The organism is Sphingomonas sp. (assembly GCF_019749955.1).
Classification (GTDB): Bacteria; Pseudomonadota; Alphaproteobacteria; order Sphingomonadales; family Sphingomonadaceae; genus Sphingomonas.
Map to the genome: position 1 here is coordinate 1 of NZ_JAIEPC010000002.1, position 57,671 is coordinate 57,671.

At 64.9% G+C, this 57,671-nt stretch carries 48 protein-coding genes (1 of these 48 running past the window's edge); 22 read left to right on the forward strand and 26 right to left on the reverse strand.

Features of this window, described 5'->3' with window-relative positions; all coding sequences use genetic code 11:
• The 3 genes from K2W81_RS00040 to K2W81_RS00050 form a co-directional block, all read right to left on the reverse strand.
• Positions 1 to 1,178 (reverse strand): TolC family protein (locus K2W81_RS00040; RefSeq protein ID WP_294100263.1); only part of this gene is annotated, 1,178 nt, incomplete at its 3' end.
• Between the two features lie 153 nt (positions 1,179 to 1,331).
• A complete protein-coding gene (locus K2W81_RS00045; RefSeq protein WP_294100264.1) occupies positions 1,332 to 1,649 on the reverse strand; it encodes a hypothetical protein in 318 nt (105 codons plus the stop codon).
• Positions 1,650 to 1,892: 243 nt separating this feature from the next.
• Positions 1,893 to 2,840, reverse strand: a complete 948-nt coding sequence (locus K2W81_RS00050; RefSeq protein ID WP_294100265.1) for an amidohydrolase family protein — start codon at positions 2,838 to 2,840, stop codon at positions 1,893 to 1,895.
• Positions 2,841 to 3,568: 728 nt separating this feature from the next.
• On the opposite strand from K2W81_RS00050, the gene K2W81_RS00055 reads away from it, so the two are divergent.
• From K2W81_RS00055 to K2W81_RS00080, 6 genes are all read left to right on the forward strand, one after another.
• Positions 3,569 to 4,405 (forward strand): hypothetical protein, encoded by an 837-nt coding sequence (locus K2W81_RS00055; protein WP_294100266.1) that lies wholly within the window; start codon positions 3,569 to 3,571, stop codon positions 4,403 to 4,405.
• A gap of 48 nt (positions 4,406 to 4,453) precedes the next feature.
• Positions 4,454 to 5,140 carry a hypothetical protein gene (locus K2W81_RS00060; protein WP_294100267.1) on the forward strand — a complete coding sequence of 229 codons (687 nt, stop codon included), beginning with the start codon at positions 4,454 to 4,456 and terminating at the stop codon, positions 5,138 to 5,140.
• Positions 5,141 to 5,366: 226 nt separating this feature from the next.
• Positions 5,367 to 6,029 carry a MobA/MobL family protein gene (locus tag K2W81_RS00065; protein WP_294100268.1) on the forward strand — a complete coding sequence of 221 codons (663 nt, stop codon included), beginning with the start codon at positions 5,367 to 5,369 and terminating at the stop codon, positions 6,027 to 6,029.
• Between the two features lie 79 nt (positions 6,030 to 6,108).
• Complete coding sequence (locus K2W81_RS00070) at positions 6,109 to 6,819, forward strand: hypothetical protein (protein WP_294100269.1); 711 nt, start codon at positions 6,109 to 6,111, stop codon at positions 6,817 to 6,819.
• 394 nt (positions 6,820 to 7,213) lie between these two features.
• Complete coding sequence (locus tag K2W81_RS00075) at positions 7,214 to 7,816, forward strand: helix-turn-helix transcriptional regulator (RefSeq protein ID WP_294100270.1); 603 nt, start codon at positions 7,214 to 7,216, stop codon at positions 7,814 to 7,816.
• A gap of 117 nt (positions 7,817 to 7,933) precedes the next feature.
• The gene (locus K2W81_RS00080; protein WP_294100271.1) at positions 7,934 to 8,179 is read left to right on the forward strand and encodes a hypothetical protein; all 246 of its coding nucleotides are present in this window, start codon (positions 7,934 to 7,936) and stop codon (positions 8,177 to 8,179) included.
• Positions 8,180 to 8,208: 29 nt separating this feature from the next.
• Here K2W81_RS00080 and K2W81_RS00085 read toward each other — a convergent pair whose 3' ends face one another.
• A complete protein-coding gene (locus tag K2W81_RS00085; protein WP_294100273.1) occupies positions 8,209 to 8,586 on the reverse strand; it encodes a hypothetical protein in 378 nt (125 codons plus the stop codon).
• A gap of 142 nt (positions 8,587 to 8,728) precedes the next feature.
• Between K2W81_RS00085 and K2W81_RS00090 the strand changes: the two genes are divergently transcribed.
• The 4 genes from K2W81_RS00090 (at position 8,729) to K2W81_RS00105 (ending at position 12,119) form a co-directional block, all read left to right on the forward strand.
• Positions 8,729 to 9,292, forward strand: a complete 564-nt coding sequence (locus K2W81_RS00090; RefSeq protein ID WP_294100275.1) for a hypothetical protein — start codon at positions 8,729 to 8,731, stop codon at positions 9,290 to 9,292.
• Positions 9,293 to 9,378: 86 nt separating this feature from the next.
• The gene (locus tag K2W81_RS00095) at positions 9,379 to 10,173 is read left to right on the forward strand and encodes a hypothetical protein (protein WP_294100277.1); all 795 of its coding nucleotides are present in this window, start codon (positions 9,379 to 9,381) and stop codon (positions 10,171 to 10,173) included.
• A 71-nt stretch (positions 10,174 to 10,244) separates the two neighbouring features.
• On the forward strand, positions 10,245 to 10,454 hold the full coding sequence (locus K2W81_RS00100) for a DUF5818 domain-containing protein (protein WP_294100279.1): 210 nt from the start codon (positions 10,245 to 10,247) through the stop codon (positions 10,452 to 10,454).
• Positions 10,455 to 10,808: 354 nt separating this feature from the next.
• Entirely contained in the window at positions 10,809 to 12,119 is a 1,311-nt protein-coding gene (locus K2W81_RS00105; protein ID WP_294100281.1) for a DNA cytosine methyltransferase, read from the forward strand.
• 4 nt (positions 12,120 to 12,123) lie between these two features.
• Here K2W81_RS00105 and K2W81_RS00110 read toward each other — a convergent pair whose 3' ends face one another.
• The 3 genes from K2W81_RS00110 to K2W81_RS00120 form a co-directional block, all read right to left on the reverse strand.
• Positions 12,124 to 13,428 (reverse strand): hypothetical protein, encoded by a 1,305-nt coding sequence (locus K2W81_RS00110; RefSeq protein WP_294100282.1) that lies wholly within the window; start codon positions 13,426 to 13,428, stop codon positions 12,124 to 12,126.
• 3 nt (positions 13,429 to 13,431) lie between these two features.
• A complete protein-coding gene (locus K2W81_RS00115) occupies positions 13,432 to 15,153 on the reverse strand; it encodes an AAA family ATPase (protein ID WP_294100284.1) in 1,722 nt (573 codons plus the stop codon).
• 384 nt (positions 15,154 to 15,537) lie between these two features.
• Entirely contained in the window at positions 15,538 to 16,449 is a 912-nt protein-coding gene (locus tag K2W81_RS00120; protein WP_294100285.1) for a LysR family transcriptional regulator, read from the reverse strand.
• Between the two features lie 108 nt (positions 16,450 to 16,557).
• Between K2W81_RS00120 and K2W81_RS00125 the strand changes: the two genes are divergently transcribed.
• The 5 genes from K2W81_RS00125 to K2W81_RS00145 all read left to right on the forward strand — a co-directional run bounded on the left by K2W81_RS00125 (position 16,558) and on the right by K2W81_RS00145 (position 23,150).
• Entirely contained in the window at positions 16,558 to 18,117 is a 1,560-nt protein-coding gene (locus K2W81_RS00125) for a proton-conducting transporter membrane subunit (protein ID WP_294100286.1), read from the forward strand.
• A gap of 32 nt (positions 18,118 to 18,149) precedes the next feature.
• Complete coding sequence (locus K2W81_RS00130) at positions 18,150 to 20,570, forward strand: YbcC family protein (RefSeq protein WP_294100287.1); 2,421 nt, start codon at positions 18,150 to 18,152, stop codon at positions 20,568 to 20,570.
• 154 nt (positions 20,571 to 20,724) lie between these two features.
• Positions 20,725 to 21,216 (forward strand): DUF302 domain-containing protein, encoded by a 492-nt coding sequence (locus K2W81_RS00135; protein WP_294100288.1) that lies wholly within the window; start codon positions 20,725 to 20,727, stop codon positions 21,214 to 21,216.
• A gap of 3 nt (positions 21,217 to 21,219) precedes the next feature.
• The gene (locus K2W81_RS00140) at positions 21,220 to 22,173 is read left to right on the forward strand and encodes a YeeE/YedE thiosulfate transporter family protein (protein ID WP_294100289.1); all 954 of its coding nucleotides are present in this window, start codon (positions 21,220 to 21,222) and stop codon (positions 22,171 to 22,173) included.
• A gap of 59 nt (positions 22,174 to 22,232) precedes the next feature.
• Complete coding sequence (locus K2W81_RS00145) at positions 22,233 to 23,150, forward strand: LysR family transcriptional regulator (protein WP_294100290.1); 918 nt, start codon at positions 22,233 to 22,235, stop codon at positions 23,148 to 23,150.
• Here K2W81_RS00145 and K2W81_RS00150 read toward each other — a convergent pair.
• From K2W81_RS00150 to K2W81_RS00160, 3 genes are read right to left on the reverse strand one after another with little or no spacing between them, the layout of a single operon-like run.
• Complete coding sequence (locus K2W81_RS00150) at positions 23,118 to 23,819, reverse strand: peroxiredoxin-like family protein (protein WP_294100291.1); 702 nt, start codon at positions 23,817 to 23,819, stop codon at positions 23,118 to 23,120. The two genes, K2W81_RS00145 and K2W81_RS00150, sit on opposite strands and share 33 nt — an antisense overlap.
• A gap of 60 nt (positions 23,820 to 23,879) precedes the next feature.
• A complete protein-coding gene (locus K2W81_RS00155; protein ID WP_294100292.1) occupies positions 23,880 to 25,019 on the reverse strand; it encodes a patatin-like phospholipase family protein in 1,140 nt (379 codons plus the stop codon).
• A gap of 31 nt (positions 25,020 to 25,050) precedes the next feature.
• Positions 25,051 to 25,854, reverse strand: coding sequence for a 3-hydroxybutyrate dehydrogenase (locus tag K2W81_RS00160; protein WP_294100293.1), 804 nt, complete (start codon positions 25,852 to 25,854; stop codon positions 25,051 to 25,053).
• Between the two features lie 196 nt (positions 25,855 to 26,050).
• Between K2W81_RS00160 and K2W81_RS00165 the strand changes: the two genes are divergently transcribed.
• The gene (locus tag K2W81_RS00165) at positions 26,051 to 26,500 is read left to right on the forward strand and encodes a cupin domain-containing protein (protein WP_294100294.1); all 450 of its coding nucleotides are present in this window, start codon (positions 26,051 to 26,053) and stop codon (positions 26,498 to 26,500) included.
• Positions 26,501 to 26,621: 121 nt separating this feature from the next.
• On the forward strand, positions 26,622 to 27,209 hold the full coding sequence (locus K2W81_RS00170; protein WP_294100295.1) for an NAD(P)H-dependent oxidoreductase: 588 nt from the start codon (positions 26,622 to 26,624) through the stop codon (positions 27,207 to 27,209).
• 55 nt (positions 27,210 to 27,264) lie between these two features.
• Here the strand turns inward: K2W81_RS00170 and K2W81_RS00175 are convergent, their stop codons facing one another.
• The 11 genes from K2W81_RS00175 to K2W81_RS00225 all read right to left on the reverse strand — a co-directional run bounded on the left by K2W81_RS00175 (position 27,265) and on the right by K2W81_RS00225 (position 37,291).
• A complete protein-coding gene (locus K2W81_RS00175) occupies positions 27,265 to 27,504 on the reverse strand; it encodes a hypothetical protein (RefSeq protein WP_294100296.1) in 240 nt (79 codons plus the stop codon).
• Between the two features lie 10 nt (positions 27,505 to 27,514).
• Positions 27,515 to 28,558, reverse strand: coding sequence for a chemotaxis protein CheB (locus tag K2W81_RS00180; protein ID WP_294100297.1), 1,044 nt, complete (start codon positions 28,556 to 28,558; stop codon positions 27,515 to 27,517).
• 30 nt (positions 28,559 to 28,588) lie between these two features.
• Positions 28,589 to 29,026, reverse strand: a complete 438-nt coding sequence (locus K2W81_RS00185) for a chemotaxis protein CheW (RefSeq protein ID WP_294100298.1) — start codon at positions 29,024 to 29,026, stop codon at positions 28,589 to 28,591.
• Positions 29,027 to 29,046: 20 nt separating this feature from the next.
• On the reverse strand, positions 29,047 to 29,427 hold the full coding sequence (locus tag K2W81_RS00190; RefSeq protein ID WP_294100299.1) for a response regulator: 381 nt from the start codon (positions 29,425 to 29,427) through the stop codon (positions 29,047 to 29,049).
• 17 nt (positions 29,428 to 29,444) lie between these two features.
• The gene (locus tag K2W81_RS00195; RefSeq protein ID WP_294100300.1) at positions 29,445 to 29,996 is read right to left on the reverse strand and encodes a chemotaxis protein CheD; all 552 of its coding nucleotides are present in this window, start codon (positions 29,994 to 29,996) and stop codon (positions 29,445 to 29,447) included.
• Positions 29,996 to 31,036, reverse strand: coding sequence for a chemotaxis response regulator protein-glutamate methylesterase (locus tag K2W81_RS00200; protein WP_294100301.1), 1,041 nt, complete (start codon positions 31,034 to 31,036; stop codon positions 29,996 to 29,998). The genes K2W81_RS00195 and K2W81_RS00200 overlap by 1 nt, the downstream gene beginning before the upstream one ends.
• Positions 31,033 to 31,902, reverse strand: a complete 870-nt coding sequence (locus K2W81_RS00205; RefSeq protein WP_294100302.1) for a protein-glutamate O-methyltransferase CheR — start codon at positions 31,900 to 31,902, stop codon at positions 31,033 to 31,035. Before K2W81_RS00205 ends, K2W81_RS00200 begins: the two co-directional genes overlap by 4 nt.
• Complete coding sequence (locus K2W81_RS00210; protein ID WP_294100304.1) at positions 31,899 to 33,968, reverse strand: chemotaxis protein CheA; 2,070 nt, start codon at positions 33,966 to 33,968, stop codon at positions 31,899 to 31,901. Before K2W81_RS00210 ends, K2W81_RS00205 begins: the two co-directional genes overlap by 4 nt.
• Positions 33,965 to 34,258 (reverse strand): STAS domain-containing protein, encoded by a 294-nt coding sequence (locus K2W81_RS00215; protein WP_294100306.1) that lies wholly within the window; start codon positions 34,256 to 34,258, stop codon positions 33,965 to 33,967. The genes K2W81_RS00210 and K2W81_RS00215 overlap by 4 nt, the downstream gene beginning before the upstream one ends.
• Complete coding sequence (locus K2W81_RS00220; RefSeq protein WP_294100308.1) at positions 34,258 to 35,658, reverse strand: methyl-accepting chemotaxis protein; 1,401 nt, start codon at positions 35,656 to 35,658, stop codon at positions 34,258 to 34,260. Before K2W81_RS00220 ends, K2W81_RS00215 begins: the two co-directional genes overlap by 1 nt.
• Positions 35,659 to 35,725: 67 nt before the next feature.
• Positions 35,726 to 37,291 carry a methyl-accepting chemotaxis protein gene (locus K2W81_RS00225; protein WP_294100309.1) on the reverse strand — a complete coding sequence of 522 codons (1,566 nt, stop codon included), beginning with the start codon at positions 37,289 to 37,291 and terminating at the stop codon, positions 35,726 to 35,728.
• A 417-nt stretch (positions 37,292 to 37,708) separates the two neighbouring features.
• Between K2W81_RS00225 and K2W81_RS00230 the strand changes: the two genes are divergently transcribed.
• Positions 37,709 to 40,063: a transketolase gene (locus K2W81_RS00230; RefSeq protein WP_294100310.1), complete on the forward strand. Its 2,355-nt coding sequence runs from the start codon at positions 37,709 to 37,711 to the stop codon at positions 40,061 to 40,063.
• A 2-nt stretch (positions 40,064 to 40,065) separates the two neighbouring features.
• Positions 40,066 to 41,349, forward strand: a complete 1,284-nt coding sequence (locus K2W81_RS00235; RefSeq protein WP_294100330.1) for an aminotransferase class V-fold PLP-dependent enzyme — start codon at positions 40,066 to 40,068, stop codon at positions 41,347 to 41,349.
• A 30-nt stretch (positions 41,350 to 41,379) separates the two neighbouring features.
• On the opposite strand, the gene K2W81_RS00240 is transcribed toward K2W81_RS00235, so the two are convergent.
• The gene (locus K2W81_RS00240) at positions 41,380 to 42,729 is read right to left on the reverse strand and encodes a sigma-54 dependent transcriptional regulator (RefSeq protein ID WP_294100311.1); all 1,350 of its coding nucleotides are present in this window, start codon (positions 42,727 to 42,729) and stop codon (positions 41,380 to 41,382) included.
• Complete coding sequence (locus K2W81_RS00245; RefSeq protein ID WP_294100312.1) at positions 42,729 to 44,516, reverse strand: ATP-binding protein; 1,788 nt, start codon at positions 44,514 to 44,516, stop codon at positions 42,729 to 42,731. Before K2W81_RS00245 ends, K2W81_RS00240 begins: the two co-directional genes overlap by 1 nt.
• Before the next feature lie 192 nt (positions 44,517 to 44,708).
• Here K2W81_RS00245 and K2W81_RS00250 point away from each other — a divergent pair, with 192 nt between their 5' ends.
• The 3 genes from K2W81_RS00250 to K2W81_RS00260 are packed head-to-tail and all read left to right on the forward strand — an operon-like array spanning position 44,709 to position 50,039.
• Complete coding sequence (locus K2W81_RS00250) at positions 44,709 to 46,046, forward strand: dicarboxylate/amino acid:cation symporter (protein WP_294100313.1); 1,338 nt, start codon at positions 44,709 to 44,711, stop codon at positions 46,044 to 46,046.
• A 22-nt stretch (positions 46,047 to 46,068) separates the two neighbouring features.
• Positions 46,069 to 49,119, forward strand: a complete 3,051-nt coding sequence (locus K2W81_RS00255; RefSeq protein ID WP_294100314.1) for a TonB-dependent receptor — start codon at positions 46,069 to 46,071, stop codon at positions 49,117 to 49,119.
• Positions 49,120 to 49,130: 11 nt separating this feature from the next.
• Positions 49,131 to 50,039, forward strand: a complete 909-nt coding sequence (locus K2W81_RS00260) for a DUF4886 domain-containing protein (protein ID WP_294100315.1) — start codon at positions 49,131 to 49,133, stop codon at positions 50,037 to 50,039.
• 26 nt (positions 50,040 to 50,065) lie between these two features.
• Here the strand turns inward: K2W81_RS00260 and K2W81_RS00265 are convergent, their stop codons facing one another.
• From K2W81_RS00265 to K2W81_RS00275, 3 genes are all read right to left on the reverse strand, one after another.
• Complete coding sequence (locus K2W81_RS00265; protein WP_294100316.1) at positions 50,066 to 51,232, reverse strand: hypothetical protein; 1,167 nt, start codon at positions 51,230 to 51,232, stop codon at positions 50,066 to 50,068.
• A 46-nt stretch (positions 51,233 to 51,278) separates the two neighbouring features.
• Entirely contained in the window at positions 51,279 to 52,844 is a 1,566-nt protein-coding gene (locus K2W81_RS00270; RefSeq protein WP_294100317.1) for a hypothetical protein, read from the reverse strand.
• A gap of 83 nt (positions 52,845 to 52,927) precedes the next feature.
• Positions 52,928 to 57,671, reverse strand: the 3' portion of a protein-coding gene (locus tag K2W81_RS00275) for a hypothetical protein (RefSeq protein WP_294100319.1). 359 nt of this gene lie beyond the right edge of the window; only the last 4,744 of its 5,103 coding nucleotides appear in the window; the start codon falls outside the window, past its right edge; it ends in the stop codon at positions 52,928 to 52,930.

Consider the following 57,671-nt stretch of genomic DNA (forward strand, 5'->3'; position numbering starts at 1 on the left):
ACATCGGCTTCGCGGTCGAGCAGGTCGATCTCGGTTTCGGCCAACGCGATCGCCGATTGCAGTGCGATGCCAAGGTCAATCCTTCCTGCTGCATAGCTGGCACGATCGAGCTCTGCGCGCTGCCGCGCCAGTGGCAAAAGCGTCGTCTGCCCGCGTTCGAATCGCTCATGGTGCATGCGGTGATCGGCAAGATCGCCATCAAGCGCGGCAATGAGTTCTCGTTCTGCATCGGCCCGGTCGAGCCGGGCCCGTGCCATCTCGCTTGCCTTCGCGGCGATGATCGGATTTTGCCGCTTGCCAGCGAACAAGGGCAGGTCGATCTTGACGCCAAGCGAGACGAAATTGCCGTAACGCGGCTCCCGGTTGCCGATCGACCCGCTCACCTCCCAATCGGGATTCTTCGCTGCTTGGGCGAGACGGACCTCTGCTGCGGCCTGGCCGACCAGCGCGTCTCTCACCTGAAGTGCGGGCAGCGTCGCCAGACCGGCGCGCAGCCGTGCCGCATCGGGTGAAAGGTCTGGCGGCGGGCCAGTCACTTGCGGGTCGGGGTCGCCTGTCCAGCGCGTCAATTTTGCACGTGCCCCAGCAATCTCGGCGACGCGCTCGCTACGGCGATCGCCAAGCTCCGCTTTAAGCCGCTGGGGTTCAATAGCCTCGGCCGGTCGCACGCTGCCGCTCGCCAACCGGGCGGGTGCAGTCGTCGCCAGATCGGTCAAGCGTTGTCCCAGTAGATCGAGAATCGCCAGTCGCCGCTCGGCATAGTATAAGTCGATCCAGGCCATGCCCGCGGCGATCCGGACGCGACGGCGCTCGGCGGCCGCATCGGCATCGGCCGCACCAATATCGGCAGTCGCGCGGGCTGCGCGGGCTCGACGCTTGGTGATATTGGGGACTTCCTGGCTGATGCCGACGACGCCCATGGTGAAATCGTCGCTGTTGAACCTGCCCGCGTCGGGGCCCGTGAAGGGAAAATCCTGGAGCTTCACTTCCAGCTTCGGGTCTGGCAGCCGATCAGCGGCAATCGCTGTCGAACGCGTTGCATCGGCTTGGGCAGCGCGTGCGGCGATGCTTGGGGCATCCTGGTCAGCGCGCGCAAGCGCATCCTTAAAGGACAGCGGCCCAGCCATAGCCGGAGACCCAACCAACATGATCGTCGAAAACACCAGATAATGGCGCATGCGCAAATTCCCCAGATATGATCCTGGTCAGAAGCCCGGCCTACAAGTGATCGAGGATCATGGCAGCTATCTGCCACCAATCCCGATCATCTAAACCTGAGCATGATGTCGTTGCTTCACGGCGCTCCGCTCAAGAGGCGGGCCGGTCGCGGCTCAAACGATCTGTCGAGGAGGTCTGTCGGGAGCGTCGGCGATATTGGCGATCGTCATGCGCGCAAGACTGGTGGATGGCGGCATGCCGGGCTCGGCGACGCGGTAATCGGGCAGTCCGAGCGGTGCAACCAATGTCACGGCAAGTGTCGCCGCGCAGGCCTGGAGACACGCCTTATGCTCGTCGTCGCAGCACGAGCCCTTTGCCATGCCGTGATCCATCGCCGCCATCTTCGGCATGGGATCGACGCACATCGTCTTCACTGCAAGCGCCGGGATCGGCGCCGCCAGAACGACTATGGCCAGGATCAGGATCAGCAAACGCTTCATTCAACCGGACAACTATCATAACGTATCGGTCTCGCGCCAGCGGCTGTGTCGCGAGGCGGAATTCGAGACCAACGCGGCGGAACGAAAGCCAAACCGCATGATGGAGCCAAGGGCGAGCATGCTCTTTCGGCCAAGTCCAAGCCCGAAAATTGGATCATGAATGAACGACCGTTTTCGGGAAACGGCAACGGTGGCTTGAGCGTCCACAATTGGGTCAAACTTGATACTCCCCGATCAGCCTTCAATGCGAAGGAACCGAGCCGCGTTGTCGTGAAGAATAAGACGCTTCTGCCGAGCGTCGAGAAAGGGTGCTCGTCTAACGCGCTCGATCGCGACGCCGATCGAATCCGGCCAGACCATATTGTCCGAACCGAACATGATGCGCTCTTCCATTCCGGCATCGATCAACCGCTTCAGGTAGGCGTAAAATTGCGTTTCGCTGTAAGCGTAATCGAGAACGGCGATGTCGACATAAAGCTGGGGATGCGCGAACATGACTGCCACCATAGCATCGCCCATCGGCCACCCCGCATGCGCCGCGTAAATTCGCAGCTTCGGATGACGGACGAGTACCGGCTCGAGCCGAAGCGGGTCGCCTGCCGCGGCCCTGTACCCTGGGGTAGCGAAGTAAGCGGTGCCAGGCGGTCCGGGGCCCATATGGATGCCCACCGGAATGTCCAACTCCTCCGCGAGCGCGAAGTAAGGCTCCAGCCTGGCATCGTCGGGGGCAATGCCAGCATATTGAGTGGTGATCTCGCTTAACGCGGCCAATTTTCCTTCGGCGTGCAGTCGACGCAGCATGGCAATAGAGGGCAGTTCACCGTCGCTGCCGAAACCCGCCGCAGGCAGGATCCGCCCGCCGGCATGCAGGCGATAATCCTCAACGGTTGGCGCCGCGCCACCTGCCAGCGCGAGCACGTTATGGCGCTTGAGCGCAGCGATTCCGCGATCCCGCAGCGCTGCGGCATCCGTCGGCGCGACGAGAACGTGCGCGCAGGTCGGCCTGACGGTGAACCATTCCAAATAACGCTCGATCGGTTGCCCCGGATCGCGCGGCGCCCAATTAGGGTAGGGCGCGCATATCTTCCCGCCGGGTGGTCCCTCGGCATCAGGTAAGTCGGCGTGAAAATGCATGTCGATGACGTCATACTGCTCACGCGCCTGCGCTGCCGACGCGGACATTAGCGTTATCGCCAGCAAAATAGCCCGACCGACACTCCGCATTGAGATGTCCCCCCCAATTCCTGAAGCACGATCGGATGTTGCGAACGTGATTGCAAGCGCGTGTCACTTTAGGCCAATGAATGAAGGTCCGCTGATGGGAGCCGTAGGCAGCCCAATGAATGGCCGCTGATGGGTCATTCCGCCCGATAATGGCCATGTCGAGGCGAAGGTTCGCCGCGCCCTTCGCCGCATGACCTCCCACAGCCAGCTTCGGAATTATGGTCAAAATCCGATCTCACCAGGGGTCAAATAGTAGCCGAGCATCCGTTTGGTTCAGAGACACGGCCTGCCAAGGACGAAGGTGTGAATTGAATCACCGGTGCGACGAGATTTGCACGCGTCAAAGGCCGAGAGCGCTTTCTGCATTAACGCCGCCACAGCGAACCCGTCCGCGATCCAGACCTGCCGTCGCACCGTTTGCGAAACTGGAGAACGCCGATGACCCCCGTGACGATCTCACTCACCCGAGGGACCGATCAGTCTGTATACGGCGTGGAAAATTGCGGCGCGGCATGAGCCGCAACACCGCGCCCAGGGCGCAATAGAAGAGATTGGAAAGAGGAAGAGCGATCGGAAGGGGAGTTGGAAAAATTGGATGCGCCGACAGGCGCAGCTGGTTTTTGCAAACTTTCCTTTCGATCCGTGCGTGCACCGGCACGCACGATCGTTCCTGAAGGATATAGTCTATGCGATCAATCTATCCGCAACGCCCCAGCGACGAGCATGCGGGCGATCATGTCGTGGTGTTCGATGTCGAATCGGTCGTCGACGCCGAAGCGGAGGACGGCAGTTTCCCGAAATGGCCGTTGCACCGGCCGGTGGTCGCGAGTTTCCTGACCGCGTCGCTGGACGATCATTGCTACCGGTTTCGGATGAAGAGCATCGTCTGCCAGCCGGGTGGGGAAGCGGACTTCTACCACGCGGTCGATGCGCAGATGCCGACGGGGGTGACGACCGTCGGGTTCAACAGCCGCGGTTATGATTTGCCGGTGATGCAGCTCGGGGCAATCGCCGAACGACGGTTCGATCTGGCCGGCTTGTCGCACCATGTGTGCGCGCACCGATTTGGCCGGTCGCACTGCGATTTGGCGGAGATGTATTCGCTTTATAGCGGGACTAAACGACCGAGCTTGTCAGAGATCTGTGACCGGCTCGGCATCCCTGTGAAAACCAGTGTGCACGGCAGCGACGTCGGTAAGCTGTGGCGATCGGGCGATGTCGATGCCATTGCGCGCTACTGCGAGGAAGATGTAGCAGCGACCTATTGCGCATGGCTTGCGCATCATGCCTGGCGGCACAGCGATGAGGCGTTGATCGTCCGACCGCTTGCCGCTTTCGCGCAGTGGATCGAACGCTCACCCAAACGCACGCACCTCATGCCGTTTGCAACGTCGCCGACTGCCGTCTGGGCACGATCGCGCGCGCTGGCGCTCAGCGTCGCCGATGCGCTTAAACTTGCCGAGCGCCGTGTCCAGCACGCCGCCGACGAACGCGCGTTCAGCGGCGTGGCGACCGCCTTCTAACTCGGCCAACCCAGCCTCTTTCAACCCATCCCATCCCATCCTGCGCCCATGCCGCTGCCGACATCCGATCGGCGGCGCCAAGACGCGCGCCCAGTTCAGGAAATCACCATGACCGACACCTGCTCATTCATCACGCTTGCCGTCGCGAGCATTCGCATCGATGCCAACCAGCGCGGTACCCATTCTGCCATGTCGCATCTGGCCGCCATGGCCGTGCTTATCGCCGAGCGCGATTCGGTTGGCACATGGACGTTCAACCTCAAGCGCCATGCCGTCGCCGCGGGCGACCGCGAAGACAGTTTGCTGCTGTGGGCGCTCAATATCCTGCCCGAATCTGGCATCGTGATCGGTTGGCAGCTTGCCAACCGGGCGATGGCACCGCTGCTCGATGCGGCGAGTACCGGCGATCCCGAGCTTGGCCGTGCCTTTCTCGAACAGCTGACCCGATTGGTGACGGCACCCAGCGTCGATCTCGCCGTCCATCATGGCGGCATCGGTGCACCGCTGCTGGCTGAGATCGCCGCCGGTTACGGTATTGACTTGCCGGTGACCGATTCTGCAGCGGTCGAGAGCGCCTGGGGGTTCGGCGATCGAGCCTGGCTTCGCGACCATGTCGAGGCTGAAGCCGTGGCCGTGTGGCGGCTATGGCTCGCTGAAAGCAACGGCACCGCCGGCAATGCTAGTGCCGCGTTCCACGCCTGGCGTTCGGGCGGCAGCAACACCCGGTCATTCTGACCTTCCACATCCTGTCCATGATCGATGCCGATATCGAGACCATTTTTCGGCATCGCTCGGCCGGCGACCTGAAGCGTGCGCTCCAGAGCGTGCTTGCCGTGCTAATCCGCACGACCCCGCGCCCAGCCCACTGACCGGCTTTCAACGCCATCACGACCTTCAGCCTGCGCAGCAGGCGAAGCCGCCGCACGCCCGTGCGACGGAATACCCAAGAGGAAATACACTCATGATGCATGCCCCAATATCGACCCATTCGGCCAACCTTGCCGCGACAAGCGCCTTTGCTGCAACCACGCCGCAGCAGCCGTTCGACGTCACGCCGATCCTGCACCCGCAGGCAGGCGTGCCTTCTGACAAGACCAAGACATTCTGGTCAGCGACCGCCAATGCGCTGTACATCGTTCGCGAAAACGGCACCGACCTGTTTGGGCAGACGCCCGACTTTGCTGCCAAGCTTGCAGCGTGTCCGGACCTGGTCGACCACGGTCGCCGTGGCCCGATTGGATGCGATGCCGACCCGATCGCCGGGCTCGACCTGTGGCGGCGGGCCGATGATGCTGCGATCATCGATCGGCCAAGCACGCCAGTCGCGTTCCACGCGATCGGCTGGCTGCCGACCGCCATGGACAAGGCCGATTGGCGCGAGCTTATCCTGACATTTCTGGATGAGCAGCTCGTCGCCAACGGCATGGTGGCTGACTGGGCGCTGCATGCGCTCGATGACGGGCAGGGAGGCTGGATCAAAAAGCCCCATATGCACGCCGTTATCACCGGCCGGTTCTGGAGAGGCCCGCGCCTGGGGCAGCCTCAGGCGGCGTGGCTCTCAACCACCAAGCGTCGCAACGCGCTTGGCAACGCCTGGGTGGCGACCGTCGGCGAGGCCATCTAGCCGTGGCGTTCACGATACAGTGGACCGTGCCCGACCAAGCCAACGCTCTGGTCGGGCAAGTTCTAAGCCGGTGCAGGTCATGACCGAGGGTTATCAGCCGGACCCGCCGACCGCAGCCGACCGGCGTCGGCTGCGGTCCGCACGGAAAATCGCCAAGCAACGGGTAGAAATGATCGTCGAGGCAAAGCAGCGCGCGGTGCGCGCTGCTTACCATGCCGAGCTGGGTGCAACCATCAGGTCGGTGTCGCCGTTCCTGGTCGCGCTGTTTGCGGCCCAGGGCATATCGCTGGATCACGCGGTCACCCTGATCGAACCGCCACCTGGCTGGCCGCGCCGACCACGCCTGTCGATGGGCGGCGTGGCCGACATCAAGCAAATCCGTCATTACTATGGCTGGTTCACACGAACGATTTGGGCAGGAAGACGCCCGCCGCCATCTAGGGACGGCACCCATGGCCATAGCTTCGATATTGGCGATGGCGACTGGGCACGGATCGAGGTGTTCGGCCATTCGCTTGAAGTCAGGGCACAGATCGGCGGGGCGCGGTTCGACACGCGGTTCGGCGTGCTGCGGATTGAGCTGCCGGATGCTCTGCCAGATACTTTGGCGATGGCATGCATCGGCAGGCGGGTGAGCGACATTGTCGATCACGCATCGTTGCGCGAGCAGCACTGGCTGATCAGCGGTATCGAGGAAGCGCACCCGAAGTTTCGGGGCCAGACGTTGGTATTGGCTATCGAGACGCTGGCTTACTCGATGCCTTGGGCAGATTTGACGCCTAGCACCTGAAGGCACGAGCAAATTGGCTGCGCTCAAAATGCGCAAGCGAAAGGTGAGCAGTCGCGGCAGCTTTACGGTATTCAAAATCGGAAAAAGCCAACCGGCTGCAATCAATTCTGTCAATCGGCGGTGATAACGATCGGATGGCGGTGGGGCGCTCAATGCCTGGGCCAGCTTTAGCGTTGCGCTGGCGGCTCCGGCTCTGCCGGCTTCTGCGGGTCGGGAACTCGGTCGTTACTGATGTCGAGAACCGAGACAGGCTTTGGGCCGAGGCCATGGCGTCAGCTGCGTCGCGCAGGGCCAACGCTGTATCTGCCGTCTGATATCATTCAAGGGTTCCGTTTTGGGATACCAGGACCTATCGCCTCAATCGTGACCGTTGCTGTGCGAAAGGGAGCAAGGGATGGCAACGACAGACAACTATGCCGCGAGCATCGTTGACCGAAAGCGACAAATCCGAGCGCAGTTCTCGACCAACATAGCTCGGCTGCTCGACGACAAGCATATGAAGCAGTCAACGCTCTGCGACGAGGTCACGCTCGAGTTCGGCCGCATGGGCGTGCTCAAGGACGAACGCGATCCGAACCGCGGCTGGCGCAGTCTGCAGCCTTGGGAGCTCAGCCGTTGGGCGCGCGGCCAGGTCACGCCCGATCCGGTGGCCATCGCCGCAATCGCCAAGGTCCTTGGCGTCCAGCCAGACGACATCGTGCACGGCGTCACGGCGGAATCCGATCCGAACGCCATCGTGTTCACGACCAAGCAGATGGGCGACAGGTTCTTCTGGGAGTTCAAGGGCACGGTCGACGTCGCCACGCATTCAAAGCTGCTGGCAGCGCTCACCGAACGATATAAGGGTGCCTCGTCGACGGTGATCCGGTGCGCCCGCTGCGGCGACAGGCGCGGCGTCGAGCAGCTTAACTTCCACACCGAGCTCGATGGCAGCACCAGCTATGTCTGCGATCCGTGCCATAGGTCGGGGGCTGTCGGCAATCCGCCGAGCGCGTGACACCGGGCGACATCCGCGTCAGTTTCCCAGCGCCTGTGGTTTGAGCGTAGAATCCTGTCCATGCATTGAAGGTCCCCGGAATGGTCCGGCGCCTTCGATCCTGGGGAGGAAGCAACCATGTCTTTCCACGACCTGCCTGCCACGCCTGCGCAATCGGGCCAGCCAGTAAGCGACCAGATGCTTCCAGAGCTGGTCGGCGTCGATGCCGATGGCAACGTCTACCTGGTTCAACGCGACGAGGCGGGCGACGTCGTCCGCTCGCAGAGCTGGTCCCCGGCCACCGATGCGGCGGACACGGTTCATGCCATGATCGAATGGCTGTCGAGCGGCGGTCCTGGTTCGTTCGCCTCGTTCGAGATTTGACCCGCAACGGGACGTCGTGGCGGTCGTCGTCAGTCGCCCGCGCCCATCTCCCAGATGCGCGTGCCGCTCGGGTCGCGCCGGAATCGCCAATCGTTCGTCACCGTCGTTGGCTGGTCGTCCATCCAGTCGATCTGGGACTGTAGGCGCATCCAGTCGATTGCTCTGGCTCTGAAGAGGTCATCGAGCTCGTCGCACGCGGTCGCCATCGCATCGGCGCCGAACCTCGCCAGCGTCCACCACAGGCATCGCGGATCGAGCGCGCCAGCGCGCGCCCATGCTATCATCGAGGACGCCGGATCCAGGGCATCGGCGATGGCCAGTGGCCACATGATGCCGTCGCTGGCACCGCGCCACGCTCGGTCGAGACGGTCCAGCGCCTCGTCATCGATGTCTATCCTTCCACCCATGCGCACCTCCTAGCTGCACGGATATGGTCCCGTACATCCTGGCGATCGCCAAGCGAACAATGCGCTTGAGATTCGTAGCGCATTATGCCAACAATAGATGTGACGCGCGTCCATTGCGTGTAGTTGATTGGGAGATCGCGAAATGTGTGACACTTCACCGAGGCAGGCATACACCACCTTTTCGAAGTCGGGCTGGGGTTCGGGCCCATGGAATAGCGAGCTCGACAAGGCGGTCTGGATTGACCCTGCCACGGGCCTCGACTGCATGTATCGGCGTTGCAGCGATGGGGGATACCTGTGCGGCTATGTCGCCGTCGAGCCTGGTCATCCGCTCTACGGTTTCGACCACGGTGCGATCCCGTCGTCGCTCGGCATCACAGCGCACACCGGCCTGGTGGAGAGCGGCCTGTGTGCGCACGGCAAGGAATCCGAGGCGATGTGCCACGTTCCAGCCGAGGGCCGGCCGCATGACGTGTGGTGGTTCGGCTTCAAGTGCGACGAGGACTGTGACCATCTTCCCGATGGGCGTCGCCAGCGCGGCGGCGCCGACCGAATGGGCATCTACCGCTCGACGACGTACGTGGCCGATCAGTGCACGAGGCTGGCCGCCCAGCTGGACGAGGTGGCCCGTGCGAATGCCGCCCCGTTGGCGATCTCATCGGCTGTGACGGCCGATGCGCCGGTCCGCACGATGGTGCCAGCGTGACCGGGCCATGGGCCTCCAACAGGCCAAGCCCGGTCGCGACGGCATACTCGGGCCGCCGTGATCCAGACCTGCCATGGGGTTACTGGATGCGCACCGCGCCGCATGGCGTCCTCGATGAGCATGGCGCAATCTGGCCGTCGATCAGGCTGGCGTTCTGGCGCGGCAGACTGGGGATGCGGCAAGGCGTCGCCCGCGAGAGCGATGCACCGGTCTTTCGTGACAACGAGCCTTGGCTGGAAGAGCAGTTCGAGGTGCTGATCGCAGTCCTGTCGGTCGCCGCTCGGGGTTTTCATACCGCCAGCCGCGAGCTGTCGGTTGACATCTTCCGAAACTCGGCCGTTTTCCAGCACCACTATCGCAACTGGTTGGTCGGTGCCGGACTGCTGATGATGGGTCCGAACATCTCGAGCAACGGAGTTCTCACCGACGAAGGCTGGGCAGCGCTGCTGATGCTGAAGGCGACGCGACCGAACCAGTTGATCGACGTCGAGGTCGGCTATGGCGCGATCGAGCTGGCCGGCGGCCGAGCGATGGCTGAGATCGCTCATCCCGCTATCGACACCCGCGAGCTCGCCTTCCTGTTCGAGCGCGAGGACATAGCCAGCCAGGCCTGCATCGTCCTGATCGATCGCAAGAGCACCCGGGGGCGGATGCCGATGCGTCACACCCTCTGGTCGGCGTCGTTCGGTGGCAAGCATGAACGCGATCGCATGTTCGCCTGGCTGTGCGCTCGCAGCGATCGCTGGGACGAGTGGGGCAAGACGGCGGGGCGAGGTGCCGATGCTCTGTCCCAGCACCTGCTAGCCACGTACATCTCATCGGTCGACTGGCGCGAACCGAATGGCGGAGAGCATCTGCTGGCGCTGACGCACGTGACGTGAAATCTTAGCTGATCTTGTGCTTTGACCGATGTCGCGATGTCGCATAGCTTTGCGAAAAGGGGGAAGCCAAAATGTCGATGGGGGCGCCGGTCAGCGACACCGGCAAGCTGATGAAGATTGGCGGCCAGCTAGTCCTCGAGCGGGATGAAGGCGGCACCTGGCGTCTGGACTGCGTTCGCCAGTTCCGCGATCTCGTCGGTCACCGCGTGCGTGTGCGCGGAATTCGTGCAGGCTTCGATGTGCTCGACGTGCCGTTGATCGGTGGGATCTCCCGGTGCTGAGGGAGCGCCGTCATATAAAGATTGGTTTATATCGAAGAGTCGACTCATTGACAGACGGCTGTTCGCAAGGCACGAAGCGCAAAGAACAACGGGAGAACGAAGGTGGTTCGCGCTCGGCAGATCGTCGGCATCAGCCTCCCTCCCGCTATTGCGCAAGCCTTCAAGGCGGAAGCACGGCGTCGTCGCATGCCGGTTCGGCAGCTCTTCCAGGAGCTCTGGGCCGCATACGATCCGCCCGCGTCCGACAAGGCGTGAACATGATCTTCGACGATTTGGATTGTGCGCCGGGGGCGACGCGCGGATCGAACCGATTCCAGGCCGCGTTGATGGCCGAATGCAAGGTGGAGCACGACGATGACTGACCAGCAGATCGCGAAGCGCCAACCGACATCGATCGAGCTGTTCGCCGGTTGTGGCGGCCTTGCCCTCGGAATGCATCGGGCGGGCTGGAACGGCCTGTTCGCCGTCGAGCGCGACCCAATGGCGTTCGCCACCCTCGACGCGAACCTGGTTGATGAGAAGGCGCCATATCGAGCGTTCAATCGGTGGCCGAACTGGATGCCGCGCAAAAGCGCCGACTTGGTCGCGCTGCTCGCCGACGAAGAGTTCAGGGACCATCTGCGCGGCCTGCAGGGCAGCGTCGACCTGGTCGCCGGCGGTCCGCCGTGCCAGGGTTTTTCGGTGGGCGGCAAGCGCGACGGCGAGGACGAGCGCAACAGCTTGGTCTACCGCATGCTCGACTTCGTGGAACTGGTGCAGCCGCGCGCGGTCCTTATCGAGAACGTCGAGGGCATGGCGCGCCGCTTCGTGTCTAAACCCGGAACGGCAGGCACGTCGGTCGCCGAGGACGCGATCGCGAAGCTCGAGGACCTCGGCTACATCGCCAGCTACCACCTGATCAACTCGGCCGACTTCGGTGTGCCGCAGGCCCGCAGGCGCGTCGCGATCATCGGCGTGCTGGCCGCCGGCATGTCACGGCAGGAATTGCACGATCTGACTGCCGTTGCGATCGAACGCGGCGCCAAGGCCGTCCGCGTCGAGCACGGCCTGCCTGCGGATGGCTTCATCAGCGTGAAGGACGCCATCGACGACCTTTCCGGCTCGCGGCTGGTCACGACCCCCGACAGCCCGCGCTTCAAATCGGGCACTTACACCGCAGCGAAGAGCGCCTACGCCAAGCTGATGCGCGAAGGCGTGGCGCCAGGCGCGATCCCGGATTCGCACCGCATGTCGGTCCATGGCGAGGGCGTGCGCGCGCTCTATGAGCTGGCGCACCGCACCCAGACCCCGGGCCGCCTGTCGAAGGAGTTCCTCGTCGCGAACGGCACGAAGAAGGACAAGAAGGTGCTGCTCGATTCGGCTGCCGTCGTGGCGACGATCACGACGCACCCAGACGAGTACATCCACTACAAGCACGCCCGGAACATCACGGTCCGCGAGATGGCCCGCCTGCAGTCGTTCCCTGATCGCTTCACCTTCCATGGCCGCTACACCATCAACGGGCCCCGCCGCCGCTTCGACGTTGCGCGCTGCAGCCAGGTCGGCAACGCCGTCCCTCCGCTGATGGGCGAGGGTCTGGGCCGCGCGGTGATCGAGGTGCTCGGCAAGATCGAGGACCGCAAGGCCAAGCCCAACACCGGCCGCCGCACTAAGGTCAATGCCTGACGCGCTACGCGGCCGCCTGACCGGCTTCGGGGATTCCATCAGTCAGGTCGCCGAGCGCGCCGCGTAGCGCGGCCGACAGGTCGTCGGCACGATCTGACGACACCAACACCATCTCGGCCGGCGCGCCCTTGGGCGCGACTGCAGTCGGAAACACCAGGACCGCCTTTGGTAGCTGGTCCTCGAGACCGGCCCAGATCGATGCGAAGTCGCGCAGGTAGCCGAGGACCTTGTAGACGCTGTCGCGCATGTAGGCCGGGTCCTCGCTCTCTTTTACCTCGACGAGGACGCGCCGCTCGGCCGCGCCCGCGCTGAAGCGGACGGATATGTCGGGTCGCCGCTCCTGCGCGGTGATGCCGTGATGGGCGCCAACCAGCTGCAGGTATTCCGACGAGCCGCCAAAGATCCCGCTCGGCACCTGGTCAAAGAAGATCTCGGCCTTCACGCCGTCCGGCCGCGTGTAGGTGGCGACGGCCGAACGGCCACGCTGGATGAGGCCATAGCTCTGCGGCTCGCCGAACCCCAGGTCGGCCTCGATCGACTGCATGACAAGGATTAGCACGTAGAGCTCGAACAAGTCCTCGCTCGCGACCGGCGCCAGCCATCCCTTGCGGAGCAGCTCCAGGATCTGTGCCCACTTGCCCCGGATGACCGCCTGGTCGAAGTCGCGCGCTAGATGGGCCAGCCGCGAATAGCGCGGATCGCGGTGCCGGATCGCCGTGGCCAGCATCCTCGCGTTGATGCGGTGCTCCAGCTCGACGCCCTGCAGATAGGTGTTCGACAGTGCCCGAGCGGCAGCGTCACGGATCCCTGCGAATCGCTGCGGCAGCGCGCCGGTCCCCCGTCGCGCCATCTCGTTGGCGGCGCTGACGATGCGGGTGAGGAACAGCTTCAGCAGCCGGTTTTCGGGGATGTCGGCCGACTTCTCGACGTGCTGGACCAGGTATCGGCCGCGCGGCACGGCGCCCGACAGTCGGCCGAGGATCGTGTCCTGCCAGAGCACGCGCCCCTTGAACGTTGGCTCGACCGATGGCGGCGACGATCGCGATCCGTGGCCAAGGTTCTTGAGCAGCACGGGAAGGTCGCGAAGGATGAACTGCTCGACCTCGGGCTGCGACAACCAATAGGCCGACGCCAGCAGCTCGACGCTCCCGCCGCGATCGTCGAGCCGCTCGAGGAAGGCCTGCACGTCGACCTCGCCGCCGTCCTCGAATGCAGGCAGGAACTCCAGATCGCGCCCGGGCAGCAGATAGCGTCCAGCGCTCGCCGTGTCGCAGATGGCCCGCGCCCAGGTCTCGCGCCTCGACGTCAACGGCTAGTCCATCGCCCCGGTGAAGGCCCGCAGTCGCGCCAGGCTCTCGTCCGGCAACGCTTGCAGGCCCAGGGTGCCGGCCAGCGACGCGGCGATGTCGGCAGTCTGCTCGTGACGCCCCTCGAACTGCGGGAACAGGTAGGATTCGAGCGCCGTCAGGACCAGCTTCGCCGGATCGTCCTCGAAGCGACGCATGCGGTCGATGAAGCGGATCATGTCGAGCGGGATGGCAGGACCGACGCGAAGGCCGAGCGCGCCCAGGCCGGCGCCGGTCTCGACCGCGAAGATAGCCGCCAGCTGGCCCAACACCGCATCGTGCAGGGCGTTGTCGTCACCGTCCTGCAGCACTGCGGCACCGGTCTCGAGGATCGCGCGATAGTCGGCCTCGTTCGGGATCGCGATGTCGATCACCGCGACGCGCCGCGAGAAAGCGAACGACATCTGGAACAGACTTGCCTTGTCGAAGGTGTTCATGGTGCCGATCAGGCGCCAGCCCGGATCGAGCGCATAGACGTGCGTGTCTGCCTGCTGCGTGTTCGCCATGCCCAGCACGACGCGCTGGTAGCTGCCGTCGTCTTGGCGCTTTCGGTAGGGGAGCATGATGCTCTTCCGCTTGCCGCCGAGCAGCGTGAACATCTCGCCGAAGGCCTTGTCGATGTCGGCCCGGTTCATCTCGTCGATGATCAGCCACTTGTTCGCGGCCATCGCCTCGGTGAAGACGCCAGGGATGAAATCGAGCGGCTCGGCGTCGCTGCCTGGCTGCGGGACCGGCATGTAGCCACCGATCGTGTGCACCGATGTCCAGTCCGAAGTCGCCGTCACCACGTCATAGGGTTGCGGGATCGTGCGGCATACCGCTTCGGCGAGCTCGGTCTTTCCAACGCCCGGGGCGCCCATCAGCAGCACATGCTTGCCGGCCGCCAGCGCGGCCACGACCTTCTCGTAGGGCTCGCGCATGCCGCGCAGGTCGCCCAGGTCAGGCTCGTCGGGAAGGGTCGAGAACCAGTCGGGCTCCGGATCCGGCTTAGGCACCTCGGGTTCGGCACCTGCCGGCGCTGCGCCGCCGCCGCCGGCAACGCCATCTGCGAATGCGTCGCCGGCCGCCACCGCGACGGTGGGCAGGTTTTCGCCGTAGTAGAGCAGCAGGATGTTCTTGCCGAACTCGCGGAGCGGCTCGAGCTGGTCCATCGCCTCGTCGACGGTCGCGATCAGGCGGCCAATGTCCGCCTCGATGCTGTCGAAGTTGCCGTCGTTCGGCGTCACGGCCTTGTAGGTCATGAACTGCTCGAACTGGCGGGTCACCGCGCGGACCGACATGCCGTCCTCGCGCCACCAGATGTCGGCATCGCCCCATGTCTTGTATTGGAAGCCGCGCTCGCGCTCGAGCGGGTCGATCAGGTTCTCGAGCTCGTGGCGCACGAAATTGGCGGCGCGACGCGGCTCGGCCTGCTCGGCGCGCGCAGCGCCCAGGAAGATGCCCATCAGCAGCCGAGTCGGGTTCGGGCCGACCAGCCACAGCCGGACATAGACGATGCCGAAGGAATCGTACTTGTCGACGATGCCCTCGGGATAGATGTCTAGGAAGCGCGAAGGCACGCCGGTCGGAAGGTCGCGCGCGCCGCTCGACCAGGCGAAGTCGCGCTTGAGGTTGAGGGTCGCGAGGAAGGCCTCAAGGCCCTCGTTCACCGCGACCGGATCGTCGACAACGAACTCTTCGATGAACAAGGACTTCCCCCCGATGATTCCCGCGCCCGTTCAAGGGCATCATGAAAGACGAGGGATAGATCGTGATGGTTGTTTAGCCAAGCGCCCGGGTGCTATGATGTGCGCCAGCCGGTCGATCGTCGCAGGCCCGCTGGCCGCGACTGCCGGGGCAGCAAAATAATTCGGGGGTATCCGTGGGGGTATCCACTAGACGCGCGCCGCGTCTAGTGACGCATTTCCGCGCTATTCCGGGTCAAGTTCGAATCCCTCCGTCTCCGCCAGAACCGGCACTTCCAATTTGCGCCAAGTCTTCGCCATCGACGGCGCGCTGTGAGGGTGGCGTGGTTGGATGGCAGCGCTCCGGCGTGACTCGTCGCGACGATCAAGTTGCGCTCTGACGGCCGATCAGGCGGTGAAACCCGGTCCGGCGGCAGATGATACGGCGCCCACCCCTTCCAGCAACGATCGGACAATCGGGTTTGGAAAACGGCGACCAATCGTCACCGCGTAAAATGTCTCGACCAGGCCAGGCAGCGACTCGGCTTCGATGAGCGTGCCCGTTGCCAGTTCGTCGCGGACGGCAATCGATGGCAGGATCGCGAGCGCAAACCCCTCGCGCGCGAGCAGGCGCATCATCGCGATGTCGTCGACTTCGGCGGCGATTTGCAGCCGGACGCCCAGACGGTCGGCGAGCGCGTCACACTCGGCGCGGGTGCTATTTCCCTGGGTTGGCAGAATGACGGGATGTGCCGTCAGCAGCGCGACAACTGCGCGCTCGTCCCCAAGCAACGATGGCGCGCCGACCAGACTGATCGGCTGTTCGGACAGTTTGTGCGTCATGAACGGGGTCAGCGCGTCGCTCGCGGGGATCTGGTTGGTCAGGACAATGTCGAGCTTGAGCGATTGCAGGCCGCCCAGCAGCTCGATCGGGCTGCCGGAGCGCAGCACAATCTCGACGTCGCTCCGGCCGAGCAATGGCCGCAGGAAGCTGATCTGGAAGTTGCGCGACAGCGTGGCGAGGGCGCCGATCCGCACGACGTGGCGCGTCCGACCGGTTTCGCGCAGCGTGCCAAGCAATTCCTCGCCCGTCGCAAAGATCGCATCGGCATGGTCGAGCGCGATCTTGCCCGCCTCGGTCAGATGGAGCTGGCGCCCGCGCCGTTCAAACAGCGGATGGCCAAGCCGGTCCTCGAGCTTGCGGATTTGCACCGAGAGCGCCGATTGTGAGACATTGAGCCGCTCGGCGGTGCGCGTCAGATTGCCGTCCTGCGCGACCGCCCAGAAATAGCGCAGGTGGTTGTAGTTGAGATCGGCCATATCCATTCATTAAAGCGAATGGTTTCGACTAAACAATGAATTTTTTGGCGCGCTCTGGTTGGGCTAGCGCGGCGCCGACGCCCATTGGCCCTGCAACCCGGAGCGACCGTGCCGATTTCCTTCCTGCCCTTTGCAGCGCCTGCGCTGCTGCTCGCCGCCGCTCTCATCGGCTTTCTGAAGCCGCAGCGACCGGGTGTGGGCCTGCTGAACGCCGTGCAGGCGCTGTCGGTATTCGCGCTGGTTGCGGCGCTGGGATCGGCGGCGGCGCTGATTGGCTTTGGTCCGGCGACGAGCCCGTTGCTCGGCATGAGCGGCGTCGGCCTGTCGGTGCGGCTGGATGTCGTGAGTGCGGCGATGCTGCTGCTCGTCGCGTTCATCGGCTGGATCGTGGTGCGCTATTCGGCGACGTACCTCGATGGCGAGGCGCGGCAGGGCAGTTTCATGGGGTGGCTGTGCTTCACGCTCGCCATGGTGATGTTGCTGGTGATCGCCGGATCGCTGGCGCAACTCGTGGTGGCTTGGACGGCGATCAGTTTCGGGATCCACCGGCTGCTGCTGTTCTATCCCGATCGGGTCGCGGCGCAGCGCGCGGCGCGCAAGAAGCTGGTGTCTGCGCGCCTCGCCAATCTGGCGCTGTTGAGCGCTGCTGTGTTGCTGGCGTTCGCCTATGGAACCAGCGACATCGCGACCATCCTCGACGCCGCGCGCAGCGGCGAGGGCGGCGCGATGGCGCTTGCGGCGGCGGGGCTGCTCGCGCTGGCAGCGCTGCTCAAGTCAGCGCAATTTCCGCTGCACGGTTGGCTGACCGAAGTGATGGAAGCGCCGACGCCGGTCTCGGCGCTGCTTCATGCCGGGGTGATCAATGCGGGCGGCTTCCTGTTGATCCGCTTTGCCGATGTGATGTTGCTCGCGCCGGGCGTGCTGGCGGTGCTGGTGATGATCGGCGGCTTTACCGCGCTGTTCGGCGGGCTGGTGATGCTGACGCAACCGGCGGTCAAAACGTCGCTCGCGTGGTCGACAGTCGCGCAAATGGGCTTCATGATCATGCAATGCGGGCTCGCGCTGTTCCCGCTCGCCTTGCTGCACATCCTCGCGCATTCGCTTTACAAGGCACATTCGTTCCTCGCCTCGGGGGGCGCGGTCGATCGGATTGCCGCCGCGCGCCGGCCCGGTCCGGTCGCCATACCCAATGCCAAAGCGGTGGGCCGTGCCTTTATCGCGGCGCTCGCGACCTATGCGCTGATCGGGCTGGCGTTTGAAGCGCGCGCGCCATCGGTGCAGGCCACCGCACTCGGCGCAATCCTGATCTTCGGCGTTGCCTATCTGCTCGCTCAAGGCCTCGCCGATGCCGCGCCGCGCGCCTTGACGCAGCGGATGGCGGCCTATGCGCTTGCGGCGTCGCTGGGCTATTTCACACTGCACGCGCTGGCGATTTGGCTGACCGAGGGGACGTTGCCTGCAACGCCGGCGCCGGGGCCGCTCGAATGGACGCTGATCGTGCTCGGTGTGTTGAGCTTTGGCGTGGTCGCGGTCGCGCAGGCGATGTTCCCGCTCTGGGCCTATCATCCCGCCGCCGCTGGCCTGCGCGTCCACCTTGCCAACGGCCTTTACGCCAATGCCGCGCTCGACCGGCTGCTCGGCGGCTGGACGCTGCGGCAGTCGCGCTGAGCGCGCTCCCCGCCTTTTTGGAGATATCTTCGATGCCCGCTCATGCTGACCACCCGAACCTGACGACCGAGGCGCTGCGCGTCGCCGCCGATGCCGCTGCGCTGGCGATCCCGCCGGTCTGGCCCTTGGCATCAAGCGTCGCGGTCAATCCCTATCTCGGCCAGGCCGAGCTGGGCCTTGCCGAAACGTCCGCCCTGCTCGCGCGCGTTGCAGGCGTGCCAGTGACGATGCCGCGCGACTGGTTTCGCGCGCAGGTCGCCAAGGGCATGGTCACCGACGCTGACCTGACCGCTGCGTGGCAGAATTGCGGATCACCACGGCGCCCAGCGTCGATCGAAGCGCTCAAAGCGGCTGCCGATCAGGCGTCCGGTGACCCTGTGGCCGTGCCAACGGTCGCCGATCTTGCGGCAAAGGCATCGGGGATCGACTGGAATGGCGTTATCGCCGACCGGTTCGGCGGCTGGGCCGGCAGCTTTTTCGACGAGGGGCAAGCGCTGTGGGCAGCGCCGCGCGGGCACGGCGCCTATGAAGCGTGGCGGGCAGTGGCGACGCATGATCTGACGCCCGAAATCGTCGGCCTGCGCGGCTTCGGTGCCTTTGTCGCCGATGCGCCCGAACATGCCCCCGACGCGATTGCGCGGGCGGTCAACCGGCTGGGGCTGACCGCGCCCGCGCTCCACACCTATTTCCACCGGCTGTTGATCACGCTCGGCGGCTGGGCGCAATATGCGCGTTTCCAGCGCTGGCAGGCCGAGCTTGGTGGGGGTGCCGATGATACGATCACCGATTTTCTCGCGATCCGGCTGCTGTGGGAAGAAGCTTTGTTCGCACAGCATGAGGCAGAGATCCGCACGGCCTGGGCCGAGGTAATCGCCACCCATGCAGCGCCGGTCGAGCCGACCGACGCGCAGATCGTCGATGCGATTTTGCAAGAGGCTTGCGAGCGTGCGGCGCAACGCGATCTGGCGCGGACGCTCGCCAGCACTCAGAGCAGGGCCGAGCGCCCGATCCCGCTGCTGCAAGCGGCCTTTTGCATCGACGTCCGCTCCGAAGTCTATCGGCGCGCGCTCGAATCGATCGATCCGCAGATTCAGACGCTTGGCTTTGCCGGCTTTTTCGGGCTGACCGCGTCGCATCGGCGCTTTGGATCGGATGTCGCCGAACACCGGCTGCCGGTGCTGCTCAATGCAGGGCTAAGCACGCACTCGGGCAGTGACGCAGATGACACAGCCGACCGTTCGCTGCGCTACCGCGAGCGCGCGACCCGGGCGTGGGGCCGCTTCAAGCTTGCCGCAGTTTCCTCCTTCGCCTTTGTCGAAGCGACCGGGCCAGCCTATATCGTCAAGCTCGTTCGCGATGCACTCGGCCTCCATCCGAACCATGTCCCCAATGATCCGGCGCCGCAGCCCGACCCCGCGCTCGACCTGCCGACGCGGATCGCGATGGCGGCGTCGATCCTGCGTGCCATGTCGCTGACGGATGGCTTCGCGCGGCTGGTGCTGTTGGTTGGTCACGGCGCCAATGTCGTCAACAACCCGCATGCGAGCGGCCTGCATTGCGGCGCCTGTGGCGGCTATTCGGGTGAGGTCAATGCACGGCTGCTGGCCGGCCTGCTCAACGACCGGGCGGTGCGCGACGTGCTGGCCAGCGAAGGCATCACCATCCCCGAAGCGACTTTGTTCGTCGCGGGCCTGCACGATACGACGACGGACAGCATTTTCCTCTACCAGAGCGATCATCCCGCGTCTGACCATGCCGCCGACCTCGGCCGTGTCGAGGGCTGGCTAAAAGCGGCGGGGGTGATTGCGCGCACCGAACGCGCGATCCGCTTGCCCCGCGCGCATGGCGCGGCGAGCATTGCGCCGCGTGCCCGCGACTGGGCCGAGACCCGGCCCGAATGGGCGCTGGCGGGGTGCAAGGCGTTCATTGCCGCGCCGCGCCACCGCACCACCGGCAAAGACCTGAAGGGCCGCGCCTTTCTGCACGATTATGACTGGCATCAGGACACCAGCTTCGGCGTGCTTGAGCTGATCATGACCGCGCCGGTCGTCGTCGCGAGCTGGATCAGCCTGCAATATTATGGCTCGGCGGTGGCACCGGCGCTGTTTGGCGGCGGCAACAAGCTGCTCCACAATGTCATCGGTGGCGTCGGTGTGGTCGAGGGCAATGGCGGCCTGATGCGCCCCGGTCTGCCCTGGCAATCGGTGCATGACGGCAATGCCCTGGTCCACGAACCGCTGCGGCTGAGCGTCTGCATCGAAGCCCCGCGCGCGGCGATGACCGACATTCTGGCGCGCCATCCCGGCGTTCGGGCGCTGTTCGATAACGGCTGGCTGCATCTGTTCGCGCTCGACGATGATGGGCGGATGGCGTGGCGCTACGATGGCAATCTGGGTTGGACGGCGATGCTGGACGAGACGGACGGCGCCCGCAGCATGGAACTCGCTGCCTGAACGATCAGGCGCAATTGGCACGGCAAAGGGGTGTGTGTCCGCAGCAATAGCGGGCGGGCATCGAACCGATGCGACATTCCTATTCCCGTTGGCGCGCGCGATCCTCGATAAGGCGGTCATTCCGGCGACACCCCGCCCCAACGGAGATTGACCCATGATTGCTCGTCCTATCCTGCTTGCCCTCGCGCTCGCCGTCAGCGGCACCGTTGCCGAAGCGCGCGACACCGCCCCCAATGCGCCCGCGCCCGTCGCCAAGGCGTTAGGTATCGTGCGGATCCGCAGCACCCATAGCTTTGACGAAACCGTCGCGCGGCTGAAAGCGGCCATCGCGGCCAAGGGCGTGCGCTTCTTCGACGCCATCGACCAGCAGGCGCTGGGCAAGGAAGCCAATCTGACAATCGGCAAGTCGGTGATCGTGCGCTTCGGCAATCCGCCACTGGGGGTGCAATTCCTGCAGGCCAATCGTTATGCGGGCCTCGACTGGCCCGTGCGGATGCTGGTGATTGAGGAAGCCGATGGCAGCGTCTGGCTTGCCTGGACCGATTTCACCTTTATGGCGAAGCGCTATGGGATCACGACGCAGAATGCGCAGTTCAAGATGGCGGCAGAAGTCGCTGGTTCGATCGCCGCCGATGCAGCCAGATAAGTGATGCCCATGTCGGTCGCGCTGCTGAGTTTTGCCTTTCTGGTCGCGGCGGTGTGCGCCGCGATCATGGGCTATGCGATCCAGCGCGGCGCGACCTGCATGGTCGCGGCGGTCGATGAGGTGATCACCCGCCGCCGCGCCCACCGGTTGATCGCGCTGGTGGAGGCCGCTGCCTGGGTCGCAGGCGGGCTGATCCTGGCCAATATGGCGGGCATTCTGCAAATGGCCCCGGTCGGGCATACGCTGGGGATCGTCACCGTTTGCGGCGGCATCCTGCTCGGGATCGGCGCGCTCATCAATCGCGTCTGCGTGTTCGGGGCGATTGCGCGGCTAGGGTCGGGCGAGTGGGCTTACGCGCTGACCCCTGTGGGCTTTCTTCTTGGCTGTTTCGTCGCGGAGAGGCTGATGGCATCGGCCGCGCCCACGGCGACTGCATCACCGTTGTTCAGCGTCGGTCCCGTCCTCGTCGTGCCATTTCTGGTTTTCGCCGCATGGCGTGGCATCGAGGCGTTCGATGCCGTGCGAAACCGGCGGTTCGCGGCGCATATCTGGTCGCCGCACCGTGCGACGATGGTGATTGGGCTGGCGTTCGTGGTGATGCTGCTCACGGTGGGGAGCTGGGCCTATACCGACGCACTGGCATCGCTTGCGCACGGCATGGCGGATAATGTCGCTGCCAAAATGCTCCTTTTTGCCGCACTGCTGGTCGGCGCGCTGATCGGGGGCTGGACTGCTGGCCGATTGCGGCTGGTGGTACCAACGGTCGCCGACATGAGCCGCTGCCTGATTGGCGGCGCGATGATGGGCGTGGGCAGCCTGCTCATCCCGGGTAGCAATGACGGCCTGATCCTGATCGGTCTGCCCTTGTTGCAGCCTTATGCGTGGGTTGCGATGGCGAGCATGACCATCGCGATCGCGGTTGGCATGATCATCGAACGGCGTCTGGGCACGCGCTAGTCAGCTCTCACGCTTACTGCTAGATGGCAGCGGCCTTCGTGGGGAGGGGGTCGTCGCCAATGGAAATGCAGCAAGTCCGCTACTTCCTGTCGGTCGCACGCGTGCTCAATTTCACGCGCGCTGCCGAGGAATGCAATGTCACCCAGCCCGCCCTGACGCGTGCGATCAAGCAGTTGGAAGACGAACTCGGCGGTGACCTGATCCGGCGCGAGGGGCGCAACACCCACCTGACCGACCTCGGCAACCGGATGCAGCCGCTGCTCCAGCAATGCTATGACAGTGCGCTGACCGCCAAGTCGCTTGCGACCAAAATCCGCAAGGGCGAAGTGCCGTCGCTGTCGCTGGCGGTCTCTCGCACGCTCGACTTGGTCCATTTGATGCGGCCGCTCGGCGAAATGCACCGCAGTTTTGCCGGGCTGCAACTCAAACTGCGGCGTGGCACCGGCGCGCAGATTGCCGCGATGCTCAAAAGTGGCGAGGTCGATCTCGCGATCGGCGGGCCAATGGGCGAAAGCTGGGATCGGCTGGAAACCTGGCCGATGTTCAGCGAGGCGTTCGACCTTGTCGTCGGGGTCGATCACCCGCTGGCGATGCACAATGAGATTGATCTCGATGTCGAGCTGATCCGCGAGACACGGTTCCTGGTTCACGCCGATGCCGACATGGCCGAGTTTGAGACAGAACGGCTCGACGCTGCGGGCATCAATCTGGACCATGCGCATGAAGTCGATTCCGACCGCGATCTCGAAGCCTTGGTGATGGCTGAATTCGGGGTGGCAATCATGCCGGCGAGCGCGATGAACTCGTCGCGGGTGCGCCATGTCGCCTGCTCGGCGCTCGATCTGCGGCGGACGGTGGCGATTTATTCGGTGGCCGGTCGCGCCCGCTCGCGCGAGGCATCGGCCCTGCTCAATCTCGTGCGGTCGGCGGACTGGTCGCGGGCGTTAAGCGCTTACCAGCTTGACGGCGTCGAGTAGCGCGTCGAGTTCCATCCGGCGGCGATAATCGGGATCGACGTGGCGCGCGGCAATGATGCCGTCCTGCCCGACGACGAAAACGGCGGGAACCGGCAAGACCCAAGGCGAGTGGGCCTGATAACCGGGAATGTCCCAGCCCGCCCCGCCGATCATCGCTGACATGTTTTCATCGACCAGGATCGCCAGATTGATCGACAGCGTGTAGCCGCCACCGACATCGGTCAGGAAGGGGAATTGGGCGCCCGCTTCGGCCCGTAACTGCCGGGTAAACTGCTGTACTTCGGACGAAATTGCGACGATTTGCGCCGGTTTGGCCTCTTGCTCAATCTCGGCAAGGCCGATCATGTTGAGCCGACAATAGGGGCACCAATGCCCGCGATGAAAGGCAAGGACGGCGGGCCCGCGCTCGAGCAGTGAATCGAGCGTGACCAGCCGTCCTTCATGATTGGGCAGGCAGAAATCGGGCATGACATCGCCAACCATTGGCGCCGTGCTGCCGGCCTGTGCCGCCTCAAGCCGGGCGACAAAGGCATCGACTGCCGCTGCAAAATCGGGCCCATTGGCGCGAACGCAATCCGCGATATGTTTCAGCCGCTCGCCCAGAGTCAGGTCGCGATTGCGCACTTCCTGAAAGGCATTTTCGATTTCTGCGACGAGCGGATGTGGCATGATTGGTCCCCCGACCACGAGCGATATCACACTGCTGCCCGAACGGGGTAGCAGGTGATGTTATTTGGCAGCGGACGTCTCGACCATTTCGCCAGCGCAAGCTTCGTGCAGGACAAAGCCCTCGCTCGGATCGACTTCGGCACGCCAGGGGGCCTTTTCGAGCGTTTCGGAGGTGTGGCGATAGCCCGCCTCCCAGCGCTTGCGGATGCCGTCGGCGCTGAAATCGACGTCCTTGGCGTGATCCTCATAGTCGAGCGCCGGTGCGAGCAGGCGGATGACATGCATCTGCGTGGTGCAGCCATAGCCGGTCAGCCCGCGCTGTTTGAGGCTCGCGAGCGCTTCTGCGGGAATCAGCGCGGTCATTTCGGCGATGATGTGGCGCATCTTGTGGAGCTGGCGCTGGCGCTTGATGTGCGATGCGGCACGGCTCGAATATTGAACGTCCTTCTGGCGGTTCATCACTTCCCAGATGGTTTCGGGCTCGCGACCGTCGGGGTTCCACAGGTGGACCGCGAAGACCATCCCGTTCTTGCGCGGATTGTCGTCGAACACGACTTCGACCGGCGTGTTCGACAGGATCCCGCCATCCCAGTAAAGCTGGTCGTCGATCCGCACCGCCGGGAAGGCCGGCGGCAGCGCGCCCGATGCCATGATGTGGCGCAAGTCGATCGTCTGGTCACGGCTGTCGAAATAGGTCATTTCGCTGGTCTGGACATTGGATGCGCCGACCGTCAGCCGGACGGGGCCATTGTTGATCTGGTCGAAATCGACGAGCTCGCCCAGCGTTTCAGCCAGCGGCGCGACCGAATAATATCCGGCCTGCTCGGCGCCCAAGGGCGCGTGCGAACTCATGAACGCTGCCGTATTCGGGCGAAAGAACGACGGAATGCCGGTGGTCACCGCCATCATGTTGCGCGCGGCCGCCGGGAACCAGGCCGGGAGCGGCATGCCCATGAAGCGATCACTTTCGACGCGCTTCCAGAATTCGCGCATCCGGCTGAGTCCGTCCTTGGCAGGGCCACCTGCAATCAGCGCCGCATTGATCGCGCCAATCGACGTGCCGACCACCCAATCGGGCGCGATGCCGGCTTCCTCAAGCGCCTGATAGACGCCGACCTGATAGGCGCCCAGCGCGCCGCCGCCTTGCAGCACCAGAACGATCTGGCCGTAGCTTGAAATCTCTTCGTGAAGGCTCTTCATGGTGGTTGCTCCTATTCGGTAAAGCTTATGGTTATTGGGCGGTCCAGCCGCCATCGACGGGCAGTGCCGTGCCGGTGATCGATGCGGCGCTGGCGCTGCACAAGAACACCGCCAGCGCGCCAAGCTCCTCGACCGTCGCAAAGCGCTTGGTCGGTTGTGCCGAGAGCAGCACGTCGCGGATCACGGCGTCGCGGTCGATGCCCCGGGCTTTTGCGGTATCGGCAATCTGATTCTCCACCAACGGGGTCCATACGTAGCCGGGGCAAATCGCGTTACAGGTAACGCCATGCTGCGCGCCTTCGAGCGCCACGGTCTTGGTCAGGCCGAGCACACCATGTTTGGCGGCGACATAGGCGCTCTTGAACGGCGACGCGACCAGTGCATGCGCCGAGGCGACATTGATGATCCGGCCATAGCCCGCTGCCTTCATCGGCGCGAAGGCGGTGCGGATCGTGTGGAACGCCGCCGACAGGTTGAGCGCAATGATCGCGTTCCATTTGTCGACCGGGAATTCCTCGATCGGCGCGACATGCTGGATGCCGGCATTGTTGACGAGGATATCGACTTGGCCAAGCAGTGCGATGCTGTTGTCAATCAGCCCTGCAGCACCGGCGGCATCGAGCAGATTTGCCCCATCATAAGCGACGCTGCCGCCATGTTTGGCGAGTGCCGCGCAGGTCGCTTCGATCGCGGCGGGGTCGCCCAGACCATTAATGACGAGATCGGCACCGGCTTCGGCCAGTGCGTGGGCGATTCCGAGTCCAATACCGCTGGTCGATCCGGTAACAACGGCGACGCGTCCGGCGAGTGGCTTTGCGGTGGCGGGCAGGTTCATGGCGAGCATCCTTTGGTGGAAATGATGACCGCTAACTGCCCAAAGCGGTGCATCGATTGAAATGCCGTTTCTGCATCGACTCGATGCGCCAAAGCCATTGGGCGCGGACGCGCTCAACGCGTAGAGCAACATGGTGTCAGCGAACCGGCGTTTCGGTTCCCGGACCCGATATTGCCAACCAACAGGAAGACCGATCATGACCAAGACGACCCTTCGCAATGCCCTGTTCGCGCTGCTCGCAGCCACCACTGTCGCTTCGCCCGCCTTGGCGGGTGAATGCCCGGCCGCCAAGGCGGGGGTCAACCCGCTCACGGGCGCGCCGACAGCGCCCAAGGGCGTCACCGATACCGTCATCGGCTCGGTTGATCTCAACGCCGAAATCAACGTGCCCGATCGCCAGCTCCGCACGCGCCGCCTCGTCGTCCAGCCGGGTGGCATCGTGCCGCTGCATAGCCACAAGGACCGCCCGGCGCTGATCTATACCCTCAGCGGCGCGATCACCGAATATCGCAGCAGCTGCATGGTGCCGATCCAGCACAAGGGCGGCGACATCGCACGCGAAGCCGACGGCATTTCGCACTACTGGATCAACCACGGCAAGGTGCCCGCGGTGCTGTTGTCGTCGGACGTCCACCACGGCAACTGATCCCGACCGCGTTGACGACCAGGATAGGGGCTCCGCTTGCGCAGGCGGGCGGGGCCCTTCGTCCGCTATCAATCGTTAGATGATGGCGCGTTTGAACCGGCCAGATTCGACAGGTGAGAAGATGCTGAAACTGCTTGTATTCTATGGCTCATATCGCAGTGATCGCGTCGGCATCCGCTTTGCGCACTATCTGCAGAACGGCTTCGCCAGTCGCGGCCATGATGTCGAGTTGATCGATGCCAAGGCGATCAACCTGCCGATGCTCGACCGGATGTTCAAGGAATATCCGGCTGGTGACGCGCCGCCCGCCATGGCCGAACTGGCGGCCAAGACCCGTGCGGCTGACGGCTTCGTCTTCGTGACCGGCGAATATAATTGGGGCATGCAACCGGGCCTCAAGAACCTGACCGACCATTTCCTCGAAGAATGGTTCTGGCGGCCTGCGGCGGTCGTCAGCTACTCACCCAGTCAGCTCGGTGGCGCGCGTGCGGCGATGGCTTGGCTCCCGACGCTGTCGGAAATGGGGATGGTGGTGATTTCGAGCACCCTCAACGTCGGCCAGATCAGCCAGACGCTCGACGCCGACGGTCGGCCCATGGGCTCGGGCGGCGACTATCTCGAGCAGCGCTTCCCGCGCTTTGCCGCCGATCTCGAATGGTGGGCGTCGGCAGCCGCGCACCAGCGGTCGGTGCAAGATCCGCCTTATTGAGCCAGCTCGGTCGTTGCAGGTGCCGGGGACCGACCCCGGCGCCCGAGGCGCGTCCTCACGCTGAGCGGCGGGCAAACAGCTCGACGACACGTCCCAAAGTACACTCTTCCAGCGCATCGTCGAACTTTTCGGCCCGCAGCATCTCGGCAAGCGCGCGCTGGCGCTGGCCGATCAAGTCGACGGCCTGCAACGACGTGGCGTGCTTTGATACCACTGCAGGATCGGCGCACAGCTCGGCGCCAAGGGTTTCGATGTCGGCGGCGAGCACGGCGAGTTCGCGCGCGATGACTTCCAATTGAGCGCGATCAGGCTGCAACCGACATACTCCGGATCGGGCAAGCCTGGGCTGCCAGCTGGGCAGGCGCGGCCAGTGCCGAGACGCCGCGCGCAATCGCGGCTTCCGCCATCGTCGGGACAAGCGCGGTCGCCGGGTCCTGCGCAAGACAGGTGCCACCGGCCGCCTTGATCGCGCCAACGCCGGCTGCACCGTCGCTGCCATCGCCCGAGAGAATGACGCCGATCGACTTTGCCCCGGCGGTTTTTGCTACCGAGCCGAACAGCAAATCGGCCGACGGGCGCACGCCATTGACCGGATCGCGATCGACGAGACGCAGGCGTCCGCCCGGCCAGCGATCGACCACGGCATGGAAGCGCGGATCGATGGCAATGTAGATCACGCCCTGCTCAAGCGCCTCACCATCGGACGCAAGTTTGATCTTGGCGGCCGAGCTTTGCGACAGGCGCGAGGCAAAGGGCACGCCCAGGCCTTCGTCGATGGCCAGCGACACGATCGTCGGCGGACAATTGGCGGGGAAGGCCGCGAGCATTTCGGATGCGGCTTCGATCGAGCCCATGCCCCCGGCGACAGCAATGATTTCGCCGTCCCACACATAGTCGCCCGGCACAGCGACCGGCGCGGCCGCAGTGGGCAGCTTGCGCGCGGCAAGGTTGGTCTTGGCCGCCGTCAGCACGATTTTGCAGAGCTTGCCCGAAATCTTTTCGAACTCGTCGGGCGTTGCGCGTTGCGGCTTGGGGAAACAGTCGACCGCACCCAGCTCGATCGCGCGCAGCGACACGTCGGCGCCTTTCTGTGTAAGCGTCGACAGCATCACCACCGGGATCGGTCGCGTCTCCATCAGCTCGGCCAGAAAATCGAGCCCGTTCATCCCCGGCATTTCGACGTCGAGCGTCAGCACATTGGGGTGCAGCTCCTCGATCATCTGCCGGGCTTCGTCGGCACCATCGGCCGCGCCGACAACGACGATGTCCTTGCTGCGCTCAAGCGCGTTGGTGAACAGCGCCCGCATGGTTATCGAATCGTCGACGACGAGAACTTTGGTCTTGGCCATTACTGGATACTCTCAAACACGAATGATGAACTAAGCGGCTTCGGCAATGTCGTGGGCATGGGTCAGCGATGGCAGGTCGAGGACCATCACCATCCGGTCGTCGATCGAGACCAGCCCTTCGAGGAAGGGGACGACCGTGTCACCGGTCGCCGGTGGCACTTGCAGCGATTCGGCGGGAAAAGTGACGATGTCGCTGACCGAATCGACGATCAGGCCGCGAAACTGTCCGGCGATCTGGGTGACGATGATCACGTGGCGCGCGGTCGCCTCAGTCGCGCGCCAGCCGAGCCGGGCAGCGAGATCGACCACGGGCAAGACGGTGCCACGCAGATTGACCACGCCCGCAACATAATGCGGCACATGCGGCAAGCGCGTGGTCGGCGTCCACGCCCGGATTTCGCGAATGGCCATGATGTCGATGCCGAAGACCTGCGATTCGACTTCGAAAGTGATGAGCTGGCGGTTCATGATCGGTCCTTTCGCGGGGATTAGTGCGTGACGCGCCGGACGGCGGCAGCGAGTTTTTCGGCGTCGAAGGGTTTGACAATCCAGCCGGTGGCACCAGCCTGGCGGGCGCGCGCCTTCTTCTCATCCGACGATTCGGTTGAAAGGACCAGGATCGGGCGGTGCACATGCGGTCCCCCGGCGCGGACGCGTTCGATCAGGCCAAAACCGTCCATGCGCGGCATGTTGATATCGGTGATCACAACGTCGCAGTCGTTGCAGGCCAGCCATTCGAGCGCGGAGACGCCGTCATCGGCCTGCTCGACCTCAAAGCCGTGACCAACAAGGGCGTGTTTGAGCAGGCTGCGCATTGTTGCGCTGTCGTCGACCGTCAAGATGCGTGTCTTGGGATTTGCCGCTGTCATCGTTTCATCCACCCTTTTCAGAAAAGTTCGACGTCGCCGCGCGTGGCGGCCGGACGTTCAATCGGTTGCGGGGCGACGGTATCGTCGACCAGTCGGAGGCGCGCCTGACCACGCGCCGGCCGGAAATCGACCCGGCGGGCCTGATTGCCGCCGAGCGACGACCGCACCAGCGGAATGCGCTCCTGTTCCAGAAAGGCAGTCGCAAAGGCGGCATTGGCCGATCCGATGCGCGTCATGCCGCTGTGCATGTTGGCGCCGCCGTAAAGATGCGCGCGCATCGCGGGACGGGTGGCGCCATAGGCCAGCATTTCATTGATCAGCACTTCCATCAGATAGGCGCCGTAATGTTCGTCGACGCCGCGCCCGCCCTTGGGCTCAGCGAGCAGGAAGTGATTCATGCCGCCGACATTGCTGGTCGCGTCGAACAGACAGCAGGCGATGCAACTGCCGAGCACGGTTGTCAGTTCGACGCGCGGATCGCCGCTGACACGCGCCTGACCCTGCATCACCGTCAACCGCACGGGACGAACGAGCGCGGTCGAGGGCGCTTCGATGGGCTGGTGGAACATCAGGCAGCCCTCGCAAATGCGTGATCGGCAATCCGGTGGATCGGCGCAATGCGGGCGGCAGCGCCGAGCGCAATCGCCGCTTTGGGCATGCCGAACACGGTGCAGGTCGCTTCGTCTTGCGCGATGGTCATGGCCCCGGCGCGCGCCATCGCGAGCAGGCCCTGCGCGCCGTCCGATCCCATGCCGGTCAGCAAAATGCCGACCGCCTGACCGCCGATGGTTTCGGCCACCGTGCGGAACAGCACATCGACGCTGGGGCGATGGCCCGAAACCTTGTCGTCGGCGCGCATCCTCGCACAGGGGTGCGCCGCGCTGCCGCGCACTTGCAGATGGCGGTCGTTGCCCGGCGCGAGATAGACATGGCCTTGCTTCAGCGGCAGATCCGGCTCGGCGATTGTCACGGTGGGGGCGCATTGCTGATCGAGACGGCGGGCCACGGCTTCGGCGAAATGGCCGCTGATGTGCTGGACGATCACGGTCGGCGGGCAATCGGCGGGAAAGTTCTGGAGCAGCAATTGCAAAGCTTCGACGCCACCGGTCGATGCGCCGATGGCAATCAAGGAGGGGCGCTGACGGTCGGTCGGCGCGGGTACCGCATAGCTCGGCGTCGGCGCGGCGCCGCCAGCGGGGCGATCACGCAACCGAGCCTTGGCGGCGTTGCGGATCAGGTTCGCGAGCCGACCTTCGTCGGTCGTCAGTAGCGACCCGATCCTGCCGTCGGGCTTGGCATAGCAATCGACCGCGCCGATTTCGAGCGCGCGCACCGTCGTGTCGGCGCCGTCGCGGGTCAGGCCCGATACGACCACGACCGGTGTGGGCTTCAGCCGCATCAGCTTGTCGAGGAAGTCGAGGCCATTCATCCCCGGCATCTCGATATCGAGTGTCACGACATCGGGGTTTTGCTCGCGAATGATCGTGCGGGCTTCGGCGGCATCGGCTGCTGCGCCGATGACGGTGATGTCGGCTTCACGGCGCAGCAATTCGCTCAGCAAAGCGCGCATGGTCGGCGAATCATCGACGATCAGGACCCGGATCGTCATGCGGCGTCCTTCCGGTAGATGGTCGGGCCGACCTGCGTCAGCACGCGTTCGGCGGGACCGGTAACGCGTTCGCTATGGCCGATGTAGAGGTGACCGCCGGGGGCGAGCTGCCGCGCGAAGCGGTCGACCAGCCGTTCCTTGGTCGCATGGTCGAAATAGATCATGACGTTGCGGCAAAAGATCACGTCGAAGGCGCGCGCCATCGGCCAATCGCCTAGCAAATTGAGTGACTTGAAGCGCACGAGCGCACGCGCTTCGTCGGCGACGGTTGCCTGGCCATCGGCTTCGCGCATCCAGGCGCGCCGCAGCTCGCCCGGTACGGCGTCGAGCGTGTCGCAGCGATATTGTGCCGCCTCGGCCGTCGCGAGCGCATGATCGGCGAGATCAGTTGCCAGCAACAGAAAATCGGCTGCACTCAGCCGCCCAGCCGCACCACGATCGGTGCCCAGCATCGTCATCAGGATCGACCAGGTCTCTTCGCCGCTCGAACAGCCCGCCGACCAGATGCGCACCGGATCGCCCGCGCTTGCGCGTTTCAACAGGCCGGGACGCACCGATTTGCCGAGATGATCGAAATGATGGTCTTCGCGGAAGAAAAAAGTGTGGTTGGTGGTCAGCGCACAAATCGCCCGGCGGCGTTCGGCGTCATCGGCTTCGATCCGCTTCACATAAGCGGCAAAGGTGCCGCAGCCGGTGTTGCGCACCAGCGGGGCAAGCCGCGAATAGACCAGCATTGCCTTGCCTGGCACCAGCACGATGCCCGCCGTCTGATGCACAATCTTGCGCACGGCTTCGAAATCGGCGGGGGCGTAAACGCCTTTGCCAATGCCCGGCAGTTTCTCAAAAGCTTCGGCGAGCGCGTTCATGCGGCTTCCTTCAGCGGCGCGACTTCGCTCACGGCGCCCGCAACCAGCCCATCGACGTCGATGATCAGCGCGACACGACCTGTGCCGAGAATGGTGGCGCCAGCGACGCCCTCGACCGGACGATAATGGGTGTCGAGACTCTTGATCACGAACTGGCGCTGGTCGCAGATCGTGTCGACGAGCAACGCCGCCTGTCCCGCAGCTTCGGTGTCGACGACGATCAGCACCGCCTGCGTCGGATCGGTAATCGCCCCGCGCGCGCCGACGGGTCCTTCGAGCGGCAGGATCGGGATGAACTGCCCGCGCACGCTGAGCATCGCGCGGTCAACACCCAGATACTGAACATCGCGCGCTTCGGGACGCAGGCTTTCAACGACATGCGCGAGCGGGACGACCAAAATCTGGTCGCCGACGGTCACGATCATGCCGTCCGAAATGGCCAGCGTCAGCGGCAGCGCGAGCGTGAAGACCGATCCCTTGCCCGGATGCGATTCGATCGAAATGCGCCCGCCCAATTCCTTCACATTCTGCCGCACGACATCCATGCCGACGCCGCGCCCGGAAATGTTCGACAGTGTCTCGGCGGTTGAAAAGCCGGGGGCGAAGATCAGGTTGTCGATTTCTTCGTCGCTCAACACCGCATCAGCAGCAATCAGGCCGCGTTCGACCGCCTTGGCATGGACGCGCGGGCGGTTGATCCCGCGACCGTCGTCGGCAATCCGGATGACGATCCGGCCCGACCGATGTTCTGCCGACAGGCTCAGCACGCCCTCGGGCGATTTGCCCGCCGCAATCCGGTCGGCGACTGGCTCGATGCCATGGTCGACGGCATTGCGGATCAGATGCGTCAGCGGTTCGCTCAGCCGTTCGATCACGGTCTTGTCAAGTTCAGTGGCTTCGCCCGATACCTCAAGCCGCACCTTCTTGCCGGTCGATGCCTCAAGCTCACGCAGGATGCGGGGCACGCGGCTGAACACCGAGCCGATCGGCTGGGCGCGGATCGACATCGCGCTTTCCTGAATGTCGCGGGTCAGCCCGTCGAGCATCGCCAGTTCTTCGATCCCGCCGAGGTTATGGCCCGACAGACGCTGGGTCATCATCGCCTGCGCGATCACCAGCTCGCCGACCGCGTCGATCAGGCGATCGAGCTTGGCGAGGTCGATCCGGATCGATTGACCGGCCGCTGGCGCGGCTGCGGCGGCTTCGGCGACTGGCGCGCTCGGGGCCGCAACCGGCTGAACCGCGACAGCGACGGGCGCGGCAATCGGCGTCGGCGCGACCGTGGGTGCGGCAACAGCGACAGCGGCGACTTCTTCGTCCTCCTCGCCCGTGCGCGCAATCGACACGCTACAGCCTTCGCCGACGAAATCGAAAATCTCTTCAATCGCCGCGCGTTCGACGGAGCCGGGCAACGTCACGGTCCAGCGGAGATAGCCTTCGCCGGGATCGAGTGCATCGAGATCGGGCACGGCGCTGTCATCGATCGCGACCCGGCCATCGCCGAGCGCGCAAAGTTCGCGCAGCAGCAGCAGCGGCTCCCCGCCATTGGCGAGCGCACCGGCATGCGGATGCACCGTGACGATCCAGTCGGCATTGGCCGAGATATCGGCGGCGATGTCGCCGAGCATGGCGTCGAGATCGAATGCGAAATCGTCGTCCGCTGGCGCGACGGCATCGACTTCGGCGACCACGCCGGTTTGAGCGGCAGCCAGTTGCGCGAGCAGCGCCGCGTCATCCGGCGCGGCACCGCCGTCACGCGCGGCCGCGACATGATCCCCCAACAGATCGAGTGCGCGCAGCATCAGGGCGACCAACGGATCGTTGACCGCGACCGTCCCGTCGCGGACATCGGACAGCAAGGTCTCGAAGCCGTGCGTATAGGCTTGCAGCGCCTCGAACCCGAAGGCCCCGGCGCCGCCCTTGATCGAATGGACCGCGCGGAAAATGGCGTTGACCGTCTCGTCATCGGCATCGCCTTGGCGGCATCGATCGAGCGCAGCTTCGGCGGCGGCGAGCGCTTCATCGCACTCGACAAAGAAGATCGCCTGAATTTCTTCGTTGGTCATCGAACCATACTTTCATCGAGCAGATGCTCGGCACCCGCTGAGGCCAGCGCGGCGCGCATCGCGTCGGACGCGGTGATCGCAAACCCCACGCCCTGGTTGGCAGCGGTTTTGCGCGCGCTGAACAGCAGTTGCAGCATGGCCTGACCCAGCTGCGTCACCTCACCGCCGTCGATTGCGACATCGCCCGCCGCAATACCGTCGCGCAGCAGCGGCAACATCTCATCGGCGGCATCGCGGTGACAGCGTACCGGCAGCTTGTGGGTGTAGGGGGTCATACCAGTTGCGCTCATCAGAACTCGGCCCAGTCGTCGGCGTCGATCTTCAGGGCGGCGTTGCCGTGAAACGCGGGTGCCGGTTGCGACCGCTTGGCGCGCCGTGGCGCTGCTGCCCGGGTCGGCGCGGCTTCAACGGCGGCACCGGTCTGGAAACGCTGCACCAAAGCGGACAGATCGGTCGCTTCGGTCGCAAGGCTGCGGGCGGCGGCCGTCGATTCCTCGACCATCGCCGCATTCTGCTGCGTCATCTTGTCCATCTCGCCGACCGACTGGCTGACGACGTGGAGCCGGGCAGCCTGCGCCTTGGCGGCTTCCGAAATCTCGACGATCTGTTCGTTGATCGTCCCCACGCGATCGACAATCCGCGCCAGCATTGTCCCGGTCTCGCCGACCAGCGCCACGCCCTGCGCCACACCGGTGGTCGACGCGGTGATCAGCGCCTTGATGTCCTTGGCCGCGTCAGCCGAACGCTGCGCGAGTGCGCGGACTTCATTGGCGACGACCGCAAAGCCCTTGCCCGCATCGCCCGCGCGCGCCGCTTCGACGCCCGCATTCAGCGCGAGCAAATTGGTCTGGAAGGCGATTCCGTCGATGACGTTGATGATCTGGGTGATTTGCGCCGATGATTTCTCGATCGCGCCCATCGCTTCGACCGCGCGCTTGACGACCACGCCGCCTTCGGTTGCGGCGACATGCGTCTCGCCAATCTGGACCGACACTTCGCCTGCGCTGCGGGCGGTTGCTTCGACGATGGTCGTCACTTCGCGCATCGCGGCGGCGCTTTCCTCCAGGCTTGCCGCTTGCTGTTCCGTTCGGTTCGACAAATCGTCCGACGCCGCGCGGATTTCGGAGGCGCCCCCATGGACATGGCCCGCCACTTCGGATGCGCGACTGAGCAGCGTGCGCAGTTCGTCGATCGTCGCGTTGAAATCTTGCCGGAGCGAATCATGCTCTGGGCCGAAATCGACGTCGATCTGATGCGTCAGGTCGCCGCGCTTGAGATGATCGAGCCCCTTCGAAATTTCAGGAACCACGAGGCCGAGGACGACGCCCGACCGCTTGAGCGTGGCGGCATTGTCGCGGAACACCGACATCGCAGTGGTCAACCGACCGACACAATCGGTATGGTCGGTGTAGCGAATGCCGCTGTCCAGATCACCTGCCGCCAGCGCCTCCATGCGCACCACCGTGTTCACATAGGGGTCGCAGATCAGCTTCTTGGCAACCAGGCAGACCGCGACGGTGGCGATCACCGCGCCGAGGCTCAGAACCACCAGCAACATATCGGCTGAATTGCCGCGGGCCGATTCGTCGTGCCAGACCACCAGGGCCAGCGCACTCATGATCGACCCCAGTAACAGGGTGATCACGTTGAACTTCTGCCGAATAGGGGCGTATTTATAGAACCAGATCATTGACGAGACCCCCTGTTGTTCGAAAGCGCTGGCGCAAAATCGGGCGAACCTTGGTAGCCCGCGTCGGTTAAAATTCTGACCAATCGTCGTCGCCATCATCGGACTTCAGCGCGAGATTGCCCGATACCATCGGCGCGCGCGCCTTGCGCTTGGGCGTGAGGCGCGTTGGCGCGACGGTGCGGCGGGCCGGGGCCTCGCCCCCAAGCTTGAACCGCGCGACGACATCGGCAAGCGCTTCAGCTTCACCCGCCAGGCTGCGCGCGGCGGCGGTCGATTCCTCGACCATCGCGGCATTTTGCTGCGTCATCTTGTCCATTTCGCCGACCGCGCCATTGACCTGTTGCAGGTTGGTCGCCTGCGTCTCGGCGGATTCAGCGATGGTCGTGATCATGCCGCTGATCGTGCCCACCCGGGTGACAATCCGGTCGAGCAGCGTGCCGGTCTCGCCGACCAGCGCAACGCCTGCGCCGACTTGCTCGGCCGATGTCGTGATCAGCGCCTTGATGTCCTTGGCTGCGTCAGCCGAACGCTGCGCCAGCGCGCGGACTTCGTTGGCGACGACCGCAAACCCCTTGCCAGCATCACCGGCGCGCGCCGCCTCGACGCCCGCATTCAGCGCGAGCAAATTGGTCTGGAAGGCGATGCCGTCGATGACGTTGATGATCTGGGTGATTTCATGCGCCGATTTCTCGATCGCGCCCATCGCGCCGACCGCGCGCTTGACAACGGCGCCGCCTTCGCTGGCCTCGCGGTGCGCTTCGTCAATCGAGCGGTTGACCTCGGCAGCGCCCTTGGCGGTCTCGCGCACCATCGACGTCACCTGGTTCATCGCCGCCGATGTTTCCTCAAGGCTTGCCGCCTGCTGCTCGGTGCGCAGCGCCAGATCGTCCGAGGCCGCCCGAATTTCCGACGCGCCGCTGTGCACGCTCGACGCCGTGTCGGACACGCTCGACATGATGTCGCCCAGCCCATTGATCGAATTGTTGAAACCGGTCCGCAGGCTTTCATATTCAGGCGCCAGCGGCGTTTCGATCCGGTAGGTCATGTCACCGGCGGCCAGCGCTTCGAGCGCGCGGGCGAGTTCGTCGACGACGACGCGCTGCTTGGCTTCATTTTCGGCCTGCGCGCGCGATGCGCCGCGGAACACTTCAAAGGCCGCAGCCATCGTGCCGATTTCGTCGTGGCGCCCGGCGCCGGGAACCGCGACATCGAAATCACCGCCAGCCATCCGCTCGATCGCGGGCAACAGCCCAGTGTCGACTTCATCCCAGAATTTATTGGCGGCAGCGCCCGACTGCGCGAGCAACGCCGTTTTCAGCGCGGGGTCGAGATCGGTCTTCTGCCAATAGCTTTCGCGGTCCTCGAACTGCTTGTGCAGCTCGGCCAGACGCGCCTTGCGCGCCGCGAGTGACGCGGGGTTGTTCACCAGCAACGTGGCTTCGAGATAGGGCTCGATGACATATTCGGGCGGCGGCAGGATGTCGGCGACCAGATCGCTGACCTGCTGGTTCTTCAGCTGGATCGGGCCGCCGAAGCGGATTTTGTTGATTTCCATCGACGCGACGACGCCTGCGAGGGCCATCGCCCCCAAGATCAGACCGCCGCCAATTTTCCCGTTCCGCTTGATGCTCATTTTTCCAGCCCCGATTGAATGCAGATCGCTCGGGCGGGGCTACGCAAGTTACGTTAACGAGAATTTAGCTTCGGCGGCGCGTTTCAGCCCTTTGCAGGCTGTGTTCCGGCCCGATGTTTTGCGACGCACAAACGGGTTAACAACGAGCTAACGACGGTCCGCCGCAGATTTCTGCTTGTTTCCAGCTGCATCCGAAATGGACCAATCGCGTTTTCGACCGCAGAATGGTCGAAATGGGCTTAAAACGGGGGGTGCCCACATTGGGCAGCGCAGGAATGTGACCTCGCGCAAAAGCACGTTTTTAAGCGCATGCCATTCCTCCCAGTCGCCCGCATGGACGTCGTTGCTGGCACTCAAACAGCCGACTAAGGCTAAGGCATTGAGCCTATCGCTGTCCTGTTCCGTGGAAGACGCATCGTGGAATTTGCCCAGACCCATGCAACTGTCAGCGCTCTATCGGCATCGCCCGAGCAGATTGCGCTGCTCGAGACGATCGACGCGCGGCTGCGCTGGCTGGCGTCGTGGACGATCCACAACGCCAATCACTTGCGCGACAGCCGCGACGGGCTGAAAGTGGGCGGGCACCAGGCGAGCTGCGCGTCGATTTCGACGATCATGACCGCGCTCTACTTCGCCGCACTCGGGCCGAACGACCGGGTGGCGGTGAAACCCCACGCTGGCCCGATCCTGCACGCGATCCATTATCTGCTCGGCCAGCAAAGCCTTGAGCAGCTACAGGCATTTCGCGGCTTCGGCGGCATGCAAAGCTATCCCAGCCGCACCAAGGATGCGATTCCGGTGGACTTCTCGACCGGGTCGGTGGGCCTCGGCGTTGCGGTTACCGCCTTTGCCTCGCTGGTGCAGGATTATCTCGTCGCGCATGGCAAGCTCGCGCGCGGGGACATGGGCCGGATGATCGCGTTGATGGGCGATGCCGAACTCGATGAAGGCAATATCTACGAATGCCTGATCGAGGCGTATAAGCACGACGTCCGCAATTGCTGGTGGATCGTCGATTACAACCGCCAGTCGCTCGACGCGACGACGGCGGACCGGATGTTCGATCGCTTCGACGATATCTTCGAAACCTGCGGCTGGCGCGTGCTGACACTGAAGCATGGCAAATTGCAGCGCGCGGCATTCAAACAGCCCGGCGGCCAGCATCTGGAGCAATGGATCGACGGGTGCCCCAACGCCGATTTCGCGGCGCTGACCTATCAGGGGGGGGCCGCGTGGCGCGAGCGGCTGATGCGGGATATCGGCGCCCAATCGGGCGTTGCCGCCTTGCTCGCGGCGCATGACGATGCCGCGCTTGCACGGCTGATGACCAATTTGGGCGGGCATTGCATCGAAACAATCCTCGATGCTTTCGCCAAGGCCGCCGACGACACGCCGACCTGTTTCATCGCCTATACCGTCAAGGGTTATGGCCTGCCGTTTGCGGGCCATAAGGATAATCACGCCGGGCTGATGAACCCCGGCCAGATCGAAGCCTTACGTGATCAGATGGGCATCGCGGCGGGCGCGGAATGGCAGCCTTGGTCGGGTTTGGGCGATAATGCCCGGGCTAGCGTTACCGCGTTCGTCGAAGCGTCGGGGCTGAAGGCCAAGATCGCCGACCGTGCCTTCGCCGAGGTTGCCGTGCCCGACCGTTTGCCAGTGCCCGAGGGCGACGAGCAAGCGACCCAGACCGCGTTCGGCAAGATCCTGCTTGACCTAGCCAAGTCTGGGCATCCGCTCGCAGATCACATCGTCACGACCTCGCCCGACGTGACCGTATCGACGAACCTCGGCGCCTGGGTCAATCAGCGCGGGTTGTTCCGGCGCAAGGACATGGCCGATGTCTTCGCGGCCGCGCGCATCCCCTCGGCGCAAAAATGGGCGGCGCGCCCGGCCGGCCAGCATGTCGAACTGGGCATCGCTGAGAGCAATTTATTCCTGATGCTGGCGGCGGCGGGGATATCAGCGCCGCTGTTCGGCACGCGGTTGATGCCGGTTGGGACCGTCTATGATCCGTTCATCGCGCGCGGGCTCGATGCGCTCAACTACGGTTGCTACATGAATGCACGGTTCCTGCTGGTGGCGACGCCATCGGGGCTGACCTTGGGGCCGGAAGGCGGCGCGCACCAATCGATCAATTCGCCGCTGATCGGGATGGGCCAGCCGGGGCTGACCTATTACGAGCCCGCCTATGCCGATGAGGTCGCGCTGCTGATGGGGCATGCCTTCCGGCACATGCAAGCCGATGACGGCGGCGCGGTCTATCTGCGGCTGTCGACGCGCAGCATCGCGCAGATGGTGCGCGACGATGACCGCTGGGAAGACGGTGCGATCAAGGGCGGTTACTGGCTCAAGCGTCCCGCGCCCGGCGCCGAGGCGGCGATCATCGCGACCGGGGCGATCCTGCCCGAAGCGCTCGAAGCATGGGAGCAACTCAGGGACGACGTGCCCGGCATCGGCCTGATGGCAGTGACCTCGCCCGATCTGCTTCATCGTGGCTGGTCGGCGGCGCGCGCGGCGCGGTGGCGGGGCGGGGGCGAGACGGCGCATATCGCGACCTTGCTCGGCGCGCTGTCGCCGACTGCCGGGCTGGTGACGATCATCGACGGCAGCCCCGGCACGCTCTCCTGGATCGGCGGGGTGCGCGGCAACCGCGTCTCGCCGCTCGGCATCGACCGGTTCGGCCAGACGGGCGATCTGCCTGATCTTTACCGCGAGTATCGGCTCGACGCGCCTGCGATCATCGATGCGGCGGCAGAGCTGTTCCTGTGACGATGTCGCGGCGTGATGCCATGATGCTGGCGGCAGGCGTGGCTGTTGCCACGACTGCCTCGACGGGCGCCGCTGCTGCCCCGGACGCGACCATTGCCCCCGATGACGAAGCGGGCTGGGCGCGGATCGGCAAGCTTTATCCGGCGATGGGGCCGGTGACGCAGCTCGAACATGGCTATTGGGGCAATATGGCCGCCCCCGTGGCCGCGGCGCATCGCGAGATTCTGGCGCGGCTCAATCGCGACACCAGCATCTATGCAAGGCGCGCGATGCGGCGCGACCAGATCACAGCGCAAGCGCGCGCGGCCGCCGCCATGGGCGTGAACCCTGAGGATATGGGCTTTTGCCGTAACGCCGCCGAGGGGTTGCAGGCGCTGATCAGCCAGTTTCAGGGCGTGACTGAGGGCGATGCCATTCTCTATTCGGACAATGACTATGAGGCGTCGCAAAATGCGATGGCCTATCTGGCGCTGGCCCGGCGCGCGCGGGCGATCAAGGTCGCCCTGCCGCGCGCGCCGACGCGCGACAATGTGATCGCCGCCTATGCCGAGGCCTTCAAGGGCGCCAAGCGGCTGAAGTTCGTGCTGCTGACGCATGGCACCCACCGCAGCGGGATGGTGGTGCCGGTGGTCGAGATTGCCGCGCTGGCCAAGGCAGCAGGCGCGGTGGTGCTGGTCGATTGCGCGCAAAGCTTTTTCCAGCGCCCCTTTGCGATCCCCGATTTCGGTTCGGATTATGTCGTGCTCAACTTCCACAAATGGGTCGGCGCGCCCGTTGGGATTGCGGCGTTCTGGTGTCGCCCGGGGATGGCCGCGCAGGTGGCGACCGCGCCGTCCGAAGCAAGCGATGCGGCACCGGGGGATGTCCAGTCCAAAGTGCATCTGGGCACGGTCGATTTTGCCCCGCAACTGGCATTGCCGACTGCGCTCGATTTTCAGGCATCGGTGCTGCCCGTGCCGATGAAGCTCGCGCGGCTCCAATATCTGCGCAACCATTGGGTGCGCCAGGTGCGTGGGCTGTCGGGGCTGGAGATCATGGTCGGCGACGATCCGGAAACGTTTGGCGCGATCACTTCATTCAGGATTGCCGGGCACGGGTCGCCTGCCGACAATGTCGCCATTACCGACACGCTGTTCAATCGCTACCGGATCATGACGGTCCATCGGACCGGCCTCGCCGATGGAGCGTGCGTGCGCGTGACGCCTGCACTGTTCACCACGCCCGCTGATCTCGATCGGCTGGTAGTGGCGCTCAAGCAACTGGTGCCGGAGATCGCGCGCGGCTGAGGTGCAGCGGGGTCATCGGCGCTTCGCCGATCAACGCCCTTTGGCGCGGAAGCTGGCCGCATCGATGCCGTAACGGCCCATCTTCTCGTAGAGCGTCTTGCGCGGCGTCTGCAGAATCGCTTGTGCTGCGGTGACGTTGCCGCCGGTTTCGCGCAGCACATCCTCGATCACCGTCGCTTCGAAGCGCCGCACGCGCTCGGCCAGCGGATAGCGATCGCTGTGCGTGGCGAGGTTCGGCGTCTGCCCCAGCCCGAGCACGGCTTGGACCGCATAGTTGCGCAACTCGCGCACATTCCCGGGCCAGTCATGCGTCGTCAGATAGCGCCGCAATGCTTCGGTCAGCGCGAAGCCGCCGCCGCCCACCCGCGCACGCGCTTCCTCCACGAACAGCGCGAACAGCGGCGCGATATCGTCGCGGCGATCACGCAGCGGCGGCACGTGCAGACGCACGACATTCAGCCGGTAGAACAAATCCTTGCGAAAGCGGCCCTCGGCGACGAGCGCAGCCAGATCGACCTTGCTGGTGGCAATCACCCGCAAATCGACCGCGCGGGGCCGAGGCGCGCCGATCGGCTGGACCTCGCGCTCTTCGAGAACGCGGAGGAATTTCGACTGGATCGGCAGAGGCATGCTGTCGATTTCGTCGAGCAGGAGCGTGCCGCCGTCAGAGGCTTCGATCTGGCCCGTCCGCGCCAGCCGCGTGTGCGGCACCGAATCGGCGGCGTGACCGAACAGCTCGATCTCGGCCAGCGCCTCGGGCAAGGCACCGCAATTGACCGCGATGAACGGGCGGCTTCGGCGCGGGCTGAAGCGATGCACCATCATCGCCACCAGCTCCTTGCCGGTACCCGTCTCGCCCTCGACCAGCACATCGATGCCCGATGCCGCGACCTGGCGGATCGTCGCGCGCAGCCGGGCCATCGGCGGGCTGTCGCCAACCATCGGCTCGGCATCGCCTTGCGCCTCGGCAGCGGCACGCAGGCGACGATTGTCGAGCACCAACAGCCGCTTTTCGAGTGCGCGCCGGGTCGAGGCGATCAAGTGGTCGGTCGCGAATGGCTTGGTCAGGAAATCGAACGCGCCTTCGCGCAGAGCGCTGACCGCCATTGCAACATCGGCATGGCCGGTGACGAGGATCACCGGAATGTCGGGATCGATCGCGCGCACCCGGGCGAAAAGCTGGAGCCCGTCCATGCCCCGCATGCGAATGTCCGACACGATCGCACCCGCGAAATCATGACCGATTGTTGGCAATGCCTGATCGGCGCTGGCAAAGGCCTGCACGTCGAACCCCGCGAGCTCCAATGCCTGCACGGTGGCATCGCGCAGCGCCGGATCATCCTCGACGAAACAGACCGGCTGGTGCGTCGGGAACAGCATCAGCGGCGCTTGAGCAACAGCATGAACGCGGCGCCACCGAGCGGCGACGGCACCAGCGTCAGCTCGCCGCCGAACTCGCGGGCTATATCGCGGGCGATGGCGAGACCAAGGCCAATTCCGGCGGGCTTGGCCGTCACGAACGGTGTGAACAGCGCATCGGCAATTGCCGGGTCGACGCCGGGGCCATTGTCGGCGATCGTTACGGTCATCGCTTGATCGTCGGTTGCCGCGACGACGAGCGAAATGGCGGGGATCGCGCGCCCGGTCATCGCATCGAGCGCATTTTGGAGCAGGTTGATCAGCACCTGCTCGAGCCGAACCCGGTCGCCGATCACGAGCGTGTTGGCCAGTGTTTTAGGCAAATCGATCGCGGTGATCTGGCGCGCGCGCTCGCCGAGGATCATCAGTGAGCCGTCGATCACCGAGCCGATCGGCACGGCATCGATCGCAGGCGTCTTGCGGCGGGCGAAGTTGCGCAGCTCGGCGGTGATGCTGCCGATGCGGCTGGTGAGGTCGATGATCCGCCCGAGATTGTCGCGCACGGGCTGGAGTTGCGCGCGATCGAGCAACTGACCGGCATTTTCGGCAAAGGTGCGGATCGCCGCCACTGGCTGGTTGATCTCATGCGCGACGCCCGCCGTGATCTGCCCGAGCGATCCCAGCCGGTTGGCCTGTGCCAGCTCCTCGCGGGCGGCGCGATAGCGGCGGTCGGCATCGGCACGCTCGCGCGACTCCACTTGCAGTGCCTGGTTGGCGGCCTGCAATTGCGCGGTCCGGCGAACCACTTCGGCCTCCAACGTGCGCTGGGCGTCGAGCGCTAGCTGGCGTTTCTCACGGTCGCGCAGCACCAGCGCGCCGACCGCGATTACCACGACCAAAATGCCAAGGCCCCAGAGCCGGACATTGCCATTGGCCGCCGCCAATGGCGCCGCAATCGGTTCGAGATGAACCAGCCGCCCGTCGGCGAGCGGGACCGGCTCGGTTGCGGCGCGGTAGAGCGTGGCTGCCTCGCCGCGACCGACCCGCGCGAGCGGACCCGCGAGGTCGACGGCGGCGGGCTTGGGCGCGGCCCCGCCGAACTGGAGCGTCTGGCGCACGCGCGCGAGCGTCGCGGCATCGAGCGGTCGGGTCGCCCGGAAACGCCAGTCGGGGACTGCCGTGATCAGGATCACGCCTTGCGCATCGGTGACGAAACTGGGGCCGGAGGCGCGCGCCCAGATTGCTTCGACGCGATCGAATTCGACCTTGACGACAATCGTGCCCGCCGGGCGTCCGTCGAGATCGAGGCGTCGTGCCAGATAGAGCCCCGGGCGCCCGCTGACGGTGCCGAGCGCGAACAGTTCCGACTGGCCGTTCGCCATTGCGTCGCGGAAATAGGGGCGAAAGCCATAGTTGCTGCCGACGAAGCTGGTCGGGAGCCGCCAATTGCTCGCGGCAATGGTCAGCCCATCGCGGTCGATCAGATAAATAGCGGCGGAGTCGGTGCGCTGGGCGAGCAGTTCGAGCGTGCGATCAAGCCGCGCGATCGGTGCCGGGGCATGCGTCGCCAACGCGGCGGCGACATCGGGATATTCGGCGAGCACGACCGGCAGCAGGCGAAACTTCTGCAATTCACTCGCGAGCAGTCCGGCATGGCTGCGCGCGGCGCGCGCGGCAGTTACGTCGGCGGCAGCAATCGCCTGCGTCCGCGCCCAGCGCTCGCCCAAAGTCGCGAACAGCGCGACGAAGAGCAGGGCGGCAAGGCCGGCAGCGATGGCGCCGCGTCGTCGCTTCCAGAACCCGATCATCTGGGCGGTTTATCACACATTATGCGCGATGTACGTCACGATTTCCACACATCAAATCTTACGCTCGGTTGAGGTTATAAATCCAGATCAGATATTTAGCAGATTGTTCGACGAATTTGCCATGTGCTGAGCCCACCCTATGCTCGCGTCAAAGCCTCAAGTGAAGGCGCGCAGATAGCGCAAAGGGGATCAATGAAAGTCGAAGCGATTGAGCCAGCCGGGGGGCACGGCCATCAGCGTTGGTGGCAGCATCTCTATGTCCAGGTGCTGGGGGCGATCACGCTAGGTGCAGCGCTCGGGCATTTCTATCCCGATATCGGCGTCGCGCTGAAGCCGCTCGGCGACGGCTTCATCAGACTGGTCAAAATGGTGATCGCGCCGGTGATCTTCCTGTCGGTGGTCAGCGGCATTGCCGGCATGCGCGACATGGGCGGGGTGGGCCGCGTTGCCGCCAAAGCCTTTGCCTATTTCCTGACGGTGTCGACCGGTGCGCTGGTGCTGGGGTTGGTCGTCGCCAATGTCGTCCGCCCCGGCGTCGGCCTCAACATCGATCCGGCCACGCTCGATCCGACCGCCGTCGCCGATTACGTCCACAAGGCGCATGATACGAGCATCGTCGGCTTCCTGACCGACATCATTCCGACGACATTGGTGTCCGCGCTGACCGACGGATCGATCCTGCAAACCTTGTTCGTCGCGATCCTGTTCGGCGTTGCGCTGTCGCTGGTCGGTAAACCCGCCGCCCCGGTGCTCGATCTGATCGAGCGGTTGGCAATCGTCGTGTTCCGACTGGTCGCGATGCTGATGCGGCTGGCGCCGATCGGCGCTTTCGGGGCGATTGCCTTTACGATCGGTAAGTTCGGGCTGGGGACGCTCGTTAATCTCGGCGCGCTGGTGGCGACCTTTTACGTCACATCGCTCCTGTTCGTGCTGGTCATTCTGGGCGCGATCGCGCGGGCGCATGGTTTTTCGGTGGTGCGGCTGATCGTCTATCTGCGCGCTGAACTACTGCTGGTGCTCGGCACCTCGTCGTCCGAAGCCGCGCTGCCCAGCCTGATCGCCAAGCTTGAGGCGGCGGGGTGTGAACGCAGTGTCGTCGGGCTGGTGGTGCCGACCGGCTATTCGTTCAATCTCGACGGCACCAACATCTACATGACCTTGGCGGCGCTGTTCATCGCGCAGGCCACCAATGTGGATCTGACCCTCGGCCAGCAGGTTGCGCTGCTCGGCGTCGCGATGCTGAGTTCGAAGGGGGCGGCAGGCGTCACGGGCGCGGGCTTCATTACACTGGCAGCGACGCTGTCGATCGTGCCCACCGTACCGGTCGCGGGGATGGCGCTGATCCTCGGCATCGATCGCTTCATGTCCGAATGCCGCAGCCTGACCAATTTCATGGGCAATGCCGTCGCGACGATCGTGGTGGCGCGCTGGGAAGGCGCGCTCAATCGCGACCTGCTGGCCGCGACGCTCGCGGGCGACGTGCCGACGGGCGACTTGATACCGGCCACCAGCGAAGCCGGCGCAGACTGACAGAAAAACGGGGAGAGGGATGATGAGAGTAGAACTGACGATCGCGATGCTGCTGGCGGGGACGGCACTGGCCGCGCCTGCCTATGCCCAGACCGCGCCGCAACCGCCCGCGCCGCCCGCCGAGGAAGCCGCGCCCGAGGTCGTCGTTGTCGGCTCGCAGATCCGCGGCAAGGTGACGCAGGCGCTGCCGGTGACGGTGATCGACGCGAAGCAGATCGATGCCTCCGGCGCGCTGTCGGGCGACGAATTGTTTCGCTCGATCCCGCAGATCGGCGACGTGACGTTCAACCCGTCGAACAACCCGCAGACGAGCAATGCCGCGCGCGGCGACGTCAATTCGATCAACCTGCGGAATTTGGGGGTCGGCAATACGCTGGTGCTGTTGAACGGTCGGCGGCTGGTGACGCACCCAACGAGCCAGGCGGGCGAAGGCAATGTGCCGGTGCTGGGGTACAACTCCAACTCGCTGCCCGTTGCCAATATCCAGCGGCTGGAAATCCTGCGCGACGGTGCTGCCGCCATTTACGGCGCTGATGCCGTGGCGGGTGTGGTCAACACCGTGCTCAAGGAAAATTACGACGGCCTGTCGATCGACGGTCGGCTCGGCGGGGCGCTCGGCACGCGGCGCCGTGAGTATCAATTCACCGGCGTGTTCGGCAAGAAATTCGCGGGCGGCAAAGGCAATGTCACGCTGTTTGCGGATTTCACGCAGCGCGACGCGCAGCTTGCCGAAGACCAGCCCTATACCGCGACCAATGATCTGCGGCCGTTCTTTGCCAATGATCCGGCCTTTGCGGGCAATACCGCCGCCGACGGCCGCGCGACGCAATCGCCCTGGGCCAATCTGACCGTGGTTGGCGGTCCCGGCACGATCCGCCGGGGAACGACGGCGCTGACCTCTTCGGCGGGCGTATTCCATACCCAGTCCGCTCTCAGCCCGGGCTGTCTGGTGACGATTTCGGTGAACACCTGTTTCGGTTCCGGCACGCGCGCGACCAACACGACGCTGCGCAGCGAGCGCTTCGATAATGCCGCCAACACCACGGTGACGCCGGGGATCGAGCGGTTCAACAGCTTCCTGACCGCGCATTATGAGATCAGCGACCGCGTCACGATCTACACCGAAATCGGCTATTACCGCGCGTCGAGCAAGGCCGTGCAGCCGCCGACGATCAACCTGAACGCCATCGTTATTCCGGCGAGCAATTACTATAATCCTTTCGGCCCGGTCACCTTTGCCAATGGCACCGCCAATCCGAACCGCATCGCCGGGCTGACCAATGTCCCCGTTGCCGGGCTGCCGGTCTCGCTCAGCACCTATCGCTATGTCGATACCGGGCCGCAATATGTCGACGTCACCAACTTCCAGTCGCGCTTCCTGGGCGGGCTGCGCGGCAAGATCGGCAGTTTCGATTTCGACACCGCGTTGCTCTATTCCGAAGCTCAGGCGCTCGACCGCTCGGATGCGATCAACTCGACCCGGCTCCAGCAGAGCCTCGCACTGTCGACGCCCGACGCGTATAATCCGTTCAGCGGCGGGTGCAGCGACACCCCATCGATCGGCGATTGCACGCCATCGTCTCAGGCATCCATCAACAGCATCCTGTTCAAGCTTGAGCGGCGATCGAAGACCACGCTCGCGCTCGGCGATTTCAAAATGTCGCGGCCCGATCTGCTCAAACTGCCGGGCGGTGATCTCGGCATCGCCTTTGGTATCGAAGGGCGGCGCGAGACCCAGCAGGACATCCGTGACGACAATCTGAACGGCACCATCCCGTTCGTCGACGCGGTGACGGGGGCGGTGTCGATCAGCAACGTCGCCGCCGTCAGCCCGACGCCGAGCACGAGCGGCAGCCGCAACGTCTTTTCGGCCTCGGGCGAAATCGCGGTGCCGGTGGTGTCGCCCGACATGAACATCCCGCTGGTGCGCAGGATCGAAGTCCAGCTTGCGGGACGGTTCGAGAATTATAGCGATTTCGGGTCGATTTTCCGGCCCAAGGTGGCGGGGGCGTGGGACTTGTTCGACGGCTTGCGCATTCGCGGTTCCTATTCGACCGGGTTCCGTGCGCCCAATCTCGAACAGACGCGGACGGTGCAATATTCGCGACTTGGCTCCAACACCGACTATTATCGCTGCGAAGCCGATTTGCGCGCGCGGCGCATCACCAATTTTACCCTGTGCAATCGCGGCATCAGCTATTCGATCTTCGTGTCGGGCAACCCCAATCTGCAGCCCGAAACCAGCACCAACTGGACCGTCGGGACCGTCATCGAACCCAAATTCATCCCCAGCCGGTTCGGCAAGCTGACGCTGACCGCTGATTTCTGGTCGATCAATCAGGTGGGCATCGTCGGCCAGTTCGGTCCGCAAAACGCACTGGTGCTCGATTATCTGCTGCGCCAACAAGGATCGAGTAACCCCAACGTCATCCGCGCCGCCGTGACGACCGACGATACGCCGGTCTTCACCGGCACCGGGCTGGCGCCGGCTGGCGCCGTGACCCAGATCCGCGATCAGTTCGTCAACCTGCTGCCGCAGACGGTGCAGGGCGTCGATCTGGCGCTGCTCTACCAGCTCCATGACACGCCAATTGGTGATTTCGACATCGACTTCAACATCGCCCGGCTGGCCAAATTCTCGCGCGAAGTGCCGCCGGGCGTGCAGGTGCTGTTCGACGCGCGCGCGGCGGGGGCGATCAATGTCGCGACGCCGCTCACCGATTCGAGCAACCTGATCAAGACGCGCAGCCGCCCCGAATGGCGCACCGCCACCACGATCACCTGGTCGCTCAAGCGGTTCCAGATGGGCGCCCAGCTCAACACCACCAGCGAAGTCAACGACATCAGCTTCCTCGATACGACGGGCACGCCCTATGAAGTTGCGGGTCAGGCGACGTTCAATCTCTATGCGCAATATCGCTTCAAGGGTGGCGTGCTCAATGGCACGCGCGTTCGGATCGGTGCGCGCAACCTGTTCGACACTCCGCCGCCGCTCTCGAGCGACGGCTTTCTGGGGGCGCTCTACAATCCCTATGGTCGCTATCTCTATGTGACCATCGGCAAGCGGTTCTGACGGAGGCGGCAATGACGGGGCGGCGGTTATTGATACTGATGGCAGCGGCGCTGTCGGCGTGGCCGGCGGCGGCGCAGCAGACGGCTGCCCCGTCGCCGGTTGCAACGCGCGCGGCGCCGCGAACGATGCTGTTCGTCGGCAACAGCTTTACCTATGCCGCTTATTCGCCGGTTCGCCGCTATCGCGCCGAGACAGTGACTGATCTCAACCAGAGCGGCATCGGCGGCGTGCCTGCGCTGTTCAAGCGGTTCACCGAGCAGGCTGGACTCAACTATGCCGTCAGTCTGGAAACCAGCGGCGGCAAAGGGCTGGAGTGGCATTATGACAATCGCCGCGCGCTGATCGATCGCGCGTGGGACGTTGTAATCTTGCAGGGCCACAGCTTGCTCGACCGCGATCGGCCGGGCGATCCGGCGCTGCATATTCGCTATGCCGGACTGCTTGCGGCGATGCTTGCCGCGCGCAATCCCGCGGTCGATATCGAACTCAGCGCGACCTGGGCGCGTGCCGATATGGTCTATCAGCCGGGCAGCCCTTGGTCGGGCCAGCCGCTCGAGAAGATGGCCGGTGACCTGCGGCGTGCCGCCGATCAGGCGCGCGCTGCCGCGCCACAAATTCGCGGCATCATCCCGATCGGCGAATGCTGGAACCGTGCGATTGCGGCGCGGGTGGCCGATCCCAATCCCTATGACGGCATTGCCTTCAACCAGGTCGATCTGTGGACGTTCGACCATTATCACGGCAGCGCTTATGGCTATTATCTCGAAGCGCTGCTGATTTTTGGGCGCGTGACCGGCATCGACCCGCGTCAATTGGGCGCAAAGGAACTCGCCGCCGAGGATCTCGGCTTCGCGCCGACGGTGACCGAGGCGTTGCAGCGGATTGCGGCGGAGCAGCTCGCGAGCGAGCCCGCGCGGTAACGGGGCGCCCACCCGGGGGCACCGCATCAGTTGACGCGCGCGCGAAACCGGATCGTGAAGCTGCTGTTCGCGGCGAACGAACCAATCGGATTCAGCCGGATCGCGCGCACATTGGCATCATAGGTCGTGGTTGCCTGATAGGCGTAACTCGCGCCGCCATCGTTCGAATAGCCGATTCCACTGGTCGGCAGCGTCAGCCCGCTCGATCCCGGCGTAAATTCGAACGCGCCGATCGCGGGGCCGGCGTCGTCGACATCGCCACCATAGAAAGTCACGTTCGACGGCAGCACGTCGGTCAGAACGACGGCCGAGGCATCGACCGGACTGCCGCCGGTGTTCGCGACCGCAAAAGTGTAGATGACGTCGGCGCCGGGAATCGCGAAGCGATTGGTACCGCTGGTCTGATAGGGGGTTGAGGTCTTGGTGACGGTGATGCGCGGCAACGGGCAATAGCTGACGCCGCCGATGCCGATCGCCTGCTGGCCAGTCGCCGTTTCGCCTGTGGTGAGGGGATAATTGCCATAGCGCAGCGTGACGCTGGTCACGGGAACGGCGAAAGTGACGTCGACATTGCCTTCATCCGAATTATTGCCCGATGCGGCAGTGCCTGCGGCTTGCGAGACGGTGAGCGAGATTGGTGTCGACAAGGTGCCGAAAGCGACGGTCGATCCGGTCGCGGTCCGAGCCGCGCCAGCGCCGTTGCCATTGCCGGGCGGCGACGACATCGCGACCGTCCCGGCGGAGCCCGTCACCTGAATCCATTCGCGAAACTGGTTGGCGCCGAAGTCGACGTCATAAAGCGTGAACGATACGTCGCGCACCGGCTCGGCGAAGGTATAGGTGAGCGTCACCACCCGCGTCGTGCCAGCGATGCTGGCGGTGCGGCCGCTGAAGACGCCGCCCAAAGTCAGCGACTGCGCGCCGTTCGCGCCCGTCACCAGCGTGCCGATCGCGGGCAGAGTCACCCCGCCAGCGACGGTCGACGCCAGGCCATTTTGGGTGAGTGCCATTGTCATCGTCTGGGTCGCGCCATTGCCGTTACGCGCGGTGTAGCTGTAGCTCGTGCCATAGGTCAGCGTCGCCGCGCTTTGGTTGGCGAAGCTGAAGACATAGCGGTTGGCGGCGTCGCAATCAGCGCGCGCAGCACTTGCGCCCGACAGGAGCAATATCAAGGCGATGAGTCGACCAATCATCTGGCTAACGCGACCATTTTTCATCCGCTCCCGAAAAAAACATTCGTCAATTAATAATGGCATCGAAGTAGATCGTGGACGACGCACCGCTATTGATCGTGTTCAGCGTGGCAGTTACTGCACCCGCAGCATAGCTACCGCCAAGCGCGCCCGACGCGCCCGTCCCGGTCGCGTTGGTCGGGTGCCCCGAATAGCTGACAGCGCCAGTGTTGCAGACGGCGCCGCCCGTCACGGTGCCATTCACAAAGATACTGTTAGGGACAAAGGTCACTCGGGTGGGCAAGGGATCGTTGATGGTCGGCGCGGCCAACGCCGGGGTGCTGGGACTGTTGCTGACCACGATGCAATATCGGATTTGGGCGCCAGGAATGGCCTTGGGATTGGTTGTGCCATTGGTCGGATCCCATACGACGGTGCTGGTCTTCGTGATGGTCGGCGCAATCGCATTGGTGAAGGTGCATGTCACCGCGACGCCTGATGATATGGCGGCGGCGTTGAGCGACACGCTTCGGGTGGCAAGAGTGACGGTGGCGGTGCCGCCGCTGCCCAGACCTGTGCAGACGATGTTCGACAGGATATAGCCCGTCGCAGCCGCTTCGGTCAGGGTAACTGATGCCGCTGCACTGTTCAGCAACTGCGGCGATCCAGCGATAGTGCTCCCTGCGACCGTGGTGGTCAGCGCCTGATTGGCAAAGCCATTGGTCCCGGTGAAGCTGAACGTTCCGGTTCCCCCTGTGCTCGTCTTGGCGACAATGACCGACGGCAGCAGGGTGATGATGATCGCGCCGTCACTGCCGACGGTGCCGGTGGTCGATCCGGTCACCGTCGTCACGCCAGCGGCTCCCGCAGCGCCGGTGCCGCTCGTCGTTGCCGACAGGATCGCTGCAAGCGTGTTGTAGCACGACCCGCCGCCACCGCCGCCGCGTGCAGTCCCGCCGCCCGTCGCGGCGGTTGTCCCCGTCGAGCTGCCGTCATCGGCCGAACCGGCGCCGCTACCGCCGCCTGGATAGCCGCCGCCGCCGCCGCCCGCCGCGCCGCCGTCAGTGTTGATCACGATTCCCGCCGCCCCTCTGCCGGTCGCGCTGCACGCCGAAGTCTGCACCAATGTGGCGCTTGCTGCCAGGCCGTTCTCCCCTCTATGGTTCCAACCGCCGCCCGATCCGCCACCACCGCCGCCCGCTTGTGCGACGATCGTGCCTGCAAGCGCGACCGATGTGCCTCCACCGCCCGCGCCACCGCCGCCGCTGTACCCACCGCTTGCACAATTGGCGTTGGCGCCGCTGCCGCCGCCGCCAAAGCCCGACGCCGTCCCCGCGCCCGAGCAGGCGACCGATCCGCTGAAATCGGGGCCGCCGGTAAAGCCTGATCGACCGCCACCGCCGACGACGCCGGACAAGACCTGTCCTGGCGTAACCCGCAGCGTGACGATGACCGCCGACCCCGCGCCGCCCGCGCCACCCGCGCCATTCAGGTCGGCGCCGCCGCCCCCCCCGCCGGCGCCAGACGCCCGCACCGACACGAAATAGACGCCCGCCGGGACGGTATAGGTCCAGTTGCCCGCCGTCGCGATTGTCGTCGATGGCGATTGCTGGGCCCGGGCAGGACCGGGCACAAGAAGGCAACAGGCCGAAAGGAGTCCAGCCAGAGCTTGACCAAGCTTCCCGCGAAGCATGGACGGCGAGAGCAAGCAACGCATCACTTCTGCAATCCAAGATCGCTCAACAGGCCGTTGTCAAATTTCAGGCGGAACGAGGCATAAACGCCTTGGCGGGTGCTGCGCGCGGCGGCGAAATCGCGATCATCGAACCCGGCAATGTTATAGCCAACGACGAGCCAGCCATTTTTGAACGGGCGCACGCCAATCGACGGCCCGACCGCGTAGCTGACTGCCGCGCCGCCAGTCGACAGCCGCCCGGTCGCGGTCACGCCCAGATCGACATGATCGCTGATATCGAAGCGCGTTTCGAGCGCGATAATGTTGCTCCAGCCGCTGACATCGGCGTCGCCGAAACGGGTTTCGACATAGCGGCTGCCCCAGAACAGCGACACTTCGGTGCGGTCGAGCCAGGCATCGCCCTTGTGCTCCTTGGCGGTGTAGTTAAGCGACAGGCTGTTGATGATCCGGCGCGAGGCAACATCACCCGACACGCCGAGCGGTGCGCCGCCGATCGGGCCGGGCTGGCCCGCGACCGCGCCGCGCACCAGATCGCTGCGCGCTTCGAGCTTGTCGAACCAGCTGAACCGCGATGTCGATGGGCGATGCGCCCAGGAAAGGGCGAGATTGGCGGTCGCGGTCACCTGACCCGCGCGGTCCTGCGCATGCGCGACCGTCAGCAGCGCGCCGAGCGCTTTGCCTTCGCCGATCCGCCGCAGCGCCGACGCGGTAACCGCATAGCGATCGGTGAGCGAGCCGGTGCGATATTCGGCGCGGCCCGCCGCGCTCCAGCGGTCGCCGCGATAGGTGGCACCGGCGGTGATCGCGACAAAATCTTCGGTGATGCCGCCATCGCTGGTCAGCTGGCCGCCCGAGGCCACCGGCTGTGCGGGATTGATGACCGACGCCGGATCGATGCCCGACAGCGTGCGATTGCCGTCGACTGAAAAATCGACCGACCAGCGGCTGCTGAGCTGCACCGTTTGCGCCAAACCATAAGCGGCAAAGGCACGCGGGCCATATTCGCCGCCGTCCTGTTGGCCGATCGCGCTGGTCAGGCGCGCGCCTGACCAGGGTTGGACATCAAAGCCGATGCGTAGCGTATCGGCCTTCACCTTGTCACCGCGCGCGCGTTCGTAGCTTGCAGCGAGACGTACCGATTTGGTGAGAGTGAAACGCGCGCCGAGTTTCTGTCGGGCGGGGAAATCGACGCTTTCGGCCTTGCCCGCAAGCGCGAATTCGGTTTGCGCGTCGAGCTCAAGCCGATTGTCGAACAGCCGCCGCGTCGCGCCGAGTTGGGCGATGGCCGACTGCGCGGTGGCGCCGTCGATGCGGTGGTCCTGCGCGAACGTGAGCCCTGCGCGCACATCGGCGAGCGGGGTGCGATATTCGATCAGCCCGCGCGCTGCGATCCGGCTCGCGGTCGAGCCGAGCGATTGCTCGTGCCACGCCGCGCCCGAAATCGTCAGCGGTTCGCTCAACCGGGCGCTGCCTTCCAAGCCGATCGTCCGGCGCGCCTGTGTGGTGCGTGCGGTCTGGCCGATCCCGAAGCCCGCGCTTTCCTGGCGGACATAAGCGAGCATATCGATCTTCTCGCTGTGGCGCTCGGCCTCAACCAAATAGGCGATTGCGGTGCCACTGCCGCGTCCGGCTTCGGCCACGCTGGCGGCGGCTTCGGCACGGATTTCGGTGTTGGCATCAGGGCGGAAGCGCAGGTCGGCACCGCCCAAGCTGGTCGCGCCCAGTTCATCGGCATCGCGCAGGCCCGTTGCGCCGATCCGCAGCTTGCCGTCCGCGAGGGTCACCGTCGCGCGGCCGCCGGCATTGATCGAGCGCTTACCGACGCCATTCACTTCATAATCGGCGACGATGATTTGCGGGTCGAGCGCCGAGGTGCGCGACAGGATCGGCTCGCGAAACCGCAGCGTGCCCGCGCCATAATCAATGTCATAGTCGATGTGGCGCGCGAGCACCCGGCGATCGACCAACCGGTCGCCGCGCAGCCGATCGCGCACTTCGATTGCGATCGTCTCGCTGTTCGCCAGCAGATCGCGCGCGCCGAGCTGATAGGGACCCGACAGGCCCGTGCCCTGCAGCTCGTCGCGGCGGTGGCGGCTCGGCGCATCGGCGGCAAAGCCGGTCACCCCGACGCGGTTCGAGCGATATTCGGCCTTCACGCCGTTGAACGATCGGACATAGCGCGCGAGCACGGGTTCATCGATGCCGGTGTCGTAATCGCCGAACAGCGCGTAAAATTGCGGGCGTTCGAGCTTGAGATAGAGTTTGCGCACCGATGCCGCGCCAAAGCGGCGTTCGCTTTGGTCGGCATAGACGGTGTAATAGGTGTCGGGGTCGATCGTCCCGCCGAAGCGCGTCTCGCTCTCGCGCTTCTTGCTGTCATAGGCGAGCGTCATCAGCCATTTGCCGCGCACCCGCCCGCGCGCAAACAGCGCAATGCGCCCATCGGCGCTCACGGAGTCGGTGCTGGTGGTGGCGGGCTCGATCCCCTGCTTGAGCCGGTTATAGCCGAGCGTGCCCTCGGCGATCCCGACCAGGGTCCAGGGCCGGTTGCCCGGATCGAGCCACAAGTCGATCCGCCGCAGCCTTGTGGTCTTGCCATCGGGGAAGGGCAGGATCAGCCCCAGCGCGCCGCTGACCGTGGTCGGTTCGAGCACGATCCGCGCGATGCCGTCGTCGCCTTCGACCCGCCAGGTCGCGCGTGGGCGTTCGAGTCCGGCGAGCTGGCGCGCCTGCTCGGCACCGGCCTCGACGGCGGGCGCATAGGGCGCGGGGAGCTGGATGTCGCCGGTCAGGCCGTGGTGGACCGGGCGACCGTTGCGATCGGTGATGCGCAAAGTGATCACCGGTATGGTTATACCGTCGGCAACCAGCACTGATTGCTCGCGGAGCAGCGTTGCGCCCGCCGCCTGCGCGACAAAGGCAACGCGGCGCTCAAGCTTCTTGGCGAGGCTGCCGTCGGCATTACGAACCTCTGCGGTAAAATTCGTTCCGGTCTCACCGAGCGGCACACCGCGCCACAGGCCGACGGTGACCGTCTTGTCGGCATTGGTCTTCTCGCCATCATAGGTCACCGGATCGACCGGCTTGCCGCCTGCAAACAGCGTGACTTTCTGGCCCGGCAGATATTTGATCACGATCCGGACCGCAGGCGCGCGCGGGTTGGTTTCGGGGCGCGGGTAAAGCCAGTCGATGCCGGGTGTCGCGTCGGCGAACCAATCTTCGTCGCCGCCCGCCGCTTCCTTGTCGCTGACGATCGCGGCGGGCGCGGCCGGGCGCGGCGCAGTGGTCGCGGTCGGCGTGTAGTTCGGGTCGAGCGTGACATGGAAATCGGCGCGGTGCAGCGAACCCCCGCTACCCTCGACAAAGCGCGAAATCGCGCTGCCGCCGCTGCGGGTGTTGCGCGCGCAATCGGTGGCCTTGGTACCGTTTGGCAGCGTCGATTCCTCAATCGCCACGACATGGACACCGGGCACAACGCCCTGAAAATGATAGCGGCCATCGGCATCGGTGATCGCATAGCTGCCGTCTTCGAGCAGCACGCGGACACCGCGCACGCCGGGGCGGCCATCGGGATCGAGCCCGCAGCTGCCCGCGATCACGCGGCCGATGATGGTCATCCGGTCGGCAATCGTCTCGCGCGCGATCCGCACCGCGGATTCGGCAATCATGCTTTCGGTCCCCAGCGCGTCGCGGGTCCGCGCGCGGTTGACTGCGGCGCCCTCGCGCGCGTCGAGCCGGACTTCGAGCGCATAGCGGATCACATGCACGGCACCCGGCGGCACATTGCCGAGATCGACCGACAGCGTGCCGCCGTCGGCGCTCTGGCGGACCGCGCCCGGTGCTGCCTGGCCGTCGACGCGGACGGTATCGCGGCGCAACCGCATCGCGCCGGGCAGCGTATCGATCAGCACCAGCCCGCGCTTGGGGCGCAGCGTGTCGGGATTGCGCACAGTGACGGTGTAGAGCACCAGATCGCCGGGTGACGCGAGTCCGCGATCGGCGACCTTCGTCACGCTGGCGGCAATGCGGGGGCGATCGAGCGGAATATCGACGCGCACTGGCTCGGGCCGGTCGATAATGATCGTGCGGCCATAGGAGCCTTCACCGATTTCGACCGGCTGGCCATCGGGACGGTGGAGCGCCGCGAGCACCTGCGGCGTCACGGCCGATGGCGCGGTGTACGGCGTCGGCGGGCGCACGACGAGGCGATACCGGCCCTGCGCCACCAACGGAAAGCGATAGTCGCCGGGGATGCCGGGATAGAGATGGCCACCGGCATCGGTCACCGGTGCGCCCGTCACGACCGTCGAGGGGTAATCGGAAACGCCGTCGGTGCCCTTCACCCGCGCGGGCTGGCCGGTCGCTTCGTCGATCAGCGTGACCGAAACGCCGTCGACCGCCGATCCGTCTTCGGAATCGAAGGCAAAGCCATAAGGATCGACGAGCACATTGACCTGCGTGGTGACGAGCGGAAAGCCGTTGCGCGTGGCGAGACTCTCGACCGACACGACATCGCCTTCCTCGACCGTCAGCACGCAATCGCCCTGAACGGCGACGGGCGGCGACAGCCGGGTCTGGATGACACCGACGAACACGCCGGTGTTCACGCCCGTTTCATAAATCGTCAGAACCTCGCGGTCCTTGCCGTCGCGCGAGCGGATGACGCCGGTCAGGCTGTTGATCTTGGTGGGATCGGTGTTGGCGCCGGGAAAGGTAATCGCGAAATACAGTGGCTCGCCGCCGCGGATGTCGGTCGTCGGCATC

What these genes read in the sequence shown, in the direction of transcription:
- K2W81_RS00150 (WP_294100291.1), bottom strand. Translation starts at nt 23,819, where the DNA reads ATGCCACATCCGCTCGTCGCAGAAATCGAAAATGCCTTTCAGGAAGTG.
- K2W81_RS00220 (WP_294100308.1), bottom strand. Translation starts at nt 35,658, where the DNA reads ATGATCTGGTTCTATAAATACGCCCCTATTCGGCAGAAGTTCAACGTG.
- K2W81_RS00135 (WP_294100288.1), top strand. Translation starts at nt 20,725, where the DNA reads ATGATTGCTCGTCCTATCCTGCTTGCCCTCGCGCTCGCCGTCAGCGGC.
- K2W81_RS00185 (WP_294100298.1), bottom strand. Translation starts at nt 29,026, where the DNA reads ATGAACCGCCAGCTCATCACTTTCGAAGTCGAATCGCAGGTCTTCGGC.
- K2W81_RS00240 (WP_294100311.1), bottom strand. Translation starts at nt 42,729, where the DNA reads ATGCTGTTCCCGACGCACCAGCCGGTCTGTTTCGTCGAGGATGATCCG.
- K2W81_RS00155 (WP_294100292.1), bottom strand. Translation starts at nt 25,019, where the DNA reads ATGAAGAGCCTTCACGAAGAGATTTCAAGCTACGGCCAGATCGTTCTG.
- K2W81_RS00085 (WP_294100273.1), bottom strand. Translation starts at nt 8,586, where the DNA reads ATGGGTGGAAGGATAGACATCGATGACGAGGCGCTGGACCGTCTCGAC.
- K2W81_RS00245 (WP_294100312.1), bottom strand. Translation starts at nt 44,516, where the DNA reads ATGATCGGGTTCTGGAAGCGACGACGCGGCGCCATCGCTGCCGGCCTT.
- K2W81_RS00055 (WP_294100266.1), top strand. Translation starts at nt 3,569, where the DNA reads ATGCGATCAATCTATCCGCAACGCCCCAGCGACGAGCATGCGGGCGAT.
- K2W81_RS00050 (WP_294100265.1), bottom strand. Translation starts at nt 2,840, where the DNA reads ATGTCCGCGTCGGCAGCGCAGGCGCGTGAGCAGTATGACGTCATCGAC.
- K2W81_RS00080 (WP_294100271.1), top strand. Translation starts at nt 7,934, where the DNA reads ATGTCTTTCCACGACCTGCCTGCCACGCCTGCGCAATCGGGCCAGCCA.
- K2W81_RS00225 (WP_294100309.1), bottom strand. Translation starts at nt 37,291, where the DNA reads ATGAGCATCAAGCGGAACGGGAAAATTGGCGGCGGTCTGATCTTGGGG.
- K2W81_RS00075 (WP_294100270.1), top strand. Translation starts at nt 7,214, where the DNA reads ATGGCAACGACAGACAACTATGCCGCGAGCATCGTTGACCGAAAGCGA.
- K2W81_RS00205 (WP_294100302.1), bottom strand. Translation starts at nt 31,902, where the DNA reads ATGAACGCGCTCGCCGAAGCTTTTGAGAAACTGCCGGGCATTGGCAAA.
- K2W81_RS00170 (WP_294100295.1), top strand. Translation starts at nt 26,622, where the DNA reads ATGCTGAAACTGCTTGTATTCTATGGCTCATATCGCAGTGATCGCGTC.
- K2W81_RS00210 (WP_294100304.1), bottom strand. Translation starts at nt 33,968, where the DNA reads ATGACCAACGAAGAAATTCAGGCGATCTTCTTTGTCGAGTGCGATGAA.
- K2W81_RS00215 (WP_294100306.1), bottom strand. Translation starts at nt 34,258, where the DNA reads ATGAGCGCAACTGGTATGACCCCCTACACCCACAAGCTGCCGGTACGC.
- K2W81_RS00265 (WP_294100316.1), bottom strand. Translation starts at nt 51,232, where the DNA reads ATGATTGGTCGACTCATCGCCTTGATATTGCTCCTGTCGGGCGCAAGT.
- K2W81_RS00140 (WP_294100289.1), top strand. Translation starts at nt 21,220, where the DNA reads ATGCCCATGTCGGTCGCGCTGCTGAGTTTTGCCTTTCTGGTCGCGGCG.
- K2W81_RS00145 (WP_294100290.1), top strand. Translation starts at nt 22,233, where the DNA reads ATGGAAATGCAGCAAGTCCGCTACTTCCTGTCGGTCGCACGCGTGCTC.
- K2W81_RS00060 (WP_294100267.1), top strand. Translation starts at nt 4,454, where the DNA reads ATGCCGCTGCCGACATCCGATCGGCGGCGCCAAGACGCGCGCCCAGTT.
- K2W81_RS00090 (WP_294100275.1), top strand. Translation starts at nt 8,729, where the DNA reads ATGTGTGACACTTCACCGAGGCAGGCATACACCACCTTTTCGAAGTCG.
- K2W81_RS00165 (WP_294100294.1), top strand. Translation starts at nt 26,051, where the DNA reads ATGACCAAGACGACCCTTCGCAATGCCCTGTTCGCGCTGCTCGCAGCC.
- K2W81_RS00065 (WP_294100268.1), top strand. Translation starts at nt 5,367, where the DNA reads ATGATGCATGCCCCAATATCGACCCATTCGGCCAACCTTGCCGCGACA.
- K2W81_RS00195 (WP_294100300.1), bottom strand. Translation starts at nt 29,996, where the DNA reads ATGTTCCACCAGCCCATCGAAGCGCCCTCGACCGCGCTCGTTCGTCCC.
- K2W81_RS00070 (WP_294100269.1), top strand. Translation starts at nt 6,109, where the DNA reads ATGACCGAGGGTTATCAGCCGGACCCGCCGACCGCAGCCGACCGGCGT.
- K2W81_RS00200 (WP_294100301.1), bottom strand. Translation starts at nt 31,036, where the DNA reads ATGACGATCCGGGTCCTGATCGTCGATGATTCGCCGACCATGCGCGCT.
- K2W81_RS00105 (WP_294100281.1), top strand. Translation starts at nt 10,809, where the DNA reads ATGACTGACCAGCAGATCGCGAAGCGCCAACCGACATCGATCGAGCTG.
- K2W81_RS00255 (WP_294100314.1), top strand. Translation starts at nt 46,069, where the DNA reads ATGAGAGTAGAACTGACGATCGCGATGCTGCTGGCGGGGACGGCACTG.
- K2W81_RS00235 (WP_294100330.1), top strand. Translation starts at nt 40,066, where the DNA reads ATGTCGCGGCGTGATGCCATGATGCTGGCGGCAGGCGTGGCTGTTGCC.
- K2W81_RS00130 (WP_294100287.1), top strand. Translation starts at nt 18,150, where the DNA reads ATGCCCGCTCATGCTGACCACCCGAACCTGACGACCGAGGCGCTGCGC.
- K2W81_RS00160 (WP_294100293.1), bottom strand. Translation starts at nt 25,854, where the DNA reads ATGAACCTGCCCGCCACCGCAAAGCCACTCGCCGGACGCGTCGCCGTT.
- K2W81_RS00260 (WP_294100315.1), top strand. Translation starts at nt 49,131, where the DNA reads ATGACGGGGCGGCGGTTATTGATACTGATGGCAGCGGCGCTGTCGGCG.
- K2W81_RS00100 (WP_294100279.1), top strand. Translation starts at nt 10,245, where the DNA reads ATGTCGATGGGGGCGCCGGTCAGCGACACCGGCAAGCTGATGAAGATT.
- K2W81_RS00250 (WP_294100313.1), top strand. Translation starts at nt 44,709, where the DNA reads ATGAAAGTCGAAGCGATTGAGCCAGCCGGGGGGCACGGCCATCAGCGT.
- K2W81_RS00190 (WP_294100299.1), bottom strand. Translation starts at nt 29,427, where the DNA reads ATGACAGCGGCAAATCCCAAGACACGCATCTTGACGGTCGACGACAGC.
- K2W81_RS00180 (WP_294100297.1), bottom strand. Translation starts at nt 28,558, where the DNA reads ATGGCCAAGACCAAAGTTCTCGTCGTCGACGATTCGATAACCATGCGG.
- K2W81_RS00095 (WP_294100277.1), top strand. Translation starts at nt 9,379, where the DNA reads ATGCGCACCGCGCCGCATGGCGTCCTCGATGAGCATGGCGCAATCTGG.
- K2W81_RS00120 (WP_294100285.1), bottom strand. Translation starts at nt 16,449, where the DNA reads ATGGCCGATCTCAACTACAACCACCTGCGCTATTTCTGGGCGGTCGCG.